General features: G+C 73.6%; 51 protein-coding genes (2 of these 51 running past the window's edge). 26 read left to right on the plus strand and 25 right to left on the minus strand.

Features of this window, described 5'->3' with window-relative positions:
* From sucB to lipB, 3 genes are all read left to right on the plus strand, one after another.
* Positions 1-956, plus strand: the 3' portion of a protein-coding gene (gene sucB / locus ABZ801_RS07315) for a 2-oxoglutarate dehydrogenase, E2 component, dihydrolipoamide succinyltransferase (RefSeq protein ID WP_360694003.1). Its footprint begins 538 nt before the window's first position; the window shows 956 of its 1,494 coding nt (coding positions 539-1,494); its start codon lies beyond the left edge, outside the window; it ends in the stop codon at positions 954-956.
* A gap of 206 nt (positions 957-1,162) precedes the next feature.
* Positions 1,163-1,900, plus strand: a complete 738-nt coding sequence (locus ABZ801_RS07320; RefSeq protein ID WP_360694006.1) for a peptidase E — start codon at positions 1,163-1,165, stop codon at positions 1,898-1,900.
* A 25-nt stretch (positions 1,901-1,925) separates the two neighbouring features.
* On the plus strand, positions 1,926-2,663 hold the full coding sequence (gene lipB / locus ABZ801_RS07325; protein WP_360694009.1) for a lipoyl(octanoyl) transferase LipB: 738 nt from the start codon (positions 1,926-1,928) through the stop codon (positions 2,661-2,663).
* Positions 2,664-2,705: 42 nt separating this feature from the next.
* Here lipB and ABZ801_RS07330 read toward each other — a convergent pair whose 3' ends face one another.
* Positions 2,706-3,197: a DUF1877 family protein gene (locus ABZ801_RS07330; protein ID WP_360694012.1), complete on the minus strand. Its 492-nt coding sequence runs from the start codon at positions 3,195-3,197 to the stop codon at positions 2,706-2,708.
* Between the two features lie 197 nt (positions 3,198-3,394).
* On the opposite strand from ABZ801_RS07330, the gene lipA reads away from it, so the two are divergent.
* Complete coding sequence (lipA, locus tag ABZ801_RS07335; RefSeq protein ID WP_344956969.1) at positions 3,395-4,324, plus strand: lipoyl synthase; 930 nt, start codon at positions 3,395-3,397, stop codon at positions 4,322-4,324.
* 110 nt (positions 4,325-4,434) lie between these two features.
* Positions 4,435-5,130, plus strand: coding sequence for a DUF4191 domain-containing protein (locus ABZ801_RS07340; RefSeq protein WP_360694016.1), 696 nt, complete (start codon positions 4,435-4,437; stop codon positions 5,128-5,130).
* A gap of 87 nt (positions 5,131-5,217) precedes the next feature.
* Here the strand turns inward: ABZ801_RS07340 and ABZ801_RS07345 are convergent, their stop codons facing one another.
* Positions 5,218-5,703 carry an RDD family protein gene (locus tag ABZ801_RS07345; protein WP_344956965.1) on the minus strand — a complete coding sequence of 162 codons (486 nt, stop codon included), beginning with the start codon at positions 5,701-5,703 and terminating at the stop codon, positions 5,218-5,220.
* A 232-nt stretch (positions 5,704-5,935) separates the two neighbouring features.
* On the opposite strand from ABZ801_RS07345, the gene glnA (ABZ801_RS07350) reads away from it, so the two are divergent.
* From glnA (ABZ801_RS07350) to ABZ801_RS07370, 5 genes are all read left to right on the plus strand, one after another.
* On the plus strand, positions 5,936-7,360 hold the full coding sequence (gene glnA, locus ABZ801_RS07350; RefSeq protein ID WP_344956963.1) for a type I glutamate--ammonia ligase: 1,425 nt from the start codon (positions 5,936-5,938) through the stop codon (positions 7,358-7,360).
* 459 nt (positions 7,361-7,819) lie between these two features.
* On the plus strand, positions 7,820-8,923 hold the full coding sequence (locus ABZ801_RS07355; protein ID WP_360694020.1) for a hypothetical protein: 1,104 nt from the start codon (positions 7,820-7,822) through the stop codon (positions 8,921-8,923).
* A 95-nt stretch (positions 8,924-9,018) separates the two neighbouring features.
* Positions 9,019-9,444 (plus strand): OsmC family protein, encoded by a 426-nt coding sequence (locus ABZ801_RS07360; RefSeq protein ID WP_360694023.1) that lies wholly within the window; start codon positions 9,019-9,021, stop codon positions 9,442-9,444.
* Between the two features lie 192 nt (positions 9,445-9,636).
* Positions 9,637-10,623 (plus strand): phosphatase PAP2 family protein, encoded by a 987-nt coding sequence (locus ABZ801_RS07365; RefSeq protein ID WP_360694026.1) that lies wholly within the window; start codon positions 9,637-9,639, stop codon positions 10,621-10,623.
* A gap of 25 nt (positions 10,624-10,648) precedes the next feature.
* Positions 10,649-11,449: a phosphatase PAP2 family protein gene (locus ABZ801_RS07370; protein WP_360694029.1), complete on the plus strand. Its 801-nt coding sequence runs from the start codon at positions 10,649-10,651 to the stop codon at positions 11,447-11,449.
* Between the two features lie 36 nt (positions 11,450-11,485).
* Here the strand turns inward: ABZ801_RS07370 and ABZ801_RS07375 are convergent, their stop codons facing one another.
* From ABZ801_RS07375 to ABZ801_RS07385, 3 genes are all read right to left on the minus strand, one after another.
* Positions 11,486-14,533, minus strand: coding sequence for a bifunctional [glutamine synthetase] adenylyltransferase/[glutamine synthetase]-adenylyl-L-tyrosine phosphorylase (locus tag ABZ801_RS07375; RefSeq protein ID WP_360694032.1), 3,048 nt, complete (start codon positions 14,531-14,533; stop codon positions 11,486-11,488).
* A gap of 95 nt (positions 14,534-14,628) precedes the next feature.
* The gene (glnA, locus tag ABZ801_RS07380; protein WP_344956903.1) at positions 14,629-15,990 is read right to left on the minus strand and encodes a type I glutamate--ammonia ligase; all 1,362 of its coding nucleotides are present in this window, start codon (positions 15,988-15,990) and stop codon (positions 14,629-14,631) included.
* 246 nt (positions 15,991-16,236) lie between these two features.
* The gene (locus tag ABZ801_RS07385) at positions 16,237-17,073 is read right to left on the minus strand and encodes an ABC transporter substrate-binding protein (protein WP_360694036.1); all 837 of its coding nucleotides are present in this window, start codon (positions 17,071-17,073) and stop codon (positions 16,237-16,239) included.
* A gap of 263 nt (positions 17,074-17,336) precedes the next feature.
* On the opposite strand from ABZ801_RS07385, the gene ABZ801_RS07390 reads away from it, so the two are divergent.
* Positions 17,337-18,380 (plus strand): hypothetical protein, encoded by a 1,044-nt coding sequence (locus ABZ801_RS07390; RefSeq protein ID WP_360694039.1) that lies wholly within the window; start codon positions 17,337-17,339, stop codon positions 18,378-18,380.
* Here ABZ801_RS07390 and ABZ801_RS07395 read toward each other — a convergent pair.
* Positions 18,377-19,363, minus strand: a complete 987-nt coding sequence (locus tag ABZ801_RS07395; protein ID WP_360694042.1) for a DUF5937 family protein — start codon at positions 19,361-19,363, stop codon at positions 18,377-18,379. The two genes, ABZ801_RS07390 and ABZ801_RS07395, sit on opposite strands and share 4 nt — an antisense overlap.
* 54 nt (positions 19,364-19,417) lie before the next feature.
* Between ABZ801_RS07395 and ABZ801_RS07400 the strand changes: the two genes are divergently transcribed.
* Together ABZ801_RS07400 and ABZ801_RS07405 are read left to right on the plus strand one after the other, a co-directional pair.
* On the plus strand, positions 19,418-20,659 hold the full coding sequence (locus ABZ801_RS07400) for an MFS transporter (RefSeq protein ID WP_360694045.1): 1,242 nt from the start codon (positions 19,418-19,420) through the stop codon (positions 20,657-20,659).
* A gap of 69 nt (positions 20,660-20,728) precedes the next feature.
* The gene (locus tag ABZ801_RS07405; RefSeq protein WP_360694048.1) at positions 20,729-22,519 is read left to right on the plus strand and encodes an NAD+ synthase; all 1,791 of its coding nucleotides are present in this window, start codon (positions 20,729-20,731) and stop codon (positions 22,517-22,519) included.
* Positions 22,520-22,553: 34 nt separating this feature from the next.
* Here the strand turns inward: ABZ801_RS07405 and ABZ801_RS07410 are convergent, their stop codons facing one another.
* The 3 genes from ABZ801_RS07410 to ABZ801_RS07420 all read right to left on the minus strand — a co-directional run bounded on the left by ABZ801_RS07410 (position 22,554) and on the right by ABZ801_RS07420 (position 27,110).
* Complete coding sequence (locus tag ABZ801_RS07410; protein WP_344956979.1) at positions 22,554-24,662, minus strand: SpoIIE family protein phosphatase; 2,109 nt, start codon at positions 24,660-24,662, stop codon at positions 22,554-22,556.
* A 163-nt stretch (positions 24,663-24,825) separates the two neighbouring features.
* Complete coding sequence (locus ABZ801_RS07415; RefSeq protein ID WP_360694051.1) at positions 24,826-25,500, minus strand: TetR/AcrR family transcriptional regulator; 675 nt, start codon at positions 25,498-25,500, stop codon at positions 24,826-24,828.
* Between the two features lie 32 nt (positions 25,501-25,532).
* Positions 25,533-27,110, minus strand: coding sequence for an MFS transporter (locus ABZ801_RS07420; RefSeq protein ID WP_360694054.1), 1,578 nt, complete (start codon positions 27,108-27,110; stop codon positions 25,533-25,535).
* Between the two features lie 242 nt (positions 27,111-27,352).
* Between ABZ801_RS07420 and panB the strand changes: the two genes are divergently transcribed.
* Complete coding sequence (gene panB, locus ABZ801_RS07425) at positions 27,353-28,198, plus strand: 3-methyl-2-oxobutanoate hydroxymethyltransferase (RefSeq protein ID WP_360694057.1); 846 nt, start codon at positions 27,353-27,355, stop codon at positions 28,196-28,198.
* 112 nt (positions 28,199-28,310) lie between these two features.
* On the opposite strand, the gene npdG is transcribed toward panB, so the two are convergent.
* The gene (npdG, locus tag ABZ801_RS07430; RefSeq protein WP_344956888.1) at positions 28,311-29,000 is read right to left on the minus strand and encodes an NADPH-dependent F420 reductase; all 690 of its coding nucleotides are present in this window, start codon (positions 28,998-29,000) and stop codon (positions 28,311-28,313) included.
* Positions 29,001-29,083: 83 nt separating this feature from the next.
* On the opposite strand from npdG, the gene ABZ801_RS07435 reads away from it, so the two are divergent.
* Positions 29,084-29,686, plus strand: a complete 603-nt coding sequence (locus ABZ801_RS07435) for a hypothetical protein (RefSeq protein WP_360694061.1) — start codon at positions 29,084-29,086, stop codon at positions 29,684-29,686.
* Positions 29,687-29,736: 50 nt separating this feature from the next.
* Here the strand turns inward: ABZ801_RS07435 and ABZ801_RS07440 are convergent, their stop codons facing one another.
* A complete protein-coding gene (locus ABZ801_RS07440) occupies positions 29,737-29,913 on the minus strand; it encodes a hypothetical protein (RefSeq protein ID WP_344956885.1) in 177 nt (58 codons plus the stop codon).
* A 79-nt stretch (positions 29,914-29,992) separates the two neighbouring features.
* Between ABZ801_RS07440 and map the strand changes: the two genes are divergently transcribed.
* The 4 genes from map to ABZ801_RS07460 all read left to right on the plus strand — a co-directional run bounded on the left by map (position 29,993) and on the right by ABZ801_RS07460 (position 33,565).
* Complete coding sequence (gene map, locus ABZ801_RS07445) at positions 29,993-30,844, plus strand: type I methionyl aminopeptidase (protein WP_344956883.1); 852 nt, start codon at positions 29,993-29,995, stop codon at positions 30,842-30,844.
* Between the two features lie 80 nt (positions 30,845-30,924).
* Positions 30,925-31,614, plus strand: a complete 690-nt coding sequence (locus tag ABZ801_RS07450) for a helix-hairpin-helix domain-containing protein (protein ID WP_360694065.1) — start codon at positions 30,925-30,927, stop codon at positions 31,612-31,614.
* 68 nt (positions 31,615-31,682) lie between these two features.
* Complete coding sequence (locus tag ABZ801_RS07455) at positions 31,683-32,708, plus strand: DNA polymerase ligase N-terminal domain-containing protein (protein ID WP_360694068.1); 1,026 nt, start codon at positions 31,683-31,685, stop codon at positions 32,706-32,708.
* Between the two features lie 140 nt (positions 32,709-32,848).
* Positions 32,849-33,565 (plus strand): metal-dependent hydrolase, encoded by a 717-nt coding sequence (locus ABZ801_RS07460; RefSeq protein ID WP_344956877.1) that lies wholly within the window; start codon positions 32,849-32,851, stop codon positions 33,563-33,565.
* Between the two features lie 69 nt (positions 33,566-33,634).
* Here ABZ801_RS07460 and ABZ801_RS07465 read toward each other — a convergent pair whose 3' ends face one another.
* The 3 genes from ABZ801_RS07465 to ABZ801_RS07475 all read right to left on the minus strand — a co-directional run bounded on the left by ABZ801_RS07465 (position 33,635) and on the right by ABZ801_RS07475 (position 36,416).
* The gene (locus ABZ801_RS07465) at positions 33,635-34,219 is read right to left on the minus strand and encodes a hypothetical protein (protein ID WP_360694072.1); all 585 of its coding nucleotides are present in this window, start codon (positions 34,217-34,219) and stop codon (positions 33,635-33,637) included.
* Positions 34,216-35,673: a HAMP domain-containing sensor histidine kinase gene (locus ABZ801_RS07470; RefSeq protein ID WP_360694075.1), complete on the minus strand. Its 1,458-nt coding sequence runs from the start codon at positions 35,671-35,673 to the stop codon at positions 34,216-34,218. The genes ABZ801_RS07465 and ABZ801_RS07470 overlap by 4 nt, the downstream gene beginning before the upstream one ends.
* Before the next feature lie 68 nt (positions 35,674-35,741).
* Complete coding sequence (locus ABZ801_RS07475) at positions 35,742-36,416, minus strand: response regulator transcription factor (RefSeq protein WP_344956871.1); 675 nt, start codon at positions 36,414-36,416, stop codon at positions 35,742-35,744.
* Between the two features lie 101 nt (positions 36,417-36,517).
* On the opposite strand from ABZ801_RS07475, the gene ABZ801_RS07480 reads away from it, so the two are divergent.
* Complete coding sequence (locus ABZ801_RS07480; protein ID WP_360694078.1) at positions 36,518-38,233, plus strand: hypothetical protein; 1,716 nt, start codon at positions 36,518-36,520, stop codon at positions 38,231-38,233.
* On the opposite strand, the gene ABZ801_RS07485 is transcribed toward ABZ801_RS07480, so the two are convergent.
* The gene (locus ABZ801_RS07485; protein WP_360694081.1) at positions 38,230-39,321 is read right to left on the minus strand and encodes a hypothetical protein; all 1,092 of its coding nucleotides are present in this window, start codon (positions 39,319-39,321) and stop codon (positions 38,230-38,232) included. The two genes, ABZ801_RS07480 and ABZ801_RS07485, sit on opposite strands and share 4 nt — an antisense overlap.
* 156 nt (positions 39,322-39,477) lie before the next feature.
* Here ABZ801_RS07485 and ABZ801_RS07490 point away from each other — a divergent pair, with 156 nt between their 5' ends.
* Complete coding sequence (locus tag ABZ801_RS07490; protein ID WP_360694083.1) at positions 39,478-40,542, plus strand: trypsin-like peptidase domain-containing protein; 1,065 nt, start codon at positions 39,478-39,480, stop codon at positions 40,540-40,542.
* A gap of 43 nt (positions 40,543-40,585) precedes the next feature.
* Here ABZ801_RS07490 and ABZ801_RS07495 read toward each other — a convergent pair whose 3' ends face one another.
* The 10 genes from ABZ801_RS07495 to ABZ801_RS07540 all read right to left on the minus strand — a co-directional run bounded on the left by ABZ801_RS07495 (position 40,586) and on the right by ABZ801_RS07540 (position 52,044).
* Positions 40,586-41,377: an SDR family NAD(P)-dependent oxidoreductase gene (locus ABZ801_RS07495; protein ID WP_360694086.1), complete on the minus strand. Its 792-nt coding sequence runs from the start codon at positions 41,375-41,377 to the stop codon at positions 40,586-40,588.
* A gap of 84 nt (positions 41,378-41,461) precedes the next feature.
* Positions 41,462-42,007 carry a retropepsin-like aspartic protease gene (locus ABZ801_RS07500; RefSeq protein ID WP_344956861.1) on the minus strand — a complete coding sequence of 182 codons (546 nt, stop codon included), beginning with the start codon at positions 42,005-42,007 and terminating at the stop codon, positions 41,462-41,464.
* Between the two features lie 132 nt (positions 42,008-42,139).
* A complete protein-coding gene (locus ABZ801_RS07505; RefSeq protein ID WP_360694090.1) occupies positions 42,140-43,078 on the minus strand; it encodes a TIGR03621 family F420-dependent LLM class oxidoreductase in 939 nt (312 codons plus the stop codon).
* 84 nt (positions 43,079-43,162) lie between these two features.
* Positions 43,163-43,852, minus strand: coding sequence for a response regulator transcription factor (locus ABZ801_RS07510; RefSeq protein ID WP_360694093.1), 690 nt, complete (start codon positions 43,850-43,852; stop codon positions 43,163-43,165).
* Positions 43,849-45,108 carry a histidine kinase gene (locus ABZ801_RS07515; protein WP_360694096.1) on the minus strand — a complete coding sequence of 420 codons (1,260 nt, stop codon included), beginning with the start codon at positions 45,106-45,108 and terminating at the stop codon, positions 43,849-43,851. The genes ABZ801_RS07510 and ABZ801_RS07515 overlap by 4 nt, the downstream gene beginning before the upstream one ends.
* A gap of 34 nt (positions 45,109-45,142) precedes the next feature.
* Complete coding sequence (locus ABZ801_RS07520; RefSeq protein WP_360694098.1) at positions 45,143-47,293, minus strand: cytochrome c oxidase assembly protein; 2,151 nt, start codon at positions 47,291-47,293, stop codon at positions 45,143-45,145.
* Positions 47,283-47,597, minus strand: a complete 315-nt coding sequence (locus ABZ801_RS07525; protein WP_344945150.1) for a hypothetical protein — start codon at positions 47,595-47,597, stop codon at positions 47,283-47,285. Before ABZ801_RS07525 ends, ABZ801_RS07520 begins: the two co-directional genes overlap by 11 nt.
* A 77-nt stretch (positions 47,598-47,674) precedes the next feature.
* Positions 47,675-49,318, minus strand: coding sequence for an AMP-binding protein (locus ABZ801_RS07530; protein ID WP_360694101.1), 1,644 nt, complete (start codon positions 49,316-49,318; stop codon positions 47,675-47,677).
* 67 nt (positions 49,319-49,385) lie between these two features.
* Positions 49,386-50,645 (minus strand): DUF5685 family protein, encoded by a 1,260-nt coding sequence (locus ABZ801_RS07535; RefSeq protein WP_360694104.1) that lies wholly within the window; start codon positions 50,643-50,645, stop codon positions 49,386-49,388.
* A gap of 100 nt (positions 50,646-50,745) precedes the next feature.
* Complete coding sequence (locus ABZ801_RS07540; protein ID WP_344945156.1) at positions 50,746-52,044, minus strand: helix-turn-helix domain-containing protein; 1,299 nt, start codon at positions 52,042-52,044, stop codon at positions 50,746-50,748.
* A gap of 176 nt (positions 52,045-52,220) precedes the next feature.
* Between ABZ801_RS07540 and uraH the strand changes: the two genes are divergently transcribed.
* The 5 genes from uraH to ABZ801_RS07565 form a co-directional block, all read left to right on the plus strand.
* Positions 52,221-52,553 (plus strand): hydroxyisourate hydrolase, encoded by a 333-nt coding sequence (gene uraH, locus ABZ801_RS07545; protein ID WP_344945159.1) that lies wholly within the window; start codon positions 52,221-52,223, stop codon positions 52,551-52,553.
* Between the two features lie 167 nt (positions 52,554-52,720).
* Positions 52,721-54,193 carry an NCS2 family permease gene (locus ABZ801_RS07550; protein WP_360694108.1) on the plus strand — a complete coding sequence of 491 codons (1,473 nt, stop codon included), beginning with the start codon at positions 52,721-52,723 and terminating at the stop codon, positions 54,191-54,193.
* A 46-nt stretch (positions 54,194-54,239) separates the two neighbouring features.
* Entirely contained in the window at positions 54,240-55,430 is a 1,191-nt protein-coding gene (locus ABZ801_RS07555; RefSeq protein ID WP_360694111.1) for a glycerate kinase, read from the plus strand.
* Between the two features lie 329 nt (positions 55,431-55,759).
* Entirely contained in the window at positions 55,760-56,875 is a 1,116-nt protein-coding gene (ald, locus tag ABZ801_RS07560; RefSeq protein ID WP_344945185.1) for an alanine dehydrogenase, read from the plus strand.
* Positions 56,876-56,932: 57 nt separating this feature from the next.
* A protein-coding gene (locus tag ABZ801_RS07565) for a histidine phosphatase family protein (RefSeq protein WP_344945165.1) crosses the window boundary here: on the plus strand, positions 56,933-57,066 show its 5' end (the start). Its footprint extends 472 nt past the window's final position; only the first 134 of its 606 coding nucleotides appear in the window; its start codon is at positions 56,933-56,935; its stop codon lies beyond the right edge, outside the window.

Consider the following 57,066-nt stretch of genomic DNA (forward strand, 5'->3'; position numbering starts at 1 on the left):
TGCGCAAGCTGGCCGCCGAGCACAACGTCGACCTGTCCACGGTCAAGGGCACCGGCGTGGGCGGCCGCATCCGCAAGCAGGACGTGCTGGAGGCGGCGCGCGCCGCCCAGGAGGCCGCCCGGCAGCAGGCCGCCGCGCAGGCCGCCCCCGCCGCGGCTCCGGCCGCCGCCCCGGCGGCGCCCGCGCAGGCCCCCGCCGCGCCCTTCGCGGCGCCGCCGGAGGCCGCCGCGCTGCGCGGCAAGACCGAGAAGATGAGCCGCACCCGGCAGACCATCGCCCGCCGCATGGTGGAGTCGCTGCAGGTCTCCGCGCAGCTCACCACCGTGGTCGAGGTCGACGTCACCAAGATCGCCAGGCTGCGGGACCGGGCCAAGGCCGACTTCCAGGCCCGCGAGGGCGTCAAGCTGTCGTTCCTGCCGTTCTTCGCGCTGGCTGCGGTCGAGGCGCTGAAGGCCCACCCCAAGCTCAACGCCGTCATCAACAGCGAGACCAACGAGGTCACCTACCACGACGTGGAGAACCTCGGCATCGCCGTGGACGTGCCCGAGCGCGGCCTGATGGTCCCGGTCATCCACAACGCCGGGCAGCTCAACCTGGCGGGCCTGGCCCAGCGCATCGCGGACCTGGCCGACCGGACCCGCACCAACAAGCTCAGCCCGGACGAGGTGGCGGGCGGCACGTTCACGCTGACCAACACCGGCAGCCGCGGCGCGCTGTTCGACACCCCGATCCTCAACCAGCCGCAGGTCGGCATGCTGGGCACCGGCGCGGTCGTCAAGCGCCCGGCCGTCATCGACGACCCGAACCTGGGCGAGGTCATCGCGGTGCGGTCCATGGTCTACCTGGCCCTCACCTACGACCACCGCCTGATCGACGGCGCCGACGCCGCCCGCTTCCTCGGCACCATCAAGCACCGCCTGGAGGAGGGCAACTTCGAGGCCGACCTCGGCCTCTGAGGCAGCTGAGGGCGCGTCCCGCACGTGGCCGAGGAACCCCGCCGCTCCCCCGGGAGCGGCGGGGTTCCGCGCGTCCGGGCGCGTTCCGTGCGGAGTCATCACCAAGAAACGCCAAAGTCGGTCACGTTTGCGCCAGGCGCCCGTAGCGTGACGGGTGAACGCGAGTACGCCCGCACGACCCCGAGCACGGCGACGGAGGCGAGACAGTGAGCACCGACGGCCAGCCCCACATCGTCGCGATCGGCGGCGGAAGCTTCGTGCCCGACGCCCGGTACGGGTACGAACCGAGCCCGCTGCTTCGCTACGCCCTCGACCTGACCGGGCAGGACCGTCCCCGGATCTGCTTCCTGACCACGGCGCTGGGCGACGGCGCCGAACACGTCGCCCGCGGCTACGCCGCCTTCTCCCAGCTGGACGCCGAGGTCAGCCACCTGGTGCTGTTCCCCATGCCGAACATGGCCGACATGCGCTCGCACCTGCTGTCGCAGGACCTGGTGTACGTGTTCGGCGGCAGCACCGCCAACCTGCTGGCGCTGTGGCGGCTGCACGGGCTCGACGACATGATGCGGGAGGCGTGGACGGAGGGCGTGGTGCTGTGCGGGCAGAGCGCCGGCGCGCTGTGCTGGCACGCAGGCGGCACCACCGACTCGTTCGGGCCGAACCTGCGGCCGCTGGCCGACGGGCTGGGGCTGCTGCCGTACTCGTGCGGCGTCCACTACGACAGCGACCCGCAGCGCCGTCCCCTGCTGCAGCAGCTCGTCGCCGAGGGGACGCTGGCCGAGGCGTACGCCGCCGACGAGAAGGTGGCCCTGCACTACGTGGGCACCGAGCTGGTCCAGGCGGTGTCCTACGGCAAGGGCGCGGGCGCCTACCACGTCACGCCGGACGGCTCCGGCTCGGCCGACGAGCGCCGCATCGAGCCCAGGCTGCTCGCCTCGTCATGACGACCCCGGGCATAAGCTGGGCGACGTGACCGATCTACAGGTAGACGTACGCGAGCCGGAGACCGCGAGCACTCCGGCCGCCACGCGTGAACTGGTCGTCGTGCACGCCGGGTTCGGGGACGCGGCCGTCCCCTACGAGGCGGGCTGGGATCTGCAGCGCCGCACCCACGCGCTGCGGGCCGACGACCGCATCCCCGACACCGTCCTGCTGCTGGAGCACCAGCCGGTCTACACGGCGGGCAAGCGGACCGAGCCGCTGGACCGTCCGTTCGGCGACCCCGGCGCCCCGGTCGTCGACGTCGACCGCGGCGGGAAGATCACCTGGCACGGTCCCGGGCAGCTCACCGGCTACCCCATCGTCCGGCTGCCGGACCCGGTGGACGTGGTCGGCTACGTGCGGCTGCTGGAGAAGATGATGATGGCGGTCTGCGCCGAACTCGGCCTGGAGACCGTCACGGTGGAGGGCCGCAGCGGGCTGTGGGTGCCCGGCAGCCCCGACCGCAAGATCGGCTCCATCGGGATCCGGGTGGCGCGCGGGGTCACCATGCACGGCTTCATGCTCAACTGCGACTGTGACATGTCGTGGTTCGACCGCATCGTCCCGTGCGGGATCCGCGACGTCGGCTCCACCTCGCTGACGAGCGAGCTCGGCCGCCCCGTCACCGTCGCCGAGATCACGCCCCTGGTGGAGCGCCACCTGGCCGACGTGCTGGGCGCCACCGGCACCCTGCACCGCACCACCGCCCAGCTGCTCGGCGCCTGACGCGCCCCCGTACCGGCCTGCCGGGCCGGGCGGCCCAGACGGTCAGCCGTCCTGGGTCATCACCTTGTAGACGGCCTGGCGGTCGGCGGCGGCGGCGGTGAAGAACGCGGTGATCCGCGCGTAGGCGGGCGCGAGCACCCGGTCGCGGTCCATGCCGGCGGCGTCCTGCACCTCGGCGGCGGCCATCGCGGCCGGGTCGAACCGGCCCGCGATCGTCTCGAACGGGGTGCCGGTCAGGTGCTCGGCGGCGGCCGCGACCCGCTCGGGCGCCAGGTAGATGACGTCCATGCCCAGCTCGGCCGCGCCGTCCTCGGTGAGCAGGCGGCCGCCGCACACCACGTCGGCGGCCGGGGCGCGGCCCTCCCAGGCGTCCCCGGTGAGCAGGTAGTGCAGCGCCTGCCAGGCGGCGCCGAGGTCGACGACCTGCTCGGCGGGGTGGCGGCGCCGCCAGTCGGCGATGCCGAACACCAGCCGGGCGATCCGCGAGGGATCGGGCTCGCCCTCCAGCGTCGGCGGCACCCTCAGGTACGTCATGGCCAGTCCCACGGTGGTTCCTCCGTACGGGGTCGAGACGGCGACAGGGAGTCACCTTAGAGAGAACCGCCGATACGGAGGGTGGAAACGCGGGAATCGGCCTGCCTGATTCGTCCCCTGCCCGCCTCCTCTGATGGGGCGCAGGTCACCACGTGGGGGTTGTACTGGGTGTCCGGCTTGCGACGTACCCTGTGGGGGTGACGACGGTGACACCCGAGGGGCGCAAGCTCCTGCGCATTGAAGCCCGCAACAGCCAGACGCCGATCGAGCGCAAGCCCGAGTGGATCAAGACGCGGCTGAAGACCGGGCCGCAGTACCGCGAGCTGATCGGCCTGGTGAAGTCCGAGGGCCTGCACACGGTGTGCCAGGAGGCCGGCTGTCCCAACATCTACGAGTGCTGGGAGGACCGGGAGGCCACCTTCCTCATCGGCGGCGACCAGTGCACCCGGCGCTGCGACTTCTGCCAGATCGACACGGGCAAGCCCGCCGAGTTCGACCGCGACGAGCCGCGCCGGGTGGCCGAGTCGGTCGCGCGGATGGGGCTGCGGTACGCCACCGTCACCGGCGTGGCCCGCGACGACCTGGAGGACGGCGGCGCCTGGCTGTACGCCGAGACCGTCCGCGCCATCCACGGCGCGGTGCCCGGCTGCGGCGTCGAGCTGCTCATCCCCGACTTCAACGGCCGTCCCGACCAGCTCGGCGAGGTGTTCGGCGCGCGTCCGGAGGTGCTGGCGCACAACGTGGAGACCGTGCCGCGCATCTTCAAGCGCATCCGTCCCGCGTTCCGGTACGAGCGGTCGCTGGACGTGCTCACCCAGGCCCGCGCGGCCGGGCTGGTCACCAAGTCCAACCTGATCCTGGGCATGGGCGAGACCCGCGAGGAGGTCTCCCAGGCGCTGCGCGACCTGCACGAGGCGGGCTGCGAACTGGTCACCATCACCCAGTACCTGCGGCCCAGCCCCCGGCACCACCCGGTGGAGCGGTGGGTCAAGCCCGAGGAGTTCGTCGAGCTGCGCGAGGAGGCCGAGGAGATCGGCTTCGCCGGGGTGATGTCCGGGCCGCTGGTGCGTTCCAGCTACCGCGCCGGACGCCTCTACCGGCAGGCGATCGAGGCCCGCGAGTCCTGACCCTGCCCGTCCCCGCCACGGGGACGGCGGGCCGCCCGCACCCGGCCGGCGGATATGCGCCGGTCGGGGAGATGTCGGGCGAGTGGTACGACGGCACTATCCTTGAGGCCATGTCGAACAAGCCGACGGACGGGGCCCAGGAGCGTCCGGGCCGTTTCCAGCAGATCCGACTGGTCGCCCGGGTGCTCAAGCAGGCGAACCCCAAGGCCCTGCCGATCGTGTTCGCGTCCGCGCTCGGCACCCTGGTCGTCGTCATCCTCATCGGGGTGGTCGTCGGCAGCCTGTGGTTCTTCATCCCGCTGGCGGTGCTGGCCGCGGCCGCCGTCGGCATGATCGTGTTCGGTCAGCTGGCGCAGCGCGCGCAGTACAAGGTGATCGCCGGGCAGCCGGGCGCGGCCGCGGCGATCCTGAAGAACATGCGCGGCAACTGGACGGTCACCGAGGCCGTCGCCGGCAACCGCAACCTCGACATGGTGCACCGCGTGGTGGGACGCCCCGGGGTGATCCTGGTGTCCGAGGGCCCGCCCAACCGCGTCGGCCCGCTGCTGGGGGCGGAGAAGAAGCGCATCGCGCGCGCCGCCCAGCAGGTGCCGATCTACGACGTGCAGGTCGGCGACGCCGACGGCCAGATCCCCGTGGACAAGCTGCAGCGGCACCTGATGAAGCTGCCGCGCAACCTCACCAAGGGGCAGGTCGGCGAGGTGAACGACCGGCTGCAGGCGCTCCCCCGCTCCATGCAGATGCCCAAGGGCCCGATGCCGAAGGGCGTCCGGATGCCCAAGGGACCCAAGCCCAAGATGCGCTGACCGCCCCCGTACGACGTGGAAGAAGCGCCCCCATTCCGGGGGCGCTCTTCGTGTCGTCTCTGGCCGGGCGCGGGCCCTGCACGTGTCCTACATGTTGACGACGATGGTGTTGGCGGCGCGGTCGTGCAGGCCGCGGTAGTCGCGGTCCCAGATCAGCGCGGGCACGACCACCAGCAGCAGGACGGTGCGGGCCAGCGCCCACACGGGCCCGACCGGACGGCCGTCCAGCCGTATCACCCGGATGCCGCAGATCCGCTTGCCGATCGTTGTGCCGATCAGCCCGACCAGCACCCACGCCTGCACGCCGAACACCAGCAGCGTCATCAGGCTGCGCTGCGGCGGCGACAGTTCCAGCACGCGCGCCAGGAAGCTGGCCACCAGCAGGGACAGCCCCCAGTCGATGAACAGGGCCAGCAGCCGGCGGCCGTATCCGGCGACGGCGCCGCCGCCCTGCTCGGGCAGCCCGAGCCGCTCGCCCGGGTAGCCGAGGTCCGCACCGGCCGAGCGGGCCCCGCCCAGCCACGTCTGCGTCCACCGCGCACCCGCGGCGGGCCGCTCCTTACCGCTGCTCATGGCCCTACGCTATCCGCTCCCCGCCGTGCGTCCCCATCGGCTCCCCGCGGCCGGGGCCGCCGCCGGCCGCCCGCGAGGCGCACGGGACCCATGAAACTGTGTGAAACAGCACGGACACCCCCAAAACCGCCACCCAACGTGAGCCGTAACACAGGCGAAACACATGGGACACGGCCGGGAAACCCCCTGGCCATAGCCTCCACAGGAGCCAAAAGCGCCCCAAGGAGGCTGGATGTTCAGCAGCGCCGAAGAGGTCCTGAGCTATATCGAACGCGAAGGCGTGCGTTTCGTCGACTGTCGTTTCGTGGACCTGCCCGGGAAGATGCAGCACTTCACGTTCCCCGTGGAGAGCTTCGGCGAGAGCGTCTTCACCGAGGGGCTGATGTTCGACGGTTCGTCGGTCCGCGGGTTCCAGGAGATCCACGAGTCGGACATGCTCCTGCTGCCGGACCCGAGCACGGCGGTGCTCGACCCGTTCCGCCAGCACAAGACCCTCAACCTCAACTTCTTCGTCCACGACCCGCTGACCGGCGAGCCCTACAGCCGCGACCCGCGCAACGTGGCCAAGAAGGCGCAGGAGTACCTGCGCGGCACCGGCGTGGCCGACACCGCGTTCTTCGGCCCCGAGGCCGAGTTCTACATCTTCGACGACGTCCGCTTCGAGACCAAGGAGAACGCGGGCTACTACTACCTCGACTCGATCGAGGGCGCCTGGAACACCGGGCGTGAGGAGGCCGGCGGCAACCTGGGCGCCAAGCCCCCCTACAAGGGCGGCTACTTCCCCGTCCCGCCGATGGACCACTACACCGACCTGCGCTCGGAGATGGTCTCCCAGCTGCTCGACGTGGGCATCCACGTGGAGATGCAGCACCACGAGGTCGGCACCGCGGGCCAGGCCGAGATCGACTTCCGCTTCGACACGCTGCTGAAGACCGCCGACCAGCTGATGCTCTACAAGTACGTCGTCAAGAACGTGGCGCGCGCCGCGGGCAAGACGGTGACGTTCATGCCCAAGCCGATCTTCGGTGACAACGGGTCGGGCATGCACTGCCACCAGTCGCTGTGGAAGGACGGCTCGCCGCTGTTCTACGACGAGGTCGGCTACGCGGGCCTGTCGGACACCGCCCGCTACTACATCGGCGGCCTGCTCAAGCACGCCCCGGCGCTGCTGGCCTTCACCAACCCGACGGTGAACTCCTACCACCGCCTGGTGCCCGGCTTCGAGGCCCCGGTCAACCTGGTGTACTCGCAGCGCAACCGGTCGGCCTGCATCCGCATCCCGATCACCGGCTCCAACCCCAAGGCCAAGCGGGTCGAGTTCCGCGTGCCGGACCCGTCCTGCAACCCGTACCTGGCCTTCTCGGCGATGCTGATGGCGGGCCTGGACGGCATCAAGAACAAGATCGAGCCCGCCGAGCCGGTGGACAAGGACCTCTACGAGCTGCCGCCCGAGGAGGCCCGCGCCATCCCGCAGGTGCCCGGCTCGCTGGAGAAGGTCCTGGACGCCCTGGAGGCCGACCACGACTTCCTGCTGGAGGGCGGGGTGTTCACCCCCGACCTCATCGAGACCTGGCTGTCCATGAAGCGCGAGTTCGAGATCGACCCGATCCGCCTGCGCCCGCACCCCCACGAGTTCGAGCTCTACTACGACGTGTGACGGCGGTCACATGGTGACCGAGGATCGCAACTACCACGACGTCTGATCGGGCGTCGCGGTACCCGCGGGGCTGCCTGACGGCATCATCCAGGGGACGTCGACAAGCGAGAGGCCGCCCGGCCGCCTGTCCGTTCTGGGCAGGGGCGGGGCGGCCTTTCGCATGCGCTCGCCCGCGGCGGCGGCACTGTGCGCGACCACGGTGCTGACCGCGGCCTCGTCGCTCACCGGGTGACAGCTCCCTGGCCCCTGAGAGCCAGGCGTCTTCGGGCGGCGACGGGGAGTGACCGCCCGGCCTACCCTGAATCCGTCACCGGCCGGACGCACGAGGCCGCGGCGGGACGTACCGGGCACCACGTCCGGCGACGGGCGACCAGCGCGCCCGCCCCGGCCGGTACCGGCGGCCGTTCGAGCCGTCCCGGCGCGCCGGCGGCGTCCGGGCCCGAGCTTGGGAGGCGAGCGATGGCCGCAGTCCCCGCCGTGCAGGTGTACGGCGTGCCCCTGGACGGCTTCGGCGGCGCGGGCGACGACGCCAGGCTCAAGGCCGCCATGGCGTACGCGGCCGCGCAGACCAGGCCGCCGGCGATCGTTCTGGCCAACCGGACGCACACGTTCGACGGCGGCCCCTACCCGTACTACGACGGCTTCCGGCTCGTCGGCTCCCTCGGCACCATCGAGCGCGAGTTCGCCTCCACGGGGCCGCAGTGCGTCGCGACCGTCGGCGGCCGCGCGCTGTTCTCGGTGCCCGCCGGGGGCGTGAAGAACATGTTCGTCACCGGCGTGCAGTTCCGCGCCGCGTCCGGCGGCGTGCACTTCCAGACACCGGTCACCGACTTCGCCGGCGGCCCGGTCGTCCAGGACGCCGACTTCCGCGGCCTGGCCTGGGTGGGGTTCAGGACCGTGATGCACGCCCGGCACGTGCGGTGCGGCATCGAGCGGGCCTACATCAACAACGGCACCGACACCCAGCTCAAGCTCGCCGGGTCCGACAACTACTACTTCGTCGAGGGCAAGTCGTTCATGTCGGCGCACGATTTGACAGCGTCGATGTTCTACATCTGGTTCCCGCACATGTCCCGCACGCAGGTCGGCCCGCTCTACCTCACCCCCGAGGTCGCCACCGGGGTCCGCGTCGACGGGTCGTACGGGAACCTGGTGTTCACCGGCACGCTGTTCGACTGCACGGGCCGCAACGCCTCCACCGCCTGCCAGGGCGCCGCCGTCCTGATCACCGGCGGCAAGGGCATGGTGTTCCGCGACTGCTGGTTCTTCAACAACGCCGTCAATCCCGCCGCGACCGGCCGGAGCCCCGCCGACAGGGGCCAGGTGTTCATCCGCGGGTCGGCGGGCGAGATCCTTTTCGACGGCTGCCAGTTCAACGGCGGCGCCACGCAGACCCTCCACACCCCGTCCGGGACCCCCGCCGTCTACGCCGCCGCCGGTGTGACGAGAATCAAGGTGGCCAATCCGCTCGCCCCCAACAACGGCACCAAGCTGCTGCAACACCAGTCCGCCGGGATCATCGCAAAGTACGGCGCGGACGACTGGACCCTGAAGGTCGCGTAAGTCCGGTGTCGGGGGAACATTCGAGTCGCTGACCATGTTCCGCCGACGGGCGGCCCGGCGGCCGCCCTGGCGACACGACGATCAAAGGGGATCAGATGGCCACGGTGAGGGTCCAGCGCACCGACGACGGTTTCGAGGCGGTCAACGACCGCGGGGCGCGGGTCGCGGTCGACGGTTCCGGGGAGACGCCGGGCGCGTTCACGCCCGTCGAGCTGCTGCTGGCCGCGCTGGGCGGCTGCGAGCTGGTCACCGTGGAGCCGCTTACCGCCAAGCGCGGGCACCGGCTGGCGCGGCTGGCCGCCACCGTCCACGCCGACAAGGTCGCCACCAGCAGGCTGGGCACGATCACCATCAGCTACGAGGTGGAGCTGCCCGAGGGCGACGAGAAGGCCGCCGAGGTGTTCGAGGCCGTGGCCCGCAGGGTGCACAAGAGCTACTGCACGGTCGGCAACGCGCTCAAGGAGCCGATGACCGTGGAGCAGGTGCTGCCCGGGACGTCCGGGGAGAGCGACTCCGCCTAGCATCCCCCGCCCCGGACGCGGGGGACGATCGCGCCCGTTCATCAGGGACACCCCTGAGATTCATCCGGGGAACTCCGCGCACCCTCCCCCCAAAGGTCCGAAGCCCCGTCAGGGACGTACTACTCAAGTCTGAGAAGAAGACCATTCGTCCCGGTGATCTCAAATGATGGACCCGCGGCAAGGATAGGCGGCATGGCCCAAACCGCCCCCACGGCCACCCCCAGCCGGTTCGCACCCCCCGGCCGCGTCACGGCGCGGCCCCGGGCGGGGGCCGTGGGGTCGCTCGCGCCGTCGGTGTGGCGCGAGCTGGCGCTGATCGTGCTGTTCTACACGGCATATACGCTCACGAGGCTGATCCTGGTTCAGGACGGCACGGGGCCGGCGTTCACCCACGCCGACCAGATCCTGGCGTTCGAGCGGTCCCTGGGCATCGACGTCGAGCTGGGCCTCAACCGGATGCTGCTGGAGGTCCCCTGGCTGGCGCGCGCCGCCAACGTCTTCTACGCCACCGCCCACTTCGCGGTGACACTGGGCGTCGTCGTCTGGGTGTACCGGCGGCACTCCGCCCACTACCGGTGGCTGCGCACGGGCATCATGACGGCCACGGGCGCGGCGCTGCTGGGGTTCTGGCTGTACCCGCTGGCCCCGCCGCGGTTCCTGGAGCACGAGGGGTTCGTGGACCCGGTGACGGCCCTGCACTCGATGGGGCTGTACGCCAGCGACGCGTCCGGCACGCTGACCAACCAGTATGCGGCCATGCCGTCGATGCACGCGGGATGGGCGCTGTGGTGCGGGTTCGTGCTGGTACGGCTGGCGGCCCGCCGATGGGTGCGGGCGCTCGGCGTCGTCTATCCGGCCACGACGGTGGCCGTCATCCTGGCCACCGCCAACCACTACGTGCTGGACGCGGTGGCGGGCATCGCGTTGACCGCGGCCGCCCTGTACGCGTCCTGGCTGCTGTACCGCCGCACGCGACCGGAGCGGACGCGGCGGGCGGAGACCGTGGAGACCGCGGTGGCCGAGCGGCGGGCGGAGGCACAACTTCATGCGAAGGCGAGGCGGCGCGGACGGTCCGCGCCCGGACGGCGGACGGCCGGCGACACCTGCGGTACGAACCCGGACACCGGGGATACGGGCGACACGCCCCTCCATTCCGGCAAGTCCGCACGTGCGCGGTGATCGGGCCTCTGGGATTCTGGGGCTCATGCCCACGACGGACGACGCGCCGGGGCAGTCCTCCCCGGACGGCGCCGTCGCGCGACGCCGGGCGCGTCGTCCCCGGCTGTGGCCGGAGCTGCTGCTGATCGCGATCTGCTACGGCTGCTACTCGATGGTCCGCAATCTGGTGCCGACCGACCACGCCACCGCCGCGCACCGGGCGCAGGAGATCCTCAGCCTCGAGTACGACCTGAACCTCGACATCGAGTACACGCTGAACCGGCTGTTCGTCTACCACGCCTGGCTGGCGATCCCGGCGAACTACTTCTACGCCACGATGCACTTCGCCGTGACGATCGGCGTGCTGGTGTGGCTGTACGCGCGGCACCCGGACCGGTACGCGACCTACCGCACGGTCCTGTTCGCCACGACGATGGTGGGGCTGGTCGGCTTCTGGCTGTATCCGCTGGCGCCGCCGCGCATGCTGCCCGGCTTCACCGACACGGTGATCAGCTTCGGGACGTGGGGCATCTACGGCTCCTCGCCGATGGCGTCGATGTCCAACCAGTACGCGGCGATGCCGTCGATGCACACGGCGTGGGCGCTGTGGTGCGCGGTCACGGTGATCGGCGTGGCCGGGCGGCGGCGTCCCTGGACGGTGCCGGTGGCCGCGCTGTACCCGACCGTCACCATCTTCGTGATCATGGGGACCGCGAACCACTACCTGCTGGACGCCGTCGGCGGCGCGGTCGCACTGGCCTGCGGCTTCGCCCTCGGCCACGGGGCCTTCCGGGCCTTCGCCGTCCTCGTCCCCGCCCGCACCACCAGCCAGTCCTCAACCCCTTAGCCGACGTATTTCGCGGGGGGACCCCCGGGGCGCCGGTCAGTCCGCGCCGTAGAAGACCCTTTCCACGACGGCGCGGGCGCGGCGGGCGTGGCGGCGGTAGTCCTCCAGCAGGTCGCCGGTGCCGGGGTAGCCGAGCATGCGGCTGACGGCGCTGCGCTCGTGGTGGTGGTCGGTCGGCAGCACGTCGGAGGCGCGGCCGCGCACCAGCATGATCGCATTGCGCAGGCGGGTGGCGAGCTGCCAGGCGTCCGCCAGCACCTCGGCGTCGGCGGGGGCGAGCAGGTTCTCGGCGGCGGCCGCCTCCAGGGTCGCGAGGGTGCGGGTGGTGCGCAGCGCGGGCACGTCGTGGGCGTGGCGCAGCTGCAGCAGCTGGGCGACCCACTCGACGTCCGACAGCCCGCCGGGGCCGAGCTTGATGTGCAGGCGCCGTTCCACGCCGCGCGGCAGCCGCTCGGACTCCATGCGGGCCTTCAGCCGCCGGATCTGCCGGACGGCGTCGTCGCCGATGCCGCCCTCGGGCCAGCGCACCGGGTCGACGACGGCGTGGAAGCGTTCGCACAGCCCCCGGTCCCCGATGGTGGCGTGGGCGCGCAGCAGGGCCTGGCTCTCCCACGGCTCCGACCAGCGGGCGTAGTAGGCCGCGTAGGAGGCCAGCGTGCGCACCAGCGGCCCCTGGCGGCCCTCGGGGCGCAGGTCGGGGTCGATCTCCAGCGGCGGGTCGGGGGCGGGCAGCGCCAGCAGGCGGCGCATCTCCTCGGCGACGGCGTGCGCGGCCGAGTGCGCGTCGCGTTCGTCGGCGCCGGGCGGCGGATCGTGGACGAACATCACGTCGGCGTCGCTGCCGTAGCCGAGCTCGTGCCCGCCGAAGCGGCCCATCGCCACCACGGCGATCCGGGTGGGCAGCGGCCCCCGCCGCTCCATCTCGATCTTGTTGACGGCGGCCTGCAGCGCGGCCTCGACGGTGACGGTGGCGATGTCGGACAGCGCCTCCCCGACGGCGCGCACGTCGGCCAGGTCGAGCAGGTCGGCGACGGCCACGCGGAACAGCTCGCGGCGGCGCAGCCCGCGCACGACGGCGACGGCCTCCTCGGCGGGCAGCGCCGCGCCGGCCCCGGCGCCGGGCCCGGTGGCCGACTCGGGGTCGGCGTGGCGGCGCACGGCGGCCAGCGCCTCGGCGCGCAGCGCCGCGTACGGGCGCGGCGCCAGCTCGGCGTCGCCGACCAGCATGGTCACCGCCTCGGGGGCGCGCAGCAGCAGGTCGGTGGCGTACCGGCTGGAGCCGAGCACCCACGCCATGCGCTCGGCGACGGTCACCTCGTCGCGCAGCAGCCGCAGGTACCAGGGGGTGGTGCCGAGGGCGTCGCTGACGCGGCGGAAGCCGAGCAGGCCCGCGTCGGGGTCGGGGGCGTCGGCGAACCAGCCGAGCATGACCGGCAGCAGCGTGCGCTGGATGGCGGCGCGCCGCGACACCCCGGCCGTCAGCGCCTCGATGTGCCGCAGCGCGCCCGCCGGGTCGGCGTAGCCGAGCGCCTCCAGGCGGGTGCGGGCGGCCTCGGGGGTGAGGCGGGCCTCGGGCCCGGGGAGGCGGGCCACGGCGCGCAGCAGCGGCCGGTAGAACAGCTTCTCGTGCAGGCGGCGCACCTCGCGGGCGTGGCGCCGCCACAGCGCGGTGAACTCGCCGACCGGATCGGTGCGCAGGCCGAGGGCGCGGCCGAGGCGGCGCAGGTCGGCCGGGTCCTCGGGGACCACGTGGGTGCGGCGCAGCCGGTGCAGCTGGACGAGGTGCTCGACGCGGCGCAGGAACCGGTAGGCGGCGGCGAGCGCGGCGGCGTCGTCGCGGCCCACGTACCCGCCCTGCGACAGCGCGGTCAGCGCCTCCAGGGTGCCGCGGCCGCGCAGCGTCTCGTCGGCGCGGCCGTGCACGAGCTGCAGCAGCTGCACCGCGAACTCCACGTCGCGCAGCCCGCCGGGGCCGAGCTTCAGCTCGCGGTCGGCGGCGGGGTCGCGGCGGTTGAGGTGGGCCTCGACGCGGCGGCGCATCGACTGCACGTCCTCGACGAACCCCTCCCCCGCCGCTGCCTTCCACACCAGCGGGTTGATCATGTCGAGGTAGCGGGCGCCGAGGTCGGGGTCCCCGGCGACGGGACGGGCCTTGAGCAGCGCCTGGAACTCCCAGGTCTTGGCCCAGCGCTCGTAGTAGGCGCGGTGGCTGGCGGGCGAGCGCACCAGCGGCCCCGCCTTGCCCTCGGGACGCAGCGCCGCGTCCACCTCCCACAGCGCGCCCTCGACGGTGTGCGCCGAGCAGGCCCGCATCATGGCCGAGGCCAGGCGGGTGGCGGCGCGCAGGGCGGCGTCCTCGGGGTGGCCGTCGCGCGGCTCCGCCACGAAGATCACGTCGACGTCGCTGACGTAGTTGAGCTCGCGGCCGCCGCACTTGCCCATGCCGATCACGGCCAGCCGGCAGGCGGTGTGCTCGGGCACCTCGGCGCGCGCCACGGCCAGGCCCGCCTGCAGCGCCGCGGCGGCCAGGTCGGCCAGCTCGGCGGCGACCTCGGCGACGTCGGCGGCGCCGGTCAGGTCGCGGCCCGCCAGGCACAGCAGCCGCCGCCGGTAGGCCACGCGCAGCGCCACCAGCGTCTCGGGGGAGGCGTCGCGGGCGACCGGCTCGGCGGCGTGCGGATCGGCGCCCACGGCGTCGAGCAGGGCGGTCCGCGGATCCGTTTGGATCGATCCATCGTCCCGGAGCGCCCGCCAGTGCCCGGGGTGGCGGCCGAGGTGGTCGGCGAACGCGGCGCTGACCCCCAGCACCGCCAGCAGCCGTTCGCGGACGGGCCGCTCGTGCTCCAGCGCCGCGCGCAGCTCGCGGTCGCCGGACGCGGCGGTCAGCAGCCGCAGCAGGCCGTCGAGAGCGAGGTCCGGGTCGGCCGTGGCGCCCAGGCCGTCCAGCAGGTCGTCGCCGAGCGGGACGCCGGCGTCCTCGGCCTCACGCAGCAGCCGTTCGGCCCGTCCCGCTTCGTTGAATCCGAGCCTCGCCAGCCGCCCCGGCAGAGAGGGACGGCGGTCGGGTGTCCACGGCACGCTCACGAACTCACGTTAAACCGAATGCGCCCCACGGCACTCCCCAAGCGCCCACCCGGACATCTCGATTCCGTCTCCGGGACGCGGCCGGAAAAGGGCGCTCAGAGAATGGCGATCAGGCGGCGGCGTTCGTACTCGGTGACCTGGCGGCGGTAGTCCTCCCACTCCTGGCGCTTGTTGCGCAGGAAGAAGTCGAAGGTGTGCTCGCCGAGCACGTCGGCCATCAGCTCGCTGCGCTCCATCGCGTGGATGGCCTCGTCCAGGCTCTGCGGCAGCGGGCGGATGCCCATGGCGCGCCGCTCGGCCGGGGTGAGCGCCCACACGTCGTCCTCGGCGCCCGGCGGCAGCTCGTAGCCCTGCTCGATGCCCTTCAGCCCGGCGCCGAGGATGGCCGCGAACGCCAGGTAGGGGTTGCAGGCCGAGTCCAGCGAGCGGAACTCGATGCGGGTGGAGTGGCCCTTGTGCGGCTTGTACATCGGCACCCGCACCAGCGCCGAGCGGTTGTTGTGGCCCCAGCAGATGTACGGCGGGGCCTCGCCGCCGGCGCCCGCGGTGGAGCCGACGCCGCCCCACAGCCGCTTGTAGGAGTTGACCCACTGGTTGCACACGGCGGTGATCTCGGCGGAGTGCCGCAGCACGCCCGCGATGAACGCGCGGCCCACCTTGGACAGCTGGAACTCGGCGCCCGGCTCGTAGAAGGCGTTGCGGTCGCCCTCGAACAGCGACATGTGGGTGTGCATGCCCGAGCCGGGGTGGTCGGTGAACGGCTTGGGCATGAACGTGGCGTACACCCCCTGCTCCAGCGCGACCTCCTTCATCACCAGCCGGAACGTCATGATGTTGTCGGCGGTGGTGAGCGCGTCGGCGTAGCGCAGGTCGATCTCCTGCTGGCCGGGGGCGTTCTCGTGGTGGCTGAACTCCACCGAGATGCCCATGGCCTCCAGCATCATGATCGCGTTGCGCCGGAAGTCGTGCGCGGCGCTGTGCGGGGTGTGGTCGAAGTAGCCCCCGGCGTCCACCGGGTCGGGCTCGCGGCCGTCGTCGGGCCGGTCGCGCAGCAGGAAGAACTCGATCTCGGGGTGGGTGTAGAAGGTGAAGCCGAGATCGGCGGCCCGGGCCAGCGCGCGCTTGAGCACGTAGCGCGGGTCGGCGAAGCTGGGGGTGCCGTCCGGCATGAGGATGTCGCAGAACATGCGGGCCACGCCGGGCGACTCGCTGCGCCAGGGCAGGACCTGGAAGGTGGACGGGTCCGGCTTGGCGATCATGTCGGCCTCGTAGACCCGGGCGAAGCCCTCCACGGCCGACCCGTCGAAGCCGATGCCCTCGTCGAAGGCGCCTTCCAGCTCGGCGGGGGCGACCGCGACGGACTTCAGGAACCCGAGCACGTCGGTGAACCACAGCCGGATGAATCGGATGTCGCGCTCCTCCAGGGTGCGGAGCACGAACTCCTGCTGACGGTCCAAAGCCTTACTCCCTCATGAGCTTGCCCGACTGCCCGGTCCATGCCCGCGCCCGGGGTTGCTTTAACGGGCGTTTGCACTGGTGCCGACAGGTCCGGGACTCTGCAGTATGCCTCGCCGCTGTTTCGACGACGTTACGGGACGATCCGCGGAGCCGTCCCGGGAGCAAACCGCGCATATGCCCCGCATATGCCCTGTTCGCTCCACTGTGCCACATGACCCGAGCACCCGTCACAACGGCGCCGGAGGTCACCTGGAGGCGCCGCCGGACCGGTCGTCGCCGCCCGTCTTCGGCACGGGGCCGATCCACTTGCGGTACATCCGCTCGTAGGTGCCGTCCGCCCTGGCCTGGTCGATCACCTGGTCGATCAGCCGGACCAGCGCGCGGTTGCGGTTCTTGCGGACCCAGAAGCCGTACCGCTCGCCGGTGCGGGGGGTGGCGACGATCTCCATGCCGGAGCCGGCCGGGGGCCGCAGCAGGTTCCGGGCGACCGGGTAGTCCAGCACGACCGCGTCGACCTTCCCGGCGCGCAGGCCGTTCAGCGCGGCCTGCGGGTCGTCGTACGACCGGGGGTCGAAGTCCCTGTCCTTGACGTACTGTTCGCCGGCGGTGGACGACTGCGCGCCGAGCCTGAGGCCGCCCGACGCGACCTCCTCCAGCGAGCCGATCCCGCCGCCCTTCCTGGCCACCAGCGCCAGGGTGGCGTCGAAGTAGGGCTTGGAGGCGTCCATGCTGGCGGTGCGCTCGGGGGTGATGGCTATGGCGCCCATGACGACGTCGCACCTGCGGGCCTCGAGCGCCTCGCCGTTCGTCATCGTCGCGAACGGGACCTCGACGACGCGCTGGGTCACGCCGAGCCGCCTGGCCACCAGGTCGAGCATCTCGACGTCGAACCCGACCACCCTGCCGCCCCGCTCCGTCTGGAAGGGCGGATGGGGCAGGTGCGCGCACGAGGTGAGACGCCCCTTCCCGACCAGCTTCACACCCTGCACGGTGGCGCCGTCGCCGCCGCACGCCGCGGCGGCCAGCGCCAGCGCGGCCAGCACCGCGCCGAGAACCGGACGCCGAGGGGATGCTCCGGACACTCTTCCTCCCGCTGTTCACTTTTCTCCCGCGCACGTCTCCCGCGCGTCTTCCGCGTACGCGAGGGACCGCACGCGGGAGAAATATGCCATGCCGGATCCGCGCGGGTGCCTCGTCGGCGGATCCCGCCCCGGGGCGCGGAGGTCCGAACGCCCCCAAGGCCCCGTTTTGGGGCTCCGGTGGCCGCCGCTCATCCGCTTTTCCGGAGATTTGACGTTGCGATCATGGCCCGCAATAACCGCTGATCAATAGCGTGGGACCCGTCGTGGACGCATCACTCCTGCTCTCGCTGACCGACCGGGTGGCCGTGCTGGCCACCCCGTCGGCCATGCACCCGGACGCCTGGCCGCTGGGCGAACGGGTGGACGGCTGGGCGCGCGGACGCGGGCTGATCCTGGGCGACCCGGACGGCTCGCCACTGGGCCGCGGCCGCTTCGAACGGCTGGCCGCCCGCGTGTTCCCCACCGCCGACCTCGACCGGGTCGACCTGTTCGCACGCTGGCTGACGTGGGCGTTCGCGCTGGACGACACGCTCGACCAGGAGCCGCTGGCGGGCAGCGCCACCGCCGTGCACGAGCTGTACGAGGATCTGCTGCGCGCCATGCGGCTCGGGCACGCCCGTCCCGGGGCCCGTCCCCTGGAGACCACGCTGGTCGAGCTGTGGGACGTCACCGCCACCCGGATGGACCGCGAGTGGCGGCGCCGGTTCATGCTGCACATGGAGGCGCACCGCACCGGCTGCGCCCAGGAGGCGGTCAACCGCCGCACCGGCCGGGTGCCGGCCCCGCGCGAGTACGCGGGGCTGCGCCGCCGGGCCGCCGCGCCGTTCCTGTACGACCTGGTCGAGCCGGTGCTGGGCGTGGTGCTGGCGGACCGGCTGACCACCTCGCCGCAGTGGGTGATCCTCTCTGAGGGCGTCGCCGACGTCGTCGCCTGGTCGAACGACATCGCCTCGTTCACCATGGAGGACGCCCGCCAGGACGCGCACAACCTGGTCGCCGTGATGTGCCAGACGCACGGGTGCCGGCCGCGCGAGGGCGCCAGGCTGGTGCTCGACCGCATCGTCGAGCGGCTGGACGAGGTGCAGGAGGCGGTGCGCGTGCTGCCCGCCACGATGGATCGCCTGGAACTGTCCCCTGAACAGCGCCAGACGGCCTCGCAGATCGCGCGGGTACTGCTGGGCACCCCCCGCGCGCACGTGGACTGGCTCACCGAGTCGGGCCGCTACAACGCCTCCGCCGACGCGGTGGCGACCGCGTCGGGGCGGCGTCCGCCCCGCCTGGACACTCTGTCGCACCTGCGTCCCTAACCGTTCGTGCTCTGCGCCGTGGCGGTCTGTGCCAGCGCGTCGCCGGACGGGGTGCGGGTGTAGAGGACGCGGCGTCCCACCCGGTGGCCGGCGACCAGGCCGCAGGCGCGCAGCACGCCGAGGTGCTGGCTCACCGCTCCGGGGGTGACACCCAGGCGGCGTGACAGTTCGGTCGTCGACGCCGGGGACGCCAGGGCCGTCAGCAGTTGCGCGCGGCGGCGGCCGATGAGCGCGGCCAGGGCGTCGGGTGGTGCGGCCGGGGCGGTCTCCCACAGCGTTCCCACGCCCGACACGGGATAGCCCAGCATCGGCTGGTAGGGCGGGACCATCACCGACACCCAGGGCCACACGAACACGCTCGGCACGAGGAGCAGCCCCCGTCCGCCCAGGGCGCCCCGGAACTCCCAGTCCCGGTCGATGGCGAGCGTGCCCGCCCGCCAGCGGACGGCGTCGTGCAGCCCCGCGAACAGCCCTTCCGCGCCGTGGGCCGCCTGGGCGCGCGTACGGCGCAGCACGTCAGCCTCCAGCAGGTCGCGGATCGCGTCCCAGTACGGCTCGATCGCGGCCTTCCAGTAACGGTCGAGCAGGTCGGTGAGGGTTTCGAGGGTGCGTTCCGGGGCGGCGGCCATGGCCAGGCGCTCGGGCCCCAGGACACCGCCGCGTTCCACCCAGCACAGCTCCTTGGCGACGACGTCGGGCGGCGTGGAGCGGACGGTCTCCAGTTCGGTGCCGAAGTCGGGCAGGGGCGACTCGGGCGGCGGGGTCAGGAAGTCGGGGATGTAGCCGTGCCGCGGCACCAGCGCGCGCAGCGGCATCAGGTCGAGTTCGCGCAGGCGCGGACGCACGGCGCGCATCCAGGGCAGGTGCAGGGCGTGCGCGGACGGGTCGGCCAGGACGCGGACGCTGCGCACGAGCTCCCACAGCGGTGAGAACGCGAACCGCACCCGGGCCACGTCGTCGGGCCCGAACACGAACTCGATCATTTAGCCCACCCTAAATCAGTACCGGCGGGCGTCGCCGGTCCGGACCATCGTCGTGTGACAGCAGTGGACCAGCCGACCTCGCCTGTACCCGCCCCCGCCTCCGGCCGTGTGGCCGCGTTCCTGCGGCCCCGTCTGGGCGGCATGCCGCGCCCGTTCTGGGTGCTGTGGACCGGGACGCTCCTCAACCGCCTCGGCACCATGGTCGAGCCCTACCTCGGCCTTTACCTGACCACGGCGCGCGACCTGTCGCTGCGGCAGGCGGGCGTGGTGCTGGCGGTGCTCGGGCTCGGCACGGTGGCCGGGCAGCTCGCGGGCGGCGCGCTGGCCGACCGGATCGGACGCCGCGCCACCCTCACCCTGGCCACGCTGGCCGCCGGGGCCGGGCTGCTGGCGCTGGGCCACGCGCAGGGCATGCCCGCGATCACCGCGGCCGCGCTGGTCACCGGGATGGCGCTGGACATGTGGCGGCCCGCGTCCGCGGCGATCGTCGCCGACCTGATCGCGCCCGCCGACCGGCCGCGCGCGTTCGGGCTGCTGTTCTGGGCGACCAACCTGGGGTTCTCGGCGGCGATGGTGGCCGGCGGCGCGCTGGCCCACGCCGGCTACCACTGGCTGTTCTGGATCGACGCCCTGACCTGCGCGGTGTTCGGGCTGCTGGTGTGGCGGGCGGTGCCGGAGACGCGCCCGGACGGCGCCGGCGGCCACGAGCCCGGCGGGTTCGCCGACGTGCTGCGCGACCGGGTCATGACGGCGTTCGTCCTGATCTGCCTGGTCTACACGTTCGTGCTGATGCAGTACATGACCACGATGCCGCTGGCGATGCGGGAGCACGGGCTCGGGCCGGAGGCGTACGGGCTGGTCATCGCGGTCAACGGCGTCGTGATCGTCACGGTGCAGCCGCTGGTGGGCGCGTGGCTGAGCCGCCGCGACCACAGCCGGGTGCTGGTCGGCGGATTCCTGCTGCTCGGCGCGGGCAATCTGCTGACCGCCCTGGCCACCGGCGTCTGGGCGTACGCCGGAGCCGTCGCGGTCGGGTCCCTCGGCGAGGTCGTCGCCGCGGCGGTGCTGCAGGCCGTCGTGTCCAACCTGGCCCCCGTTCACCTGCGCGGGCGCTACAACGCGGTGTGGGGCGTGGCGTGGTCGGGCGGGTTCCTGCTGGCCCCCCTCGGCGGGACGCAGCTGCTCGGGTACGGCGCGCACGTCCTGTGGCCGGTGTGCGCGGCCCTGGCCGTGGGCGCGGCGGCCGCCCAGCTCGCCCTCGCCCCCGCGATCCGGCGCCGCGCCGCCCGGGACTGAGCGTTCTTTTCGTCACAATGACGAAACTGGGGCTCGTGCCGCGATCCCTCCCCGGCTTACCCTGTGGACGTGGCACAGCTTCGGATAGCGCTCGCACAGGTGAACCCGACGGTCGGCGACCTGGACGGCAACGCCGACCTGATCGTCGAGTGGACGCGGCGCGCCGCCGAGGCGGGCGCGCACGTGGTGGTCTTCCCCGAGATGATGCTCACCGGCTATCCGGTCGAGGATCTGGCGCTGCGCCAGTCGTTCGTGGACGCGTCGCGGCGCGCGCTCGGCCGCACCGCCCGCCGGCTCGCCGACGAGGGCCTCGGCCACCTGCCCGTCGTCACCGGCTACCTGGACCGTACGGACGCCCCCGTGCGCGCCGGGCAGCCCCTGCCTTCGTCGTACAACGCCGTGGCGTGGCTGCACGAGGGCGGCGTGCTGACCCGCTCGGCCAAGCACCACCTGCCCAACTACGGCGTCTTCGACGAGTACCGCTACTTCGCGCGCGGCGACCGGCTGCCGGTCGTCCGCCTGCACGGGGTGGACGTCGCCACCGTCATCTGCGAGGACCTGTGGCAGGACGGCGGCCCGGTCGGCGTCACCCGCGCCGCCCGCGCGGGCCTGCTGCTGGTCGTCAACGCCTCCCCCTACGAGCGCAGCAAGGACGACGTGCGGCTCGACCTGTGCGCCCGGCGCGCCCGGGAGGCGGGCTGCTGCCTGGCGTACGTCAACATGGTCGGCGGCCAGGACGAGCTGGTGTTCGACGGCGACTCGGTGATCGTCGGCGCCGACGGCGGCCTGCTGGCGCGCGCCCCGCAGTTCGCCGAGCACCTGCTGGTGACCGACCTGGACCTGCCCGAGGCCGACCCGTCCGTGGGCGCCGGCAGCCGGCCGGTGGACGCCGGCGACGGCACCACCATCACCGTCGAGCGGCGGATCCTGTCCGGGACGCCCCTGCCCGCCTACGAGGCGGCCCCGCCGGAGTGCGCCGAGCCGCTGGACGACCTGGGCGAGGTGTACGCGGCGCTGGTGCTCGGCACGCGCGACTACGTCCGCAAGAACGGCTTCCGCTCGGTGATCCTCGGGCTGTCCGGCGGCATCGACTCGGCCCTGGTCGCCACGATCGCCGCCGACGCGATCGGCGCGGACAACGTGCACGTGGTGCTGCTGCCCAGCCGCTACTCCTCCGAGCACTCGGTCAGCGACGCCGAGGAGCTGGTCAAGCGGCAGGGCCTGAACTCGCGGATCGTGCCGATCCGCGGCATGGTCGACGCGTTCGAGGCCGAGCTGGACCTGCACGGGCTGGCCGCCGAGAACCTGCAGGCCCGCATCCGCGCCAACGTGTGGATGGGGCTGTCCAACGAGTCCGGCCACCTGGTGCTGACCGGCGGCAACAAGAGCGAGCTGGCCACCGGCTACTCCACCCTGTACGGCGACTCCGCGGGCGGCTTCGGCCCGATCAAGGACGTCACCAAGACGATGGTGTGGGAGCTGGCGCGCTGGCGCAACACCCGCGTCGGCCAGGGCTCGCCGTTCTGGCGGGCGCTGGACGCCGAGCCGATCCCCGAGGAGATCATCCTCAAGGAGCCGTCGGCCGAGCTGCGCCCCGGCCAGCGCGACATCGACTCGCTGCCGCCCTACGACATCCTGGACCCGCTGCTGGTCGACTACGTGGAGCACGACCTCGGCCGCGACGCCCTGGTCGCCGCGGGCCACGACCCCGAGCTGGTGGAACGGGTGATCCGGCTGGTGGACCTGGCCGAGTACAAGCGGCGCCAGTACCCGCCCGGCCCCAAGATCACCCCGAAGAACTTCGGCCGGGACCGCCGCCTGCCCATCACCAACCGCTGGCGCGAACCCTCCGGCCAGTAACCCCCCGGGGGTTCCAGGGGGTCGCCCCCTGGGTTCACTCCTTGTGGTGGTTCTCGCCGGGCCAGGTGTCGACGGTCTCGGACGGGTCCGGGTCGACGCCGGGGACGATCTGCTCGCACCACACGACCTTGCCCGCGGCGGTGCGGCGGGAGCCCCAGCGGTGCGCGAGCTGGCTGACGACCAGCAGGCCGCGTCCGTTCTCGTCGTCGTCGGCGGCGTGCCGCAGGCGCGGCAGCGCGGCGGACCGGTCCATCACCTCCAGCACCAGGGTGCGCTCCAGCAGCAGCCGCAGCTCGATCGGGCCACCGCTGCGGGCGTACCGCAGCGCGTTGGTGATCAGCTCGGACGCCAGCAGCTCGGTGGTGTAGGACAGCTCGTCCAGGTCCCAGTCCGCGAGCCGGCGGCGCACCAGGCCGCGGGCGCGGCGCACGGCGGCCGGGTCGTGCGGCAGGGTCCAGGAGGCGTACCGCTCCTGCGGCAGGCGCCGCAGCCGGGCGATCAGCACGGCGATGTCGTCGCGGTGGTGGTCGGCGTACACGCCCGCCAGCGTCGCCTTGGCGAGGTCCTCCATGGGACGCTCCACGGTGCCGGGGCCGAACACGCCGCGCAGCCGGGCCAGGCCGTCGTCGATGTCGGTGCCGCGGTTCTCCACCAGGCCGTCGGTGTAGATGACGAAGACGCTGCCGTCCTCGACGGTGAACTCGCGGCTCTCGATGGTGGCGCCGCCGGACACCCCGAGCGGCGGGGCGGGCGGCACCTTGAGGTACTCGCCGCTGCCGTCGGGGCGGGCCAGCAGCGGCGGCAGGTGCCCGGCCGAGGCGATCTCGATCGTGCCGGTGGTGGCGTCGTACACCGCGTACACGCAGGTGGCGAAGTGCGGCTCCTGCTCGCCGAGCTCGATCATCAGCTCGTGCATGACGTGCAGCGCGTCGGCGGGCGGCAGTTCCAGGTTGGCCAGCGTGTGCAGGGCGGTGCGCAGCCGTCCCATGGTGACGGCGGCCCGCACGCCGTGCCCGGCCACGTCCCCGACGATCAGCGCGACCCGCGCCCCGGGCAGCGCGATCGACTCGTACCAGTCGCCGCCGACCTCGACGAGCTTGCTGCCGGGCAGGTAGCGGTGGCGCACCTCGACCGACGAGGGCGCCGACAGCCGGTTGGGCAGCAGCGAGCGCTGCAGCGCCAGCGCGGTGGCGCGCTCGCGGCTGTAGCGGCGCGCGTTGTCGATGACGATGGCGGCGCGGGAGGCGAACTCCATGCCGATCTCGACGTCGTAGGCGTCGAAGCGGCGGAACCCGGGGACGCGGGTGCAGGCGATGAAGCCCAGCAGGGTGTCGTGGGCCACCAGCGGCAGCAGCACCATCGACACGCCGGTGAGCAGGTCGCCCGCCGGGCCGCGCCGCCAGCGCCGCGCGATGTCGCCGGCGATCTCGGCGTCCACCAGCGGCAGGTGCACCGGCCGCATGGTCTGCAGGACCTCCCGGTACGGGGTGCCCTCCGGATACACCAGGACCTCACCGACCGGGAAGGTCGCCGTCCACATCGGGTTCTCGTCGTCGGAGGTGACGGCGATGCGGCGCAGCACGGCCGCGCCGGTCTCCTCGTGCACCTCGTCGGCGGCGACCAGGCTCTCCAGCACCAGCACCGAGGCGGTGGTGCAGTAGTGCGGGACGATCACGTCGACCAGCCCGCGGGCGGCCTGGTCGAGGTCGAGGGACGCGCCGAACCGGGCCAGCGGGTCGTCCATCAGCGCGCGGCGCATCAGCGCCGGGTCCTGGTAGCGCTCGCTGGGCGGCAGCGCCACCCGCACGAACAGCAGCCCGGCCGGGACGCCCGGCGAGTCGCCGCCGACCAGCGGCTGGGCGGTCACCACCGCGTCGGTGGTGGTGCCGTCGGCGCGCCGCATCGTCAGCGCCTTGCTGCGTTCGTGGCCGGTGGCCAGCCCCTCCAGCAGGATCTCCAGGTCGGCCTTGGCCTCGTCGACCACCAGTTCGGCGGCCGACCGCCCGATGACCTCGGCCGGAGCGTGGCCGAGGACGGACGCGGCGTTGGGCCCGCACTGCACGACGCGCCGCGCGGCGTCCACCCCGAGGACCAGGGTGCGCGACGCCGTGTCGGCGGCCGTCGCATCGCCTTGCGGTGCCATCACCGATCTCACCTGACGCGCTCCAGACAGCCGTCCGCCTACCACTCCCCAGCGCCAGTATGGAGCATCGGACGGGACGGAGGGGAGAAGATCACGCTTACCGCGTCGAAAACGGACGCGGGCGCGGTCACGGCGCGCCCGCGTGCGCCTGTGCCGGGACACGTCAGGACGCGCCGGCGGCGATGCCGCGCAGCAGCGTGTCGACCACCGTCTCGGGGAAGTCGTCGGGCAGCGTCTCCATGGGGAACCGCCCGGCCAGCGCCCCGGTCAGCATGGTGACGGCGGCCTCCACGTCCACGTCGGGCCGCAGCTCGCCGGTGCGCACGCCGCGCCGCAGCACGTCCCGGATCACCTGGCGGCGCGGTTCGATGACGTCCTGCCGGTAGCGGGCGTACAGCTCGGGATGCTTCTCGGCGGCGCCGACCACGTTCCAGAAGCACCGGATCCGCTTGCGGCTGCGCTCGGAGCGCAGCACGCGGGCCAGCGCCAGCAGGTCCTCGCGGACCGAGGCGCCGGACGGCTCGGGCAGCGGGCCCTTCATGGTGGCCAGCGCCTGCACGATCAGCGCCTCCTTGTTGGCCCAGCGGCGGTAGATGGTGGTCTTGCCGACGCCGGCGCGCGCGGCGACCGCCTCGATGGAGAGCCCGGCCACGCCGGACTCCTCGGCCAGCAGGTCGAGGGTGGCGTTGATGATCGCCTTCTCGGCGCGTTCGCTGCGCGGCCGCCCGGGCGCGCGGACGCCGTCGCGCGCGGCGGGGTCACCGGGCCCGGAGGCGCCGGTGCCAGGGGCACCGGCGCCGGGCTCAGCGGGGGTGGGATGCTGCGTCGTCTCGGTCATCGTCGGCCACGTTACTCATACCCCGGCATTACTCATACCTTGGCGGTCTCGCGCCGCCCGGGCGTCCCGGACGTCTCGGCGGGGACGGCCTCGCCGGCGTCCTGGGCGCGTCCGGGCATCCAGCGCAGCACCACCATGGAGGCGAGGAAGGCGACCGCCGCCGCCGCGATCGACGCGGTGTGCATGCCGTGCATGAACGCGGCGTTCGCCGGGTCGATCAGGCCCTCCCCGGCGGGGCCGAGCCGCGCCGCGACCGCGTGGGCGCCCTCGATGGACTGCCCGGCCGCCTCGCGGGCGCCCGCCGGCAGCGCGGCCAGCCGGTCGGCCAGGTCGCCGCGGTAGACGGAGGCGACCACCGAGCCGAGCACCGCCACGCCGAGCGCGACGGCGACCTGCCGGGCGGTGTTGTTGAGGGCCGATCCGGCGCCCGCCTTCTCCCGGGGCAGCGCCGACATGACCGACTCGGTCGCGGGCGGCATGACGTTGGCCATGCCCGCGCCCTGCAGGAAGAACACCACCCCGACGACCCACAGCGGGCTGTGCTCGTCGACGAACTGGTAGCCGACCAGGGCGGCGGTCACCAGCAGCAGGCCGACCGTGCACACCGCCTTGGCGCCGAAGCGGCGCACCATGGCGGCGCTGCGCGGCGAGAACATCAGCTGCGCGGCGGCGAACGGCAGGACCATCAGGCCGGACTGCAGCGGGGTCAGGCCGCGCACCGACTGCAGGTAGAAGTTGGCGAAGAAGAACACGCCCGCGGCGGCGAAGAAGCACAGCGCGATCGAGGCGACCGCCGCCGACAGCCGCGGGTCGCGGAACAGCCGCACGTCGAAGGCGGGGTGGTCGCTGCGGGCCTCGTGCCAGGCGAACAGCCCCAGCACGGCGGCGCCGCCGATGATCGGCGCCAGCGCGCCGGGCGTGAGCCACTCGCCGGTGTCGCCGCCGTGGATGATGCCGTACGACAGGGCGACCAGGCCGACGATGGACAGCAGCACGCCGACCGGGTCGAGCCGTCCCGGCAGCGGGTTGCGCGACTCGGGGACCAGCAGGGCGATCAGCGCGATCCCGGCGATGATGACGGGGACGTTGACGAAGAACACCGAGCCCCACCAGAAGTGGGCCAGCAGGAGGCCGCCGGTGACGGGGCCGATGGCGACGCCGAGGCCGACGGCGCCCGCCCAGATGCCGATGGCGCGGGCCCGTTCCTGGGGCTCGAAGACGTTGGTGATGATGGACAGGGTCTGCGGCATGACCGCGGCGCCGCCGAGGCCCATCAGGGCGCGGGCCCAGACGAGCTGGTCGGGGGTCTGGGCGTAGGCCGACAGCAGCGAGGCGATGCCGAAGATCACCATGCCGCCGATCAGGACGCGCTTGCGGCCGGCGCGGTCGCCGAGCACGCCGAAGGTGAACAGCAGGCCGGCGAACACCAGCGTGTAGGAGTTGATCGCCCACTCCAGCTGGCTCTGGGTGGCGCCCAGGCCCTCCTCGGGGTCGGCGATGGTCTTCAACGCGACGTTGAGGATGGTGTTGTCCAGCACCACCACCAGAAGGCTGACGGTGAGCACGGCGAGGATGTACCAGCGCCGGCGGTGAACTGACTGCGGATCCAACTCGCTCCTTAGCGCGGGAAGTCGTGGGCGCGGGAATGCGTCTGCGATACGTCTGCGTTTCGTAATGAGCGTACGCCTGAGATGATCGATACGCAACCGTATCGTTTCGTAATCCAGGTCACCCCTGCCGCCGGGAATAGCGGTTCCGGTGGAATCTCGGGGCTACCCGAATCGTTTTGGCGGTGGAATCATCGGATCCGTCCGGGTACGCCACCGTGGCGCCTCGAGACTGGAGGTACATCGTGTCTTCGTCGTCCGCTGCCCAGCCCACCGCTCTGTACGGGGGCCAGGGGGACCGCCGGGTCACCGTCCGCGACATCGCCGCCGCCAAGCAGCGGCACGAGAAGTGGCCCATGCTCACCGCCTACGACGCGCTCACCGCGCGGGTCTTCGACGAGGCCGGGATCCCGGTGCTGCTCGTCGGCGACTCGGCCGCCATGGTGGTGTACGGGTACGACTCCACGATCCCGGTGACCGTGGACGACCTCGTCCCGCTGGCCGCCGCCGTCGTCCGCGGCTCCAGGCGCGCGATGGTGGTCGCCGACCTGCCGTTCGGCTCCTACCAGGCGGACGTGCCGGGGGCGCTGGCCGCAGCCACCCGCTTCCTGAAGGAGAGCGGCGTCCAGGCGGTCAAGGTGGAGGGCGGCCGCCGCATCCTGCCGCAGGTCGAGGCCATGGTCGCCGCCGGGATCCCGGTGATGGCGCACCTGGGCCTGACCCCGCAGTCGGTGAACGTCTTCGGCGGCTACCGGGTGCAGGGCCGCGGCCAGGCGGGCGAGGAGCTGATGGCCGACGCCAAGGCGCTGGAGGCGGCGGGCGCGTTCTCGGTGGTGCTGGAGTGCGTCCCCGAGGAGCTGGCCGCCCGCGTCACCGACTCGCTGTCGATCCCGACCATCGGCATCGGCGCCGGCGACCACACCGACGCGCAGGTGCTGGTCTGGCAGGACATGGCGGGGCTGACGCCGCGCACCGCCAAGTTCGTCAAGAAGTACGCCGACCTGCGGACGGTGCTCGGCGACGCGGCCCGCGCCTACGCCGAGGAGGTCGTCGGCGGCGTGTTCCCGGCCCCCGAGCACGCCTACCACTGATCATCCGCTGGTCCCCGGCTGATCACCGGCCGATCGTTCGCGTCCCGGCGGGGCGATCCGCACCAGGCGGGCCGCCCCGTCCGCGGGCACGGCGGGCCGGGGCGCCGCGGTGTCAGACGTCGGTGACGCGCAGGCCCGCGTGGGCCTTGTAGCGGCGGTTGATGGAGATCAGGTTGGCGGTGAACGCCTCGATCTGGTGGGCGTTGCGGAGCCGTCCGCCGTACACGCCGCGCATGCCCGGAATGCGTCCCGCCAGGGCCTGGACCAGATCGGTGGCCTCCCGGTCGTCGCCGAGCACCAGCACGTCCAGCTGCATCTCGTCGACGTCGGGATCCAGCAGCAGCTTGGCCGACACGTGGTGGAACGCCGCCACCACCCGGCTGCCGGGCAGCACGGCGGCGGCCTGCTCGGCGGCGCTGCCCTCCTCGACCGGCAACGCGAAGGCGCCGCGCTTGTCGAAGCCCAGCGGGTTGACGCAGTCGACGACGATCTTGCCGTCCAGCTCGGCGCGCAACGACTCCAGGGTGGCCTTGTGCCCGTCCCACGGCACCGCGACGATCACCAGGTCGGCCTCCCCGGCGGCGACGGGGTTCTCCGCGCCCCGCACCGGCAGGTCCGCGCCCAGGTCCGCGGCGGCGTCCCGGGCCCGGTCCGCCTTCCGCGACCCGATGATCACCTGGTGCCCGGCCAGCGCGAACCGGCGCGCCAGCCCCTTGCCCTGGTCGCCGGTGCCGCCCAGGATGCCGATGGACAGGCCGCTGACGTCGGGCAGGTCATAGGGAGTCTTCTGCTGCTCAGTCATGGGGCCGAGTCTGCCAGGTCGGTTCGCGCCGTGATCCTCCGGCATCCGGGAAACCCGGGGCCCGCGTGCGGTTTTGCGGCACCATGGAGGTCGTGGACGCCGAGCGGGTGACGATGTTGCGCGAGGTGCTGTCGGCGACGGGGTGGCTGGAGCGCACCGGTGACCTCGGCCGGGCGGTGCGGGTCAGCGCGCGCACGCCCGGCGGGCTGCTGCTGGTGGGCACGCCCGGCGACGATCCCTGGCACCTGGCCGCTCATCTCGACGACGAGAGCAGGCTGAGCCGGCTGCCCGCCCTGTCCCCCACACTGGTGCGCTGGTCGCCCCCGCCGGACGCGCCCGCGCACCTGCGGGTGGGGCTGGACCGGCTGGAGGCGGCGCGGCGCGGCGAGACGCTGTTCGTGGTCGCCGAGCAGGACGCGCCGGTGCCGCTGCTGGAACGGGTCGACGACGCCCGCCGCACCGGCGCGACGATCCTCGCCCTGGAGGGCGGCGACCGGGAGCTGCGGGGGCTGGCGCACGAGGCCCTGACCGTCCCGCCGGGCGAGGCGCTGCTGTCGTTCGACGGCGCCCAGCACCTGGTCAGCGCGGCGGCCGGGCAGGAGCCGGCGCGGCGCCCGGCCGGCCTCGGGCTGCGCCGCCGCCTCGCCCGCCTGCTCGAAACGGTCAGCGGCCCGACCGTGGACTAGCCCGGCGCCGCCGGCCGGGACGCGCCACCGGCCGAACCGCCGGCGGCCGGCTAGTCGTCGTCGTCCTGACGGCGCCACGCCTCGTTGCGTTCGCGGGCCAGCTGGAGCGCTCCGGCCGCCGCCGACTCGGAGGGGTAGGGGCCCATGCGGTCCTTCCCGGCGCAGCCGGGGCCGTGCTCGACCTTCATGTGCTTCAGGCAGAACCACCAGTCGCCGTCGTCGCTCATCGCGTCCCTCCGCTCCCGCGCGACCGATCACGCGCGCGTCCTGAATCGTCCCCCGATCGCGCTGACTACACTCCCAGACATGACGACCCAACTGCTCCGGCCCGGCCGTGTCTCGCCCATGCGCAAGGTCCCCGCGCACATCCCGCGCCCGGAGTACGTGGGAAAGAAGCGTCCGAAGACCGGTGAGCCGGACGTCAAGACGCCCGAGACGATCGAGAAGATGCGGGTGGCCGGGCGGATCGCGGCGCAGGCGCTGGAGGAGGTCGGCCGGCACGTCCGTCCCGGCATCACCACCGACGAGCTGGACCGCATCGGGCACGAGTTCCTGCTCGACCACGGCGCCTACCCCTCCACGCTGGGCTACCGCGGGTTCCCCAAGTCGCTGTGCACCTCGATCAACGAGGTGATCTGCCACGGCATCCCCGACGACACGGTGCTGCGCGACGGCGACATCATCAACATCGACATCACCGCCTACATCGACGGCGTGCACGGCGACACCGACGCCACGTACCTGTGCGGCGAGGTCGACGAGGAGTCGCGGCTGCTGGTGGAGCGTACCCGCGAGGCGATGATGCGCGGCATCCGCGCGGTCGCGCCGGGCCGGGCCGTCAACGTGATCGGCCGGGTCATCGAGTCGTACGCCAAGCGGTTCGGGTACGGGGTGGTGCGCGACTTCACCGGGCACGGCATCGGCACGACGTTCCACTCCGGGCTGGTGATCCCGCACTACGACGACCCGGCGGCCACCACCGTGATCCAGCCGGGCATGACGTTCACCGTCGAGCCGATGCTGACGCTGGGCACCCACGACTACGACATCTGGAAGGACGGCTGGACGGTCGTCACCAAGGACCGCAAGCGCACCGCCCAGTTCGAGCACACCATCCTGGTGACCGAAGACGGCCACGAGATCCTGACCCTTCCCTGACCATTCCGCGCCCCCGGCCCCGGGTAAGAAAAGGGATCTAGAGCCACACAAGCCGCCAACCGGCTCGGGAGAGCAGCTCGATGAACGCCCCAGCGCCGTATCCGCCGCCTCGGGTCCCGTCCGACAGCATGCCGCCGGGCCGGGCCGCGCTGAGCGTGACGTGGGCGGCGCTGCCGTTCCTGAGCCTGGGCTACCTGACGCCGTTCACCTTCGCGGGGGCGGCGCTGTGGCGGCGCAACGCCCACCTGGTGGTGGCCGCGCTGGTGTACGCGGCCGTCTTCGTGCTGCAGGTGGTGCTGCTGGGCGACGCCGGGGAGGGCGGCGCCGCCCGGCTCATGGGCGTGCTGACGTTCGTGCAGGCGATCGTGGGATGCGTGCACGCGTTCCTGGTGCGCCGCCGGGTGTTCGACCCGCACGGGCTGTCGGGGGTCGACAACGAGGCCGCCATCGAGCGGGTGCGGCGCTCCCGGGCGCTGCGGCAGAAGGCCCGCGAGCTGGCCGCCAGCGACCCGGGCCTGGCCCGCGAGCTGCGCATCGGCCGTCCCGACCTGCCGCGCGAGTACAACGACGGCGGGCTGATCGACGTCAACCACGCCCCGGCGGAGGTGCTGACGCAGCTTCCCGGCGTCACCCCCCAGCTGGCGGCGCGCATCGTCGAGGTGCGGGACGAGACCGGCGGGTTCATGTCCGCCGAGGAGCTGTCGGCGCTGGCCGGGCTGCCCCCGGCGCTGACCGCCGACATGGCCGACCACGCCGTGTTCATCCGGTGACCCCGCCCCGCCGGGTGACGCCCGCCGTCCGGTGATGTCGGCCGCGGCGGGGTAGACCGTCCTGCGTGGTGGCACGTAAGAAGAACACGGCACGCGACGGGGACGCCGACCGGCTCGCCGAGTACCGGAGCAAGCGCGACCCCCACAGGACCCCTGAGCCGGTACCGGGCGACGGGCCGGTCCCCCAGGGCGACGACGACACCTTCGTCGTCCAGGAGCACCACGCGCGGAGCCTGCACTGGGACCTGCGGCTGGAACGCGGCGGCGTACTGGTGTCGTGGGCGGTGCCCAAGGGCATCCCGGCCGACCCCGACACCAACCACCTGGCCGTGCACACCGAGGACCATCCGCTGGAGTACGCCACGTTCCACGGGGAGATCCCCAGGGGCGAGTACGGCGCCGGCACGATGACGATCTGGGACCGCGGCACGTACGAGACCGAGAAGTGGTCCGACCACGAGGTCAAGGTGGTGCTGCACGGCACGCGCGTGTCCGGCCGGTACGTGCTGTTCCGCACCCGCGGCGAGAACTGGATGATCCACCGGATGGACCCGCCCGCCGACCCCGACGCCGAGCCGCTGCCGGAGTCGCTGCGGCCGATGCGGGCCGCCGACCGCGCCCGGCTGCCGCGCGACCAGGACGCCTACGGCTTCGAGTTCGCCTGGGGCGGGCGGCGCCTGCTCGCCTACGTCGAGGGCGGCCGCACCCGCTTCACCGACGGGCACGGCCGCGCGGTCGGCGGCCCGGCGGGCCTGGGCGGGCCGCTGGGCAGGGCGGTGGGCGCGCGTCCCGTCCTGCTCGACGGGGAACTGGCGTCGCTGGACGGCCGCGAGACCTACCTGATCTTCGACGTGCTGCACCTGGACGGCCGTCCGCTGCTGGACGAGCCGTACGAGCGGCGCCGCCGCACGCTCGACGACCTGGGGCTGAACGGCCCGCGCTGGCAGACCGCGCCGTGGTTCCCCGGCGACGGTGACGCCGTGCTGACCGCCGCCCGCCAGCAGGGCCTGCCGGGCGTCCTGGCCAAGCGCCTGGACGCCCCGTACGAGCCGGGCGAGCAGAACGACGCCTGGCGCCGCGTCCCCGCCCGGTAGCGGCGGCGGGAACCTTCCGGCCGATGATCGCATCGAAACGGACGAAGGCGGTCATCGGCGCGTCATCGCCGCCGGAACGCCGCGGCGGGCTAAAGTCCCGCCCGGGCGGCGAAACGGGCGGAAGGGCGGGAGAGCACGACATGATGGGGCAGACGCATGCCCTCTCGGGTGCGCTGGTGTGGCTCGGGGCGGTCCCCCTGCTCAGCCAGGACCGGCTGCTGGGCGAGCACGCGATCGCGCTGTCGCCCGCGCAGCTGCTGGCGGGCGCGGTGGTGTGCGCGGGCGCGGCGCTGCTGCCCGACATCGACCACCACAACGGCCGCATCGCCAACACCTACGGCCCCATCACCAAGGGCATGTGCAAGTGGATCGGCAAGATCGCCGGCGGGCACCGGCAGGCCACCCACTCGATCGTGTTCGCCGTCCTGATGGGCCTGGCGATGGACTGGCTGGCCACCGAGTTCGTGTACGGCTGGTGGGCGGCGCTGTTCGTCATCGTCGGGTTCGGGCTGCGCGGCATCGGCCTGGACTTCGAGGGCAAGGAGCCGCAGTCGGCGCTGGCCGACTGCGCGGTCGCGGCGCTGGCCGTCTATCTCATGCACGACCTGGACATGAGCTTCGTGGGCTTCGCCGTGGCGCTGGGCTGCCTGGCGCACGTGGCGGGCGACTGCCTGACGCCGCGCGGCTGCCCGGTGTTCTGGCCGATGACGTGGCGGGTGGAGATCCCGGTGATCCCGCGCACCGACGGCAAGGTGGAGCGCTGGGTGGTCATGCCGCTGCTGACCCTCGGCGTGGCGATCCTGACGATGCGGTCGGTCCTCGGCGAGATCACCACCCGCTGGCTCACCAGGGGCTGACGCCGCCCAGCGTGCCGGCCCGACCCGGCATCGGCCCTCATCTCACGGGCGCGTCACCTCATCGGCCCGTCATCGCGTGAGGTCGCGGAAGTCCGCGCATCGGAGGAGTTCCCACCCGCGGCCCGAGTCGTCCAGCACTCCGGTGACCACCACCACGTTGGTGCCCTCGACCGAGACCAGGCCCGTCAGGCGCACCCCGCTGACGCCCGGGATCGTCTCGGCGGTGCAGGCGACCTGGGCGAGGGCCAGACGGCTCCAGGAGGGCGCCTTGTCGCCCTTCGCCGGGGCGCCGCGGGTGACCACGTTGACGTGCAGCTCGGTGGAGCGCCGCTGCACGGTGACCGGCCCGTTCTGCATGGAGGCGGGCCGCAGCTCCAGCCGCGGCACGGCGTTGCGCAGCCCGCGGCGTTTCTCGGCCGGGGTGGGCTCACCGCCGAGCTGCGTCACGGCGTAGTAGGGGTGGCCGGGCAGTCCGGGACGCACCACCGGCACCAGGCGGTCGTGCCCGTCGACCAGGTACATCGTCACCCTCACGCTGCCGGCCAGGGTGAGGGGCTTGTCGCCCGACCTGACGACGCCGGTCGGGCCGATGCCGCAGCCGGCGAGGACGAGCACGAGCGCCGCGGCCAGAGCCGCCGTGCGGGCGGGCCTCATGCCGGCGCTCCCGGCAGCCAGAGGGTGAACACCGCTCCTCCTTCCGGGGCGTTGGACGCCTCCAGGGTTCCGCCGTGCAGCAGCGCGTTCTCCCGTGCGATCGACAGCCCGAGGCCGCTGCCCTCGCTGCGGGTGCGGGCCGCCTCCGCCTTGACGAACCGGTCGAACACCAGGGCCAGCAGGTCGGCGGGGATGCCCGGGCCGCGGTCGGTGACCACCAGCTCGACCCCGGACCGGCCCCCGCGGTCGGCGCGCCGCGTCCGCACCCGGACCGGCGGCGCGCCATGGCGCAGGGCGTTCCCCACCAGGTTGGCGACGATCACATCGAAGCGGCGCGGGTCCAGGCGCGCCACCAGGTCCTGCGGTCCCTCCACCGCCACGTCGCCGGACCAGCCGCGCGCGTCCAGCGACGCCGCCACCGCCTCGGCCACCACCACCTCGTCCAGGACCAGGGACGCCGTGCCCGAGTCGAACCGGCTGATCTCGATGAGGTTCTCCACCAGCACGCCGAGCCGCCGGGTCTCCTCGACGATGAGCCGGGTGGCGGTGTCTCCCGCCGCGGAGGACCCGCCCTCCTCCGACAGCACGTCCGTGACGGCGATCATCGAGGTGAGCGGCGTGCGCAGCTCGTGGGAGACGTCGGCCACGAACCGGCGGGAGGCCGCCTCCATCGCGCGCAGCTCCGTCACGGTCCATTGCAGTGCCTCGGCGGTGCCGTTGAACGTGCGGGCGAGATCGGCGAGCTCGTCGTTGCCGCGCACTTTCACCCGGGTGTCGAGGCGTCCTACGCCCAGATCTCGGGCCGCGCGGCCGAGGCTCCGCACGGGACGCAGCACGCCCCGGGCGGCCAGCAGCGCCAGGACCAGCGCCACCACCAGTGCCAGGGCGTCCGCGGTCGCCACCGCGCGGGTGAAGGCGCGCAGGTCGGCCTCCTCCCGGGCCAGCGACACCGACACGAAGACGATCGGCGGCGTGGTGCGCTGCGGCTGGTCGATCGTGGTCACGTACCCGGTGGGGTGGGCGCCGATCAGCAGGTACGGGCGGCCCTGGTGGATCACTCGCCGGAACACCAGGCCGCGCGTGGCGGCGCGCGCGAACTCGCGGGTGACCGGGACGTGCAGATGCCGGTGCTGGACCGGGGGCAGCCACATGTCGCGGTCCAGCGGAAGCGGGGCCGCGTACACCTTGACGCGGCCGTCCCGGCTGCTGAGCGCGGCGTCCAGGTCCCTCGCCAGCGTCTCGGCGGAGTCGGGCGGCAGCTCGGCGGGGATCGTGCGGGCGATGGTGTCGCGCACCTCGCCGAGCATCGCGTCCTGGGTGCGCTCCAGTATCGCGCGGCGCACCAGCACGTACGCCAGCCCGGACGCCAGCACCGACGACAGCAGCGCCACCGCGCAGAACGCCGCGACCAGCCGGACCCGCAGCCCGGTGAGCGTCGCGGACAGGGCCCGCACGGCCCTCACCGCGGGTCGAGGCGGAAGCCGAAGCCGCGGACGAGGTGCGCCGCCGCATCCACCGAGACTCATGGCGGGCTGAACCGGTAGCCGAAGCCGCGGACGGTCTCGATGAGGCGCGGCTCGGCCGGCTCGTCCTCGATCTTGGCGCGGACGCGCTGGACGCAGGCGTCCACCAGCCGCGAGTCGCCCGGATAGGTGTGCTCCCACACCGCCGCCAGCAGGTGGCGGCGGGTCAGCGTCTGCCGGGGCCGCCGGGTCAGCTCCAGCAGCAGCCGCAGCTCGGTCGGGGTGAGCCGGACGTCCCGGCCGCCCCGGGTGACCTTCAGCGCGAGCCGGTCGATCACCAGGTCGCCGTAGGCGACGCGGTCGGCGGGGGCATTCTCGGCGCGGCGCAGCACGGCGCGGATGCGGGCGTCCAGCACCCGCGGCTCGACCGGTTTGACCACGTAGTCGTCGGCGCCCGCCTCCAGGCCGAGCACCACGTCCAGGTCGTCGCCGCGCGCGGTGAGCAGGATGACCGGCAGGGTGTCGTCGCGGCGGATGCGTCGGCACACCTCGATGCCGTCCAGGCCGGGCAGCATCACGTCCAGCACGGCGATCTCCGGCCGGCGGGCCCGCAGCGTCTCCAGGCCCTCCTCGCCCGTCGCCCGGGACGTGACGCGGTGGCCCTGGCGGGTGAGCGCCAGTTCCAGCGCGGCCCGGGCCGAGGGGTCGTCCTCCACGAAGAGAATGCTCGCCACCGGGCCATTATCGGCGGAACCGCGATCTTGGCCCCGGAATGTCACGGAACCCGGACATTCCACGGACGGGAGCATGACGGCGCGCCGGAACGGTCGAACGCATGACCGTGATGATCGATCGTGCCCGGACGGTGCCCCGCGAGACCGCGCCCGTCCCGCGGCGACGCCGCCGGTCCTGGCCGGTGTGGGCGCTGGTGCTGGGATGGGCCCTGCAGGTGTGCGTGCGCCTGTGGTTCGCCCGGGCGCGGGTGGGGCCCGTCGCCGACCCCGACGAGTCGGGCTACCTGACGGCCGCGCGGTGGCTGGCGGGCGGGCCCGGCGGCGACCTGTCCGGCAACACCTTCTACCAGGGCGGCTACCCGCTGCTGCTGACTCCCGCCTTCCGGCTCGCGCATGATCCGGCGACCGTCTACACGCTGGTGATGGTGATCAACGCGCTGGTGGGGGCGGCGCTGTTCCCACTGGGCTACATGCTGCTGCGCCGGCTCGGGCTGGACGTGCGGACCGCGCTGCCGTCGGCGTGGGCGGGGGCGCTGCTGCCGGCGGTGACGTTCTTCGGCGCGTTCGTGCTGGCGGACGCGCTCCTGCCCGTGGTGGCGCTGGCCTGGCTGCTGTCGCTCGACCGGTTCGTACGTTACGGGAGCGCGTACGCGGCGGCCGGTGCGAGCCTGCTGGCCTGCTACGGGTGCACGGTGCATTCGCGTGGCTCTGTACTGGTCGCCGTGCACGTCGCGGTGCTCGGGGTCCTCCTTTGGCGCCGGGGCACGCGGCGGCCGCTCGCCGTCGGCGCGGCGGCCACGGCGGCGGGTTACGCGGCCGCGTCGCTCTTCAACGACATGGTGCGTTCGGCCCTGTACCCCGGCGGTGTACGGGACCTGGCGGGCAACGTGGAAGGCCGGATCACCACGCTGGAGGGGCAGGCATGGACCGTCTCCGGCGCGGTCGGTCAGCTGTGGTACCTCGTCGTGGGCACGTGGGGGCTGGCAGGGGTCGGCCTGACGGTGGTGCTGGTGACCTTGGCGCGCCGCCGGACCGGCGCCGAAACGCGGATCATGGCGGGAACTCTCCTGGCGACCACGCTCGGGATCGCCTACGCCTCGTCCGCCGCGCTGCCCGACGAGCATCGCGTCGGCAACTTCGCCTACGGCCGCTATCTGACGTGCGTCGCGCTCGTCTATGCGCTCATCGGCGTGACCGCCGTCCTACGGCTGTCCCTCGCCAACGGTGCGCGTGCGGTGGCGGGGGCCACGGCCGTGGTGGGCGTGACGGGCCTGTGGGTGACGGGGTACGCAGGCGAGCGGCTGCGCACTCACTCCTTCATCGGGTTCGACTTCCCCGAGACGTCGTTCCTGACGTTGGACCGGGGCGCGTTCCATCTGTGGGAAGCGTCGCTGGCCGCGCTCGGTCTGCTCCTGGGGTTCTCGGTGCTGGGACGTGGCCGGGCGCCGGTCCTGGGAGTGGGACTGCTCGCGGTGAACGTCGCCGCCATGACGTACATCATGGGGCCGAACCCTCAGCGCCCCGCCCTGCCGCCCCCGTTCCCCGGCGGCAGGACCGGCGGTGTCGCCCTGGACACGGCCATCTCCTGGCAGGTGCGGACCAAACTCCTGTTCCCGGTGTCGTGGACGCGGATGAGCAGCATCGACACCCGCACCCAGCAACCCGCCCGGGGTGTGTGCACGGTGGTCGTGAACCACCCCGAGGGGACCCCCGCCGACGCCACCTGGCCCGGCCATCCCGCCGGTTGGCGCCCCTATCCGGGACGCGCCTGGACGGCCGGATGGGTGGCCTGGCGCGGTCCCGGATGTCAGCCCTAGAAGCGGGTGACGAGGGCGATGCGGTCGTGGTCGATGAGGAAGCCGTCGGACACGAACGTCACCTCGCCCCCGTACTCGAGCGTCGTCTCGATGACGTTGTCGACCACGTCGTCCACGACGCCCGCGCCGCGTAGCACACCGGGCAGGCCCTCGAACGGGACCAGTTCCTCGCCGGTGCGCACCGCCGGGGCGTAGTAGCCGCGCTCGACGATCAGGTGCTCGCCGCGTCCGTCCTCGACCAGGCGCATCACGTCGTCCAGCCCGGAGGCGTAGCGGTGCAGGCGGCGCGCGGCCTCCAGCTCGGCCAGCACCGCCACCTCGCGCAGGTCCTCGTAGGCGTCCAGCACCGGACGCGCCAGCCGCACCAGCGTGCTCGGCGGCGCGGTCTCGTGGCTGCCGTCGATGCGGCCCGCCACCGTCACCCGCGGCCCGGCCAGCTCGTCGAACAGCGCCTGCTGCCGGATGACGCCCGCGACCACCACGGGACGGCGGTCGCGGGCCAGCACGGCCTCCAGCCGGGTCACGACCTCGCGCAGGTACTGGCGGTGGCGCTCGTCGCCGTGGTGCAGGCCGCGCGGCGACTGGCGCCCGGCGCGCTCCTCGTCGACCGGCTCGGGCGCCGCCGGGAACCCGTGGCGGACGACCTCGGTCAGCTCGCCGCCGCGCCCGTCCCACAGCCGCGTCTCGTGGTCCGACAGCACCAGCAGCCAGTACCGGGACGTGCGGGTGTAGGCGGCGACCAGGTCGCGGGTGGCGAAGGTGGTGTCGACGATCACGCGCTGGTCCACCGGCTGGTCGACGGCGAAGGCGTGGTGCTCGCCGCCCGGCGCCGCGAACAGCGCCAGGCCCTCGGCGTGGGCCGGGTCGGCCCCGGCGGCGGCCCGTTCCAGGCCGCGCATCACCTCGTCGGCGACCTCGGGCTCGACCCGCGGGTCGGCGCGCAACCGCCGCCGTGCCTCGGCGAGCAGGTTGCGCAGGCGGATGGGGTCCTGGCGGCGGCGCGGCGCGCGGCGCTCGGTCGGCATCAGCACCGAGACGGCCGGGTAGGCGCGCGGTTTGCGCAGCTCGGAGAGTGTGGCGGCGTCCATGATCCCCCGATCGGATGTCCGTTTCTCATTTCTAACGAAAGCCGAGTAAACGATGCGTAAGACCTTGTCGAGGATCGCCACCGGCTCGTGTCCGGCGCGCCCCGGACACCCGCCGGTACGGGGGTCGAGACCCCCTGGGTGGGGACAATCGCGGACATGAGGTTCCTCCACACAGGTGCCCGGGCGGGCGCCGCCGTGCTGGCGGGCGTCCTGCTGCTGGGCGGGTGCACGGGCGGCGACGACGGCTCCACCGAGGCGCGGCGCGCGGCGGACACGGCCTCCGTCGCGGTCGGGCCAGCGGCGTCGTCGCTGGAGCAGCAGTTCGAGCGGGTGGTCGCCAAGGTGCTGCCGTCGGTGGTGCAGATCCGCACCGACCAGGGCCTGGGGTCCGGCGTCGTGTTCGACGGCCACGGGAACATCGTCACCAACGCCCACGTCGTCGCGGGCGCGCAGAAGATCGAGGTCATCGCCGCCAGCGGCAGCCGGCCGCTGCCCGCCACGCTGGTGGGCGAGTACGCCTCCGACGACCTGGCCGTGGTGCGGGTCGACGGCGCCGGGCTGCGGCCCGCCGCCTTCGGCGACTCCGCCAAGCTGCGGACCGGGCAGATCGTGCTGGCCATGGGCAACCCGCTGGGGCTGTCCGGCAGCGTCACCAACGGGATCGTCTCCGCGCTGGGCCGCACCGTGACCACCAGGCGCGAGGGCGCGTTCCCCGGCGCGACCATCGTCAACGCCATCCAGACCAGCGCGCCGATCAACCCCGGCAACAGCGGCGGCGCCCTGGTCACGCTGAACGGCGAGGTGATCGGCATCCCGACCGCCGCCGCGTCCGACCCGCAGATCGGCGGGACGGCCGTCGGCATCGGGTTCGCCACCCCGAGCGGCACGGTCAGGTCGATCGTCCCGCAGCTGATCAAGGAGGGGCGGGTGCGCCGGTCCGGCCGGGCCGCGCTGGGCGTGACGATCCAGACGATCATCAACGGCGACGATCCGCAGCAGACGGCCGTGGGCGTGGTGGAGGTGACCCCCGGCGGCCCGGCCCAGAAGGCGGGCATCCGCCCCGGCGACCTGATCCTCGCGGTGAACGGCGCGTCCACGCCCAACATCAGCGTGCTGGCCGAGGTGCTGGCCACGCTGCATCCGGGCGACACCGTCCCGGTGCGGGTCCAGACCCCGGAGGGCGCCAACCGCACCGTCAAGGTGACGCTCGGGCAGCACTGAGGTCGGAGGTCTGGGAGTCGCCCCCAGTAGGGCAGGTCGGACCCTATTCGAGGGCGGCGGCGGTGGCGGCGCGGAGGCGGGAGCGGACGCCGGGGTCGTAGGCGGCGTCGTGCGCGCGGGAGCGGCGGGCGCCGTCGAAGAACTCGCCGGTGACGTCGGGCGGGGCGTCGATCAGCTGCAGCACCGCCTCGCCGCCGTCCTCGACGGTGCTCCACGGCGCGACGCCCGCGTCGCGCACCATGTCGGTGTCCATGTAGGTGGCGGGATGGATGCAGTTGACCGCGATCCGGTCGGCGCGCAGCTCGTCGGCCAGGTCGAAGCTCCAGGCGGCCAGCGCCAGCTTGCTGCGGCAGTACGCCAGCGTGCCGCTGTAGCGGCGGGCCATGGTCAGGTCGGCGAAGTCGATCTCCTCCTGGCCGAGCGAGCCCTCGTTGACCACGCGGGCGGGCGCGGCGGCCCGCAGCCGCGGCAGCAGCAGCCGGGTCAGCAGCACCGGGGCCAGGTAGTTGACGGCGAACCGCAGCTCGTGCCCGTCGCGGGTCAGGGTGCGGCCCTCCGGGCGGCCGCTGCCCACCCCGGCGTTGTTGACCAGCACGTCCAGCCGGTCGTGGTCGGCGGCCACCCGTCCGGCCAGGTCGCGCACCTCGGCCAGCGACGCCAGGTCCGCCACGTAGGGCCGCACTCGCCCGGGCGCGCCGTCCAGCTCCTTGACCAGGGCGTCCAGCTTGGCCGCGTCGCGGCCGTGCGCCAGGACGGTCTCGCCCCGCCCGGCCAGGCGCCGCGTCAGGTAGCGGCCCACGCCCGCCGTCGCCCCCGTGATCAGGATGGTGGCCATCGTCGTCCTCCCGTCGGTGCCGGAAGCCCATCCTGGGCCGCGCCGTCCCCCGCGAGCCAGGTCCCGCCGGACCCAGGACCGCCGTCACCCGCCGTACAGCACCAGCCGCGCCCGGGCGTAGTCGACGGTGATCACGCCGAAGCGGCGCAGCTCGTCCGAGCCGAGCAGGCCCGCCACGCGGTCGTCGCCGACGTCGGTGACGACCAGCGACCGCCCGTGCAGCGGCCGCCCGCCGACCCGCCAGTCGCCGACCCGCACCAGCGGCGCGACCGTGCTGCCGCCCACGCCGCGCACGCGGGCGCTCTCCCCCGTGTCGGGCAGGCCGATCCGGTCCACCAGGCGCCGGTCCACCGAGGAGGAGGACGCGCCGGTGTCCAGGATGAAGTCATAGGGGCCGTACCCGTTGACGGTGACGGGGACGAGCACGATGGTCGCGCCGTCCCGGGTGAGGATCCGCAGCGGCACGGTGGTGGCCTGCGGCGTGGGGCGGACGGCGGGGCGCAGGTCGGTGGCCTGTGTGGACCGGGCCGCCGGGACGACCCGTGCGTTCTCCACGCACGCCGGCGCCCCCGCGACCACCGCGCCCACGATCACCGGCGCGACCACCGACGCGATCCGCTGCCTCCACATCCGTGCCCCCCGTCCCCGACAATCGGGATGAGCGCGGACGTTCCCGGATAACCCTCGATCTAACTTCCGCCGGGCCGGGGACGCGGCCGCCGGACGGCCGGATCCCGGCGTGGCCGCGTCCCGGTTCCGGCGTCACCTGAGCTGCTCGATCACCGGGGCGAAGGCGTCGACGAAGGGGGCGTGCACCACGACGTAGGTGAAGCCGTAGCGCTCACGGCGTTCCCGCAGCTGCTCGGCCATCTGCTCGACGGTGCCGAACAGCACGAAGGGGCAGTCCAGCACCTGCTCGGGGGTGAGGTGGGGCACCAGCTCGGCGGCGACCCGTTCGGCGAAGGCGCGCCGGTCCGGGGTGATCTCCACGTGCTGGATCAGGACGTTCAGCTCCAGCTCGGCGAAGCGGTCGCCGGCCCGTTCCCGCACGAACCGCACGCGGTCGTCGGCCTGCTCGGCGCTGCCGAGCAGGAACGTGCCGGGCGGCCGCCCCGGCGCCTGGTACGCCCCGGCGACGCCGACGATGTCGGCGTGCCGGACGGCCTGCTCCAGGACGCGGTCGCCGGTGCCGCCGATCAGCAGCGGCGGGCCGAACCCGCCGAAGCCGCTCTTCTGCACCGGCGCGAGCGCCGTCAGGTCGTGGGCCGCCTCGCGGTCGGCGCGTTCGGCGTAGCCCGGCTCGGCGAACAGGCCGCGCAGCTCCTCCACCAGGGCGGCCATGCGGTCCACCCGGGCGCCGAACGGCTCCCAGGGGATGCGCGCGGCGTCGAACTCCCACTTCATGTGGCCCGCGCCAAGGCCCAGCTCGACCCGCCCGCCGGTGAGCCGGTCGGCCGTGGCGACCTCCCGCGCCAGCAGGTGGGCGTTCCAGAACGCCGCGTTCAGCACCAGGCCGCCGACGCGCAGCCGCTCGGTGGCGTCCGCGGCGGCGACCATGGTGGGGAACGGCGCCGGGCCGCCGAGATGGTCGGGCACCAGGGCGATGTCGTACCCCTGGGCCTCGGCCTCGCGGCACCGCCGCACGAACGAGGCCCGGTCCGCCACGTCGAAGAAGTTGAACCCGAATCGGAAGTCGCGCATGGCGATCACCTCACCACATCGGGCCGCGAAATGTACAGAACGTACGCTCAGGGCCGAACTCGGGGGTCGTTCACACGCGGGGATTCAGCCGGGGGTGATGAAGCCGGTCTCGTAGGCGAAGATCACCGCCTGGGTGCGGTCGCGCGCGCCCAGCTTGCCCAGCACGTTGCCGACGTGGGTCTTGACCGTCTGCGGGCTGACGTACAGCTCGGCCGCGATCTCCGCGTTGGTCATGCCCTTGGCCATCAGCCGCAGCACCCCGGCCTCGCGCTCGGTGAGCCGGTCGTGCCAGCGCGCGCCGGCCGCCCCGGTCCCGCCCGCGCCGCCGTGCCGGGCGGCCAGCGCGCGGATCTTGGCGGGGAACAGCAGGCTGTCGCCGTGCGCCACGGTCCGCACCGCCCGCAGGATCTCCTCGGGGCGGGCGCGCTTGAGCAGGAACCCGCTGGCGCCCACCCGCAGCGCGTCGTAGACGTACTCGTCGTTCTCGAACGTGGTGACCACGATGATCCGGGGCGGCTCGGGCACCGTCTCCAGGATCCGGCGGGTGGCCTGGATGCCGTCCAGCTTGGGCATCCGCACGTCCATGAGGATCAGGTCGGGGCGCAGCCGGGCCACCGCGTCGGGCACGTCGGCGCCGTCCGCCGCCTCGCCGACCACCGTCAGGTCGGGTTCGGCCCCGATGATGGCGGCCAGGCCCACCCGGACCAGCCGCTCGTCGTCCACCAGCAGCACCCTGGTCGGCGCGTCCGGCACCGCCGGCTCAGAGATCGTCATGACGCCGCCTCCGGCAGGCCGGAGACGGCGCCCGCGCCGACCGGCAGGCGGACCCGCAGGCACCAGCGGCCGTCGTCCGGCCCGGCGGACATCCGGCCGCGCAGCACGGTGACGCGCTCGCGCACCCCGTCCAGCCCGCGCCCGCCGCCGTGGTCGCGGCCGGACGCCGGCCCGCCCAGCGGATTGGTCATCAGCACCTCCAGGTGTTCGTCCCGCAGCGTCACGCGCAGCCGCACCGGCACCTTGCCCGCGTGCCGCAGCGCGTTGGTCAGCCCCTCCTGGACGATCCGGTACGCCTCCCGCGACACCGCGGCGGGCACGTGCGCCACGTCCGCGTCCACCGCGGCGTCCAGTTTCACGCCCGCCAGCCGGGTCTGCTCCAGCAGCCGGTCCAGGTCGTCGAGCGTGGGCTGCGGCGCGGCGCCGCGGGAGCCGTCCTCGCGCAGCAGGCCGAGCACGTGGTCCAGGTCCTCCAGCGCGGCCCGCGCCGACTCCTCGATCGCGCCGAGGGCCTCGCGGGCGAAGGCGGGGTCGGCGTCCAGCACCCGCCGCGCGGCGCCCGCCTGCAGCGTCACCACGCTCAGCGCGTGCCCGACCGAGTCGTGCAGCTCGCGGGCGAGCCGGTTGCGCTCGGCCAGCCGCCGCGCGCGGGCCTGCACGGCGGCCAGCCGCTCGGCGGCCGACGGGCCGAGCAGGCGCGGCGCCAGCCGGGCCAGCAGCGCGCCCGCCGCCACGATCACCGCGCACAGCGCGGCGAGCGCCAGCAGGCCCGCGGCCGGGCCGAGCCAGGCGGGCCAGTCCGCGCGCCACCCCCAGGTGGTGAGGAGCGCGTGGTCGCCGCCGATGACGGGCATCAGCGACAGCGCGACGGCGAACGGCGGGACGGCCAGGCTCAGCCCGCTGACGATCACGCCCACGTGCAGGTGCAGGCAGAACCAGACGCCCGAGCGCAGCCGGCTCTCCCAGCCGCCCGGCCTGCCGACGGTCAGCCCGGCCATCGGCCCGGCCAGCAGCTCGCGGGCGGCGGCGCCCTCCAGCAGCCGCACGGCGGGCACCAGGCCGGTGACGAACGTGCCGGCGAACGGCAGCACGAACGCGATCAGCACGCCCTGGACGATCGGCGGGCCGAGCCGCAGGGCGGGCACCACGCCCATCCCGAGGAACCAGTACGGCATGAGCAGCGCGCCGCCCACGACCAGGTAGGACCAGCGCCGCCAGGTGGTGCGGTCGACCAGCGGCCGGAGGAGGGGGGACACGCCCCGATCCTCCCAGACGCGCCCGGGGCCGCCGTCACCCCGTGGAACCGTCCCCCTCCCCCGCGCGGGGGATGCCCGAGCCGCCGCCTCCCCCGGCCCGGCGGGGCGTCCGGGCCTGCTGGTCGCGTTCGGCCAGCTTGGCGAGGCGGGCGTTGTAGGCGGCCAGTTCGTCGTCCTCGGCCGCCGCCGTCTCGCCGCGCGCGGCGCGCTCGGCGGTGCGCTCGGCGGCGCGGTCGGCCTTGCGGTCCAGCCGCCGGGCCTGCCGCTGGTCGGCGAAGAACCACTGGAACGCCAGGAACACCAGAACGATGAACGTGGGGATCTCACCGAAGCCCCAGGCGATGGCGCCGCCGGTGTGCTGGTCCTTCAGCAGCGAGGTGGCCCACGACGGGTAGACGGCGTTGTACCAGCCGCGCGCCAGGGGTTCGCCGAGGTTCATCAGTGCCAGGCCGAAGAACGCGTGGAACGGCATGGTGACGAACAGCAGCAGGATGCGCCCCGGGTAGGGCAGCCGCCGGGGCGCCGGGTCGACGCCGATCAGCACCCAGAAGAACAGCGACCCGGCCACCAGGAAGTGCACGGTCATCGCGATGTGCCCGAGGTGGTTGCGCATCGCGGCCTGGAACAGCGGCGTGAAGTACAGCACGAACGTGCTCGCCACGAAGATCACGGTGGCGACGCCCGGGTGCGCGACGACGGCGGTGTAGCGGCTGTGCAGCAGGGCCGTCAGCCACTCGCGCGGCCCCCGGTCGCCGCGAACGCGCGCGGGCCGCAGGGCGCGCAGCGCCAGCGTGACGGGCGCCCCGGCCACCAGGAAGATCGGCGTCAGCATGGACAGCACCATGTGCTCGGCCATGTGCACGCTGAACATCACCGGGGCGTACCGGGCGACGCCGGTCTGGGTGACGGCGACGATCGTGAGCAGGCCGAACAGCCACGCGACGGTGCGCATGACCGGCCAGGAGTCGCCGCGGCGGCGCAGCCGCACCACGCCCGCCAGGTACAGGCCGCCGAGCACGACCACCAGCGCGGCGAAGAACAGGTCGAACGTCCACAGCGTCGCCAGCCGGCCGACCGTGATCGGCGGCGGGACCGGGAAGCCGAGCAGCACCTCGGCGGGCGTCTCGTCGGTGGCGGGGGCGGGCGGCGCGGTCCGGGCCAGCGCCACGGCCAGGCCCATGGTGGCGGCCATGACGGCGATCTCGACGCCGGCCAGCCGGGTCAGCGCCCAGGGCCTGCCGTCGGCGACGGCGGGGACCGTGCGGCCCCGGTGCCACCAGCCGAACCAGCCGAGCGCGGCGAACGCGATGATCTTGCCGAGGGCCAGCCGGCCGTAGTCGGTGCCGACCAGCTCGGCCGGGTCGGGCAGGCGGGCGATGACGTTCACCAGGCCGCTGACGCCGACGGCGACGTAGCACCACAGGGCCATGCGGCTGAACCGGTCGGCCATGACGTCCAGCCGCGCGCGCCGGGTCAGCCCGTGCGCGGCCAGCATGGCCAGGCCGCCCACCCAGGGCGCGGCCGCGGCGACGTGCAGGGCGACGCCGGTGACGGCGACCGAGTGGTTGGCGGCCGAGGAGGAGTGGCCGGTCAGCGGGGGCGGCAGCAGCGCGATCCCGGCGACCGCCAGCAGGCCGAACGCCGCCGCAGGCGTGGTGGTGGTGCGGCCCAGCAGCGCGACGACCACCGCCAGCAGCACCACCAGCATGAGCGCGGTGCCCTGCGGCAGCTGCCCGACGTAGTTGCTGAGCTCGCTGCCGGTGAGGATCTCCCCGACCGGCTGGCCGAGCACGTCGGCGACGGTGAACACGAGCGTGGCCGCGGCGGCGGCCGCCCACGCGGTGGCCGCCCAGGACGCGGCGCGCAGGTAGTCGAGGGCGTCCCGCGACAGGCGCGGCGCCTCCTTGCCCTTGCCGCCTTCCAGGGGCAGCAGCGCGGCGGCGGCCAGGAGCGCGCCGACGGTCAGCGCCGCGCCGAGGTTCATCGCCAGCCGCGAGACGGGCAGGCCCCAGCGGGTCAGCGCGCCCGCGTCGGCCAGCCCGGGGACGACCTTCTCCGCGACGGCCCCGCCGAGGACCAGGCCCGCCACGAGGACGGCGAGGCCCGCGGCCAGGGCCACCACCCCGACCCGCAGGACGGCCGCCGTGCCGGTGTCCGCCGCCGTCCCGGTGTCCTTAGTCGCCACCGCCCACCGATCCGTTGTCCCGGGACCCCGTCGTGCGGTCCCGCCGGTCGCGTTCCGCTCCGCGCTTGGCGCGGAAGACCATCGCCATGCCGATGCCGATCCCGACGACCAGCCCGATGACGATCATGAGCCACGGGATGCCGCCCTCCGCGCCGTCGTTCTGCGCGTACGGGACCGTGCCGTGGCCGGGTGACAGGGTGTGGGCGGACGCGGGCGTCGCGAGCAGCCCCGCGAACGCCAATGCCAGGGCCGTGCCGGCGCCGAGCAGGCGGCGCGGCGCGCGACGCAGCATGTCGATGTTCATGGGCGGCCGGGATTCTCCAGAGTCGGTACGGGGCCTGTCCCAACCCTACTGAGGGTCCCCCGTGGCCGCGCCAGGGGTCAAAGTGCGGTGAGCACGTGGGCGCGGCCGTGTGCGGCGAACTCCGCGCGCAGTGCCGCGGCGCGCGCGTGGTCCAGGGGGCGGTAGGCCAGGTCCCGGCCGGGACGCCACCAGACCGGGTCGCCGGTCTCCCAGTGCGCGCGGCGCAGCGGGCGCTTGTCGACCTTGCCGGTGGCGGTCAGCGGCATGGACCGCACCACGCGGACGAACCGCGGCGCCCACTTGGTGCCCAGGTCGGGCTGCGCGGCCAGGAAGGCGGCGAACACCCCGGGGTCGAACGGCCGTCCGTCCAGTTCCAGCGCCGCCATCACCTGGTCGCCGGTGCGGGGGTCGGGCACCGGGTAGACCGCGCACATCACCACCGGGTCCCAGCGGGACAGGATGCGCTCGACGGGCGCGGCGGCGAAGTTCTCGCTGTCCACGCGCAGCCGGTCGACGCCGCGTCCGGCGAAGTAGAAGAAGCCGCCGGCGTCGCGGTAGCCGAGGTCGCCGCTCCAGTAGGCGCCGTCGCGGACGCGTTCGGCGTCGGCGTCCGGGTCGTTGTAGTAGCCCTCGAACGCGGCGGCGGCGCGCAGCCCGACGATCTCGCCGATGGCCTCGTCGGCGTTGAGCAGCGCGCCGTCGGGGCCGAAGCGGGCGCGCGGGCACTCGGCGCCGGTGTCGGGGTCCAGGATCGCGACTTCGAGCCCGTCCTGGGGGACGCCGAGCGCGTCGGGCGGCGTGTCCGGGGTCTTGCGCAGGGAGATGGCGCCCTCACTGGACCCGTACCCCTCGATGATCCGGCAGCCGAAGCGCTCGGCGAACCGGGCCATGTCCTGGGCGGACGCCTCGGTGCCGAACGCGGCCTCCAGCGGGTTGTCGGCGTCGTCGGGGCGCTCGGGGGTGGCGAGGACGTAGGCCAGGGCGCGACCGACGTAGTTGAAGTAGGTGACGCCGAAGCGGCGCACGTCGTCCAGGAATCCGGAGGCGGAGAATCGGCGGCGCAGCGCGACCGTGGCGCCGGCGTGCGCGGCCATCGCCACGTTCGCCATGATCGCGTTGCCGTGGAACAGCGGCATCGCGCAGTAGGTGACCGAGCCGCGGCCCAGGCCCATCATGGCGGACCGCCGCGCGATGTCGGCCAGCCTGCCCTGGCTGCAGATCACCGCCTTGGGCCGGCCCGTGGAACCGGACGTGAACAGCAGGAGCAGCCGGTCTCCCGGTGCGACGTCCACGGGGGCGGGGTCGCCGTCCGGGAGCGCGGCCGGGTGGGCGTCGTCGTCCACGCGGAGCGTGGGACCGGTGTAGTGGCCGTCCAGCAGCGGGGCGTGGGCGGAGTCGGTGACGATCAGGTCGCAGTCGGTGTGGCGGATGTCGGCGGCCAGCTCGGCGCCGCGGCGGGTGGGGTTGACGCCGACGAGCGTCGCCCCCGCCAGCGCGGCGCCGCCGAGCCAGAACACGTATTCGGGCACGTTCTCCAGCAGCACGCCCACATGGGGCGGGCGGTCGCCGGGGCCCGGGCCCAGCTCGCGCAGCATCCGCGCCCGGGCCCCGGCGGCGCGCACGGTCTCGGCCCAGGTGTACGACTCGTCCTCGAAGCGCAGGCCGGCGTGGTCGTCGCCGGCGCGTTCCAGCAGCAGTTCCGCGAACGTCGCCCTCGCCACGCCGCGAGCGTGTCACCCAAGCGTTCGCTTGGTCAAGAGTGCGGCGCCGGCGTGGGCCGGCGTGGGCTCAGCAGTCGCACCCGCAGTCGCAGTCGCAGCAGTCACAGCAGTCACAGTCACCGCAGTGCCGCGTGCACCAGCAGCGGTCGGAGAACTTCTTGCCGTGGTGCTTGCTCCACTTCGGCTGGTAGACGCCGCAGGTGAGGCAGACCAGCGTGCCGGTGAAGCACGGGATCGGGAATCCGGGACGCTGGGGGCGCCCCTTGCCGCCGGACAGACCGCCATCGAAGATTCCGCCGCCCCCGCCGATCGGCGGGTAGTCGCCACCGCCACCATGACCGCCGGCTCCATGGCCACCGCCGTACCCGCCGTGTCCGCCGTGGGGTGGCGGGGGCGGGTACCCGCCCTGCGGCGGGTACGGCCCCTGCGGGGGATACGGGCCCTGCGGGCCTTGCGGGCCGTAGCCGCCCGGCGGGTAGGCGTTGAACACCCGGTCGACCGACCGGGCCACCTCACGATCCAGCAGCGCCCGCACCAACCGCCGGTCCTGCATCTGCACATCCGCCAGCGCCAACCGCAACCCGTGCGCGGCCTCATCACACAAACGACGCGCCTCGGCCAGATCGGTACCAGTGGCCACCAGCGGGTTGTAGGCACCCGAGGCCACGTCGTCCGCCAGGTCCTCCACCGCGTCCACCAGATGCGCGATACGGCCGAAGAACCGCCCCGCCTCCGCCAGCGCCTCGGCGTTGCCCTCCCGCCCCGCCAGCACCGCGGTATGCGCGAACACCGCCGCCACCGCCGTCTCCGCCGGCTCGGTCAACTCCAGCAACCCCAGACCCCCGGCGGCCTCCAGCAACGGCTGCCGCGCCACCGCCTCCCGCAACACCCCCGGATCGAACCCCACCGCCGCACCCGTACGCGCCCCCGCGGCATCCCACCGATCCGCCATCCGCCCCGCGGCCGCCGCCACCACCCGCCGCGCATACGCGCCGTCCCCGTCGGCCACATGATCACGGGTCTTGCCCGCCGCCAGCAGCAGCGACGCCGCCGCCGCCAGCCGCGCACCCTCCGCCCGCGCCGACACCACCTCGGCACCACGCATCCCCCGCAACGCGCACGGCCCGGCCTTACGACGCGGCGACAACTCCGGACACTGCGCCTCCACCAGCACCGACACCAACAACCCGTCATAGTTGGTCACCAGACGAGCCGCCTGCCCATGCTCACCACGCAACGTCAGGCACAACCCGCACAGATGCGCCATCCAATCCTCGAACAGCGACCCGCACAGCACATGCCTGCACGGACGAACCACACCGAACATCCTCCGGCCACTCCCCACTCGTTTGGACCGCGACAATAGTCACGGACGCGATCATCGAGCGGGCGGTTCCGCCGCATTCGCCGCGGTTCGCACCGCCGGGCTAGACCCCGGCGCAGGCGAGCGCCCGCCGGTAGGCGGCCAGGCGCGACTCCTCGGCGGCGCCCGTCTCGGCGAGCAGCTCGGCCAGGTCGAACCAGGTCTGGGCGGCGACCCGGGACGACTCCATCTCCTCCAGGTGGGTGGCCGCGCTGGTGAGCACCTCGACGGCGCGGTCGCGGCGGTCCGTCCGCACCAGGGCCTCGCCCAGCACGGTCAGCGCCCCGGCGGTGGCCCGGCGCGGGGCGTCCCCGAGCAGCTCCAGGGCCTCCTCGGCCAGCGCGACCGCCTCGGCGGGGCGGCCCAGCGCGGTCTCGGCGCGGGCCAGCTCGGTCAGGCACCACGCCACGTCGATCTCCCCGTCGGCGCTGGTGTTGATCTCGGCGCGGACCCGGCCGAGCAGTTCGCGGGCCTCCCCCGCCCGCTCGGGACGGGCGCGCAGCAGCAGGCTGGCGTACGCCACGCGCAGCCGGTTGTGGCTGCGCGGGTCCTCGTCCTCGCCCGCCAGCAGCAGCGCCCGCTCGGCCAGCGTGACGCCCTCCTCGTAGTCGCCGCGCACCTCGGCGACGTAGGCGGCCTCCCAGCAGGCCTCCATGCGGGCGCGCGGGCTGCCGATGCGCTCGGCGCGCTCGACGATCTGGGCGGCGAGCTGGCGGGCCCGCACCAGGTCGCCGCGCTGGATGAAGGCCGCCAGCAGCGTCGCGCCCAGGTGCACCGCCGCGTCGGTGGTGTCGTGCCCGCTGGCCGCCAGGCGGCGCAGCGCGTCCTCGGCGACCTGCACGCTCGCGCTGATGTCGCCGCGTTCGCGCAGGCAGCGGCTGAGGGCCACGTGAACCCGGGCCCAGTGGTCCAGGTCGGCCTCGGGGTTGGCCTCCTCGGTCAGCTCGCGCAGCCCGGCGATGGCCTCCTCCAGGTCGCCGGCCGCCTCCAGGGCCAGGGCGTGACCCCAGCGCGCCTGGTGCAGCATGTCGGGCAGGGCGACGGCGTCGGCGTTGGCCAGCACCTCGGCGAAGCGGGCGCGGGCCTCGGCGGGCGCGCCGTTCTGCAGCGCGATCTCGGCGTAGTCCAGGGTGACGCGCAGCTCGTCCACCACGTCCTCGCTGACGCCGCTGACCAGGTAGGTCGGCGAGCAGTTCAGCTTGGTGGCCAGCAGGTCGATGACGCTGGGCGCGGGGACCCGCTTGTCGCTCTCGATCAGTGAGATGTAGCTGTCGGACAGCTCCGGGAACGCCAGCTGGGCCTGGCTGATGCCCTGCCGGATGCGCAGCGCCCGGATGCGCTGCCCCAGTGTCTCCCGATCCATCGCAACACCACCGCCTCATGACTCCAGCCGCGGAAGGTCACCCGAAGACCCCGCACCAGGGCAGGGTATAGTGCGCGGCCCGTACGGCGCTGCCGGTCGTTGCGGCGTATTTTGCGGCGTATGTTGTGGGGCCGCCCGGCTCCCCTCGTACATCAGGTCTTGTATTACATGGGGGCATGAGTGTGAGCACGCATGTCCTCGACACCGCGCGAGGGCGTCCCGCGGCCGGGGTCCCCGTCCGGCTCGACCGCTACGAGGGCGACACCTGGCGGTCGCTGGCCGAGGCGGCCACCGACGGCGACGGCCGCTGGGCCGCCCCGCCGGACGCCGGTTCGGCGGACGGCACGTACCGGCTGCGCTTCGGCACCGGCCCGTACTTCGCCGAACGGGGCGAGACCTGCTTCTACCCCGAGGTCTGCGTGATCTTCACGATCGCCGACGCAGGTCAGCACCATCACGTTCCGCTGCTGCTCAGCCCGTACGGCTACAGCACGTACCGGGGCAGCTGACCCGCCCCGCCGGACTGACCGGCGCCGATGGGGTGAACCGCGGGCCTACCGGGACAGACTGGTGCGATAACGAACGGTTACCCTGTGCCCCGCGGTCCTCCGTGCGCCCCCGGGGGTACTCGCACCCGTCCCATCGTCCGTCCCCCTGGAATCGGAGCGCGCGCAAGATGTCGCACGTCAACACAGGCGGCCCCGGAAGGCCGTCCGCCGGCGCCCCCGGGCCGTCCGACACCCCGCCGGCCCCCCGAGGCGCCCTCGACCGGTTCTTCGAGCTGTCGGCGCGCGGGACCAGCGTGCCGCGCGAGCTGCGCGGCGGCGTCACCACGTTCTTCGCGATGGCCTACATCATCGTGCTGAACCCGCTGATCCTGGGCGGGGCGAAGGACGTCACCGGCGCCACCCTGTCGATCCCGCAGCTGACCACCATGACCGCGCTGTCCGCGGCGATCGCCACGGTGATCATGGGTCTGGTCGGCAACACGCCGCTGGCGCTGGCCGCGGGCCTGGGCATCAACGCGGTGGTGGCCTTCCAGGCCGCGCCGGTGATGACCTGGCCGCAGGCCATGGGCCTGGTGGTGCTGGAGGGCGTGGTCATCATCCTGCTGGCCGTCACCGGCGTGCGGGAGCTGATCATGAACGCGATCCCGCTGGCGCTCAAGCACGCCATCGCGGTCGGCATCGGCGCGTTCATCGCGCTGGTCGGGCTGGTGGACGCCAAGTTCGTCAGCTCGCAGGCGGGCAGCCCGCCGCTGTCGCTGGGCACCGGCGGGCGGCTGACCGCCTGGCCCGCGGTGGTGTTCGCGTTCGCGCTGCTGGTGATGATCGTGCTCTACGTGCGGCGGGTGCCCGGCGCCATCCTGATCGGCATCGTGGCGGCGACCGTGCTGGCCGTCGTGATCGAGGCGGTCGCCACCGTGCCGAAGGACGCCTGGGGCCTGGTCGTCCCGCAGATGCCCGAGCGCCTGTTCGCCGCCCCCGACTTCTCGCTGCTGGGACGGATCGACCTGTTCGGCGGGTTCGGCCGCGCCGGGTTCGTCACCGCGCTGGTCGTGCTGTTCACGCTGGTGCTGTCGGGGTTCTTCGACGCGATGGGCACCATCCTCGGCATCAGCGACGAGGCCGGGCTGGTCACCGAGCGCGGCGAGGTCCCGCGCCTGGGCCGCATCCTGTCGGTGGACGGCCTGTCGGCCGCGCTCGGCGGCGTGACCAGCTCGTCGGCCAACACCGTCTACGTGGAGTCGGCGGCGGGCGTCGGCGAGGGCGCCCGCACCGGGCTGGCCAACCTGGCGACCGGGGCGCTGTTCGCGGTGACGCTGTTCCTGACGCCGCTGGCGGCCACCGTCCCGTCCCAGGCCGCCGCGCCCGCCCTGGTGCTGGTCGGCGCGCTGATGATGACGCAGGTCGCCAAGCTGGACTGGGACGACCTGGACGTGGCGATCCCGGCGTTCCTCACCATCGTGTTCATGCCGTTCACCTTCTCCATCACCAACGGCGTCGGCGCCGGGATCGTCGCCTACACGGTGGTCAAGCTCGCGCGCGGCCGGTGGCGTGAGGCGGGCTGGCTGCTCCCCGTCATCTCGATCGTCTTCCTCGTCTATTTCGGTTTGCACGTCGTGGAGCAGGTTCTGGGTGTCAAATAGTGCCCTCATGACGTAAGCAGAAGGTAGGGCTTCACCGAACCCCGGCGTGAAAGGCGTGGCTGTGGTCTCCCCGGACACCCCCTCCGACCTCTCCCCGCCGGGTCATGTCCTGCTCGCCCCCGACCGCTTCGCCGGCTCGCTGTCGGCGCCCGAGGTGGCCCGCCACCTGGCCGCCGGGCTGCGCCGCGCCCGCCCCGGCGTGCCCCTGGTGGAGCTGCCGGTCGCCGACGGCGGCGACGGCACCGCCGCGGCCGCCGTCGCGTCCGGCTGGCGGCGGGTGGAGCTGGAGGTGTGCGGGCCGACGGGACGTCCGGTGACCGCGTGCCTGGCGCTGAACGGCGGCACCGCCGTGGTGGAGCTGGCCGAGGCGTCGGGGGTGCGGCGGCTGCCCGGCGGCAGGCCGCAGCCGCTCACCGCCACCAGCCTGGGCACCGGCCAGCTCGTCGCGCACGCGGTGCGGCTGGGCGCCCGGCGCGTCGTGCTGGGGATCGGCGGCGGCGCGTGCGCCGACGGCGGCGCCGGGCTCGTGCAGGGCCTCGGCGGGCGGCTGCTGGACGCCCTCGGCAAGGACCTGCCGCCCGGCGGCGCCGCGCTGCGCTCCCTGCACGCCCTCGACCTGCGCGGCATGGCCGACCTGTCGGGTGTGGAGGTGATCCTGGCGGGCGACTCGGCGGGGCCGCTGCTGGGCCGCAACGGCGCCGCCGCGCTCGCGGCCCGGCACGCGGGCGTCGGGCGCGAGGAGATCCGGGTGCTGGACGCGGGCCTGCGCCGCTGGGCCGACCTGGCCGAGGCGGCGTCGCGCTCGGCGGTGCGGGACCGGCCGGGCGCGGGCGCCGCGGGCGGCGTCGGGTTCGCCGCGCTGGCGTTCCTGGGCGCCCGGGTCGAGGACGGCACCGCGCTCATGCTCGACCTGCTCCGCTTCGCCGACCGGGCGCGGGGCGCGCGGCTGGTCGTCACCGGGGAGGGTTCGCTGGACGTGCGGACGCTGCGCGGCCGCAGCACCGTCGGCGTTGCCCGCGCCGCCGCCCGCGCCCGCGTCCCGGTGGTCGCGGTGGCCGACCGCCGGGGGCTGACCGGCGAGCAGCTGCGCCGCGCCCGCATCCACGCCGTGTACGCCCTGGCCGACATCGAGCCGGACGCCGACCGCCGCGTCCGGCAGGCCGGCCCGCTGCTGGAGCAGCTGACCGTCGCGATCGCCGACGAGTGGCTCCCGGTGCGCCCCCCGCGCCGCGCCTGACCCCTCGCCCGTCCTCGCACCCGTCCCTCGCGCCTGACCCTCGCGCCTGACCGCACGTCTGACCGCACGCCCGCGCCTCCGTCCGGCCGGGACGCCCGCCCCCGCACCCGCCCCTCGCTGGAAGCGCACACGGCCCCATCCTGACCTGCACCGATGTGGCGTTTGCGACCTATGAGGCGGGTCGTTCTGGTCGTACGCGAACTCCTAACAGGCCGTTTACATGGTGTTAGCAACTGCGGGGATACTCGTACACAGTGACCATGGCAGGGCGGCGCGGCGAGCACGCACCCTTATGCCGTATCCCCTGGTCGAGGATGACGGAGGGCACTGTGAAGGTCGGCGTACCACGCGAGGTCAAAAACCACGAATACCGGGTGGCGATCACCCCCGCAGGGGTCCACGAGCTGACACGCCACGGGCACGAGGTCTTCGTCGAGCGCGGCGCAGGCCTGGGTTCGGCCATCCCGGACGAGGAGTACACCGGCGCGGGCGCCAAGATCCTGGACGGGCCGGACGAGGTGTGGGGCGAGGCCGAGCTGGTGCTCAAGGTCAAGGAGCCCGTCGCCGAGGAGTACCACCGCATCCGCCGCGGCCAGACGCTGTTCACCTACCTGCACCTGGCCGCGTCCCGCTCGTGCACCGACGCGCTGCTGGCGGCGGGTGTCACCGCGATCGCCTACGAGACCGTCCAGCTGCCCGACCGGTCGCTGCCGCTGCTGGCCCCGATGTCGGAGGTGGCCGGGCGGCTGGCCGCGCAGGTCGGCGCGTACAACCTGATGCGCTTCAACGGCGGCCGCGGCGTGCTGCCCGGCGGCGTGCCGGGCGTGGCCCCCGCCAAGGTGGTCGTGATCGGCGGCGGCGTGTCCGGGCTGAACGCCGCGCAGATGGCGGTCGGCATGGGCGCCGACGTCACCGTCCTGGACCTCAACCTGGACCGGCTGCGCCACATCGACGCGATCTACCAGGGCCGCGTGCGCACCATGATGTCCAGCGCCTACGCCGTCGAGCGGGAGGCGCGCGCCGCCGACCTGGTGATCGGCGCGGTGCTCATCCCCGGCGCCAAGGCGCCCACGCTGATCTCCAACGACCTGGTCGCGGCGATGAAGCCGGGTTCGGTGCTGGTCGACATCGCCATCGACCAGGGCGGCTGCTTCGAGGACTCGCGTCCCACCACGCACGCCGACCCCACCTACACGGTGCACGAGTCGGTGTTCTACTGCGTGGCCAACATGCCCGGGGCGGTTCCCAACACCTCCACGTACGCCCTCACCAACGTGACGCTGCCGTACGCGGTCGCCATCGCGAACAAGGGCTGGCACGCCGCGCTGCGCGACGACCCCGCCCTGGCCCTCGGCCTCAACGCGCACGACGGCTCGCTGGTGTACGGGCCCGTCGCCGAGGCCCACGGCCTGGACCACGTGTCCCTGGAGTCCGTCCTGTCCTGAGCCGATCCCCGGCCCCCGCGGCGGGGCGTCCTCGCCGGACCGGCGATGATGACCCCCATGGGCGAGCTGATCCTGCTTCGGCACGGCGAGACGGAGTGGAGCCGCGACCGGCGGCACACCGGGCGCACCGACCTGCCCCTGACCGAACGCGGCGAGCGGCAGGCGCGCTCGGTGGCGCCGCTGGTGCGGTC

The sequence above is a fragment of the Actinomadura sp. NPDC047616 genome (genome assembly GCF_040642915.1).
Classification (GTDB): domain Bacteria; phylum Actinomycetota; class Actinomycetes; order Streptosporangiales; family Streptosporangiaceae; genus Spirillospora; species Spirillospora miaoliensis.

Coding starts and splice junctions, on each gene's coding strand:
- npdG (WP_344956888.1), bottom strand. CDS start 29,000: ATGACTGAGCAGCAGAAGACTCCCTATGACCTGCCCGACGTCAGCGGC.
- ABZ801_RS07395 (WP_360694042.1), bottom strand. CDS start 19,363: ATGATCGAGTTCGTGTTCGGGCCCGACGACGTGGCCCGGGTGCGGTTC.
- uraH (WP_344945159.1), top strand. CDS start 52,221: ATGAGTGTGAGCACGCATGTCCTCGACACCGCGCGAGGGCGTCCCGCG.
- ABZ801_RS07505 (WP_360694090.1), bottom strand. CDS start 43,078: ATGCGCGACTTCCGATTCGGGTTCAACTTCTTCGACGTGGCGGACCGG.
- ABZ801_RS07500 (WP_344956861.1), bottom strand. CDS start 42,007: ATGTGGAGGCAGCGGATCGCGTCGGTGGTCGCGCCGGTGATCGTGGGC.
- ABZ801_RS07480 (WP_360694078.1), top strand. CDS start 36,518: ATGACCGTGATGATCGATCGTGCCCGGACGGTGCCCCGCGAGACCGCG.
- ABZ801_RS07415 (WP_360694051.1), bottom strand. CDS start 25,500: ATGACCGAGACGACGCAGCATCCCACCCCCGCTGAGCCCGGCGCCGGT.
- ABZ801_RS07365 (WP_360694026.1), top strand. CDS start 9,637: ATGGCCCAAACCGCCCCCACGGCCACCCCCAGCCGGTTCGCACCCCCC.
- ABZ801_RS07535 (WP_360694104.1), bottom strand. CDS start 50,645: ATGTTCGGTGTGGTTCGTCCGTGCAGGCATGTGCTGTGCGGGTCGCTG.
- ABZ801_RS07440 (WP_344956885.1), bottom strand. CDS start 29,913: ATGAGCGACGACGGCGACTGGTGGTTCTGCCTGAAGCACATGAAGGTC.
- ABZ801_RS07495 (WP_360694086.1), bottom strand. CDS start 41,377: ATGGCCACCATCCTGATCACGGGGGCGACGGCGGGCGTGGGCCGCTAC.
- map (WP_344956883.1), top strand. CDS start 29,993: ATGACGACCCAACTGCTCCGGCCCGGCCGTGTCTCGCCCATGCGCAAG.
- ABZ801_RS07435 (WP_360694061.1), top strand. CDS start 29,084: ATGGAGGTCGTGGACGCCGAGCGGGTGACGATGTTGCGCGAGGTGCTG.
- ABZ801_RS07460 (WP_344956877.1), top strand. CDS start 32,849: ATGATGGGGCAGACGCATGCCCTCTCGGGTGCGCTGGTGTGGCTCGGG.
- glnA (WP_344956963.1), top strand. CDS start 5,936: ATGTTCAGCAGCGCCGAAGAGGTCCTGAGCTATATCGAACGCGAAGGC.
- ABZ801_RS07485 (WP_360694081.1), bottom strand. CDS start 39,321: ATGGACGCCGCCACACTCTCCGAGCTGCGCAAACCGCGCGCCTACCCG.
- ABZ801_RS07465 (WP_360694072.1), bottom strand. CDS start 34,219: ATGAGGCCCGCCCGCACGGCGGCTCTGGCCGCGGCGCTCGTGCTCGTC.
- ABZ801_RS07450 (WP_360694065.1), top strand. CDS start 30,925: ATGAACGCCCCAGCGCCGTATCCGCCGCCTCGGGTCCCGTCCGACAGC.
- ABZ801_RS07330 (WP_360694012.1), bottom strand. CDS start 3,197: ATGACGTACCTGAGGGTGCCGCCGACGCTGGAGGGCGAGCCCGATCCC.
- ABZ801_RS07540 (WP_344945156.1), bottom strand. CDS start 52,044: ATGGATCGGGAGACACTGGGGCAGCGCATCCGGGCGCTGCGCATCCGG.
- ABZ801_RS07525 (WP_344945150.1), bottom strand. CDS start 47,597: ATGAACATCGACATGCTGCGTCGCGCGCCGCGCCGCCTGCTCGGCGCC.
- ABZ801_RS07360 (WP_360694023.1), top strand. CDS start 9,019: ATGGCCACGGTGAGGGTCCAGCGCACCGACGACGGTTTCGAGGCGGTC.
- ABZ801_RS07370 (WP_360694029.1), top strand. CDS start 10,649: ATGCCCACGACGGACGACGCGCCGGGGCAGTCCTCCCCGGACGGCGCC.
- ABZ801_RS07345 (WP_344956965.1), bottom strand. CDS start 5,703: ATGAGCAGCGGTAAGGAGCGGCCCGCCGCGGGTGCGCGGTGGACGCAG.
- ABZ801_RS07510 (WP_360694093.1), bottom strand. CDS start 43,852: ATGACGATCTCTGAGCCGGCGGTGCCGGACGCGCCGACCAGGGTGCTG.
- ABZ801_RS07550 (WP_360694108.1), top strand. CDS start 52,721: ATGTCGCACGTCAACACAGGCGGCCCCGGAAGGCCGTCCGCCGGCGCC.
- ABZ801_RS07340 (WP_360694016.1), top strand. CDS start 4,435: ATGTCGAACAAGCCGACGGACGGGGCCCAGGAGCGTCCGGGCCGTTTC.
- ABZ801_RS07490 (WP_360694083.1), top strand. CDS start 39,478: ATGAGGTTCCTCCACACAGGTGCCCGGGCGGGCGCCGCCGTGCTGGCG.
- ABZ801_RS07410 (WP_344956979.1), bottom strand. CDS start 24,662: ATGGCACCGCAAGGCGATGCGACGGCCGCCGACACGGCGTCGCGCACC.
- ABZ801_RS07355 (WP_360694020.1), top strand. CDS start 7,820: ATGGCCGCAGTCCCCGCCGTGCAGGTGTACGGCGTGCCCCTGGACGGC.